Annotated in this window: 49 protein-coding genes; 27 read left to right on the forward strand and 22 right to left on the reverse strand. The window is 74.3% G+C overall.

The window, feature by feature from the left end; genetic code table 11:
* Window positions 1-512: 512 nt before the first annotated feature.
* The 4 genes from AB6N24_RS02000 to AB6N24_RS02015 form a co-directional block, all read right to left on the reverse strand.
* Window positions 513-1,526 carry an iron-containing redox enzyme family protein gene (locus AB6N24_RS02000; RefSeq protein ID WP_412867760.1) on the reverse strand — a complete coding sequence of 338 codons (1,014 nt, stop codon included), beginning with the start codon at window positions 1,524-1,526 and terminating at the stop codon, window positions 513-515.
* Between the two features lie 125 nt (window positions 1,527-1,651).
* Window positions 1,652-2,275 (reverse strand): SRPBCC family protein, encoded by a 624-nt coding sequence (locus AB6N24_RS02005; RefSeq protein WP_412867761.1) that lies wholly within the window; start codon window positions 2,273-2,275, stop codon window positions 1,652-1,654.
* Window positions 2,272-3,444: a zinc-dependent alcohol dehydrogenase gene (locus AB6N24_RS02010; protein ID WP_412867762.1), complete on the reverse strand. Its 1,173-nt coding sequence runs from the start codon at window positions 3,442-3,444 to the stop codon at window positions 2,272-2,274. The genes AB6N24_RS02005 and AB6N24_RS02010 overlap by 4 nt, the downstream gene beginning before the upstream one ends.
* Window positions 3,445-3,678: 234 nt before the next feature.
* Complete coding sequence (locus AB6N24_RS02015; RefSeq protein WP_412867763.1) at window positions 3,679-4,221, reverse strand: SRPBCC family protein; 543 nt, start codon at window positions 4,219-4,221, stop codon at window positions 3,679-3,681.
* 323 nt (window positions 4,222-4,544) lie between these two features.
* On the opposite strand from AB6N24_RS02015, the gene AB6N24_RS02020 reads away from it, so the two are divergent.
* Window positions 4,545-5,288: a hypothetical protein gene (locus AB6N24_RS02020; RefSeq protein WP_412867764.1), complete on the forward strand. Its 744-nt coding sequence runs from the start codon at window positions 4,545-4,547 to the stop codon at window positions 5,286-5,288.
* A gap of 148 nt (window positions 5,289-5,436) precedes the next feature.
* Here AB6N24_RS02020 and AB6N24_RS02025 read toward each other — a convergent pair whose 3' ends face one another.
* Together AB6N24_RS02025 and AB6N24_RS02030 are read right to left on the reverse strand one after the other, a co-directional pair.
* Complete coding sequence (locus AB6N24_RS02025) at window positions 5,437-5,610, reverse strand: CsbD family protein (protein WP_412867765.1); 174 nt, start codon at window positions 5,608-5,610, stop codon at window positions 5,437-5,439.
* Window positions 5,611-5,677: 67 nt separating this feature from the next.
* Entirely contained in the window at window positions 5,678-6,073 is a 396-nt protein-coding gene (locus AB6N24_RS02030; RefSeq protein ID WP_412867766.1) for a DUF6766 family protein, read from the reverse strand.
* 217 nt (window positions 6,074-6,290) lie between these two features.
* Here AB6N24_RS02030 and AB6N24_RS02035 point away from each other — a divergent pair, with 217 nt between their 5' ends.
* From AB6N24_RS02035 to treZ, 5 genes are all read left to right on the forward strand, one after another.
* Window positions 6,291-6,482: a hypothetical protein gene (locus AB6N24_RS02035; protein ID WP_412867767.1), complete on the forward strand. Its 192-nt coding sequence runs from the start codon at window positions 6,291-6,293 to the stop codon at window positions 6,480-6,482.
* A 117-nt stretch (window positions 6,483-6,599) separates the two neighbouring features.
* Window positions 6,600-7,514 (forward strand): D-hexose-6-phosphate mutarotase, encoded by a 915-nt coding sequence (locus AB6N24_RS02040; protein ID WP_412867768.1) that lies wholly within the window; start codon window positions 6,600-6,602, stop codon window positions 7,512-7,514.
* 73 nt (window positions 7,515-7,587) lie between these two features.
* Entirely contained in the window at window positions 7,588-9,753 is a 2,166-nt protein-coding gene (gene glgX / locus AB6N24_RS02045) for a glycogen debranching protein GlgX (protein ID WP_412867769.1), read from the forward strand.
* Complete coding sequence (gene treY / locus AB6N24_RS02050) at window positions 9,750-12,269, forward strand: malto-oligosyltrehalose synthase (RefSeq protein WP_412867770.1); 2,520 nt, start codon at window positions 9,750-9,752, stop codon at window positions 12,267-12,269. Before glgX ends, treY begins: the two co-directional genes overlap by 4 nt.
* Window positions 12,270-12,271: 2 nt before the next feature.
* Complete coding sequence (gene treZ, locus AB6N24_RS02055; RefSeq protein ID WP_412867771.1) at window positions 12,272-14,113, forward strand: malto-oligosyltrehalose trehalohydrolase; 1,842 nt, start codon at window positions 12,272-12,274, stop codon at window positions 14,111-14,113.
* Between the two features lie 116 nt (window positions 14,114-14,229).
* Here the strand turns inward: treZ and AB6N24_RS02060 are convergent, their stop codons facing one another.
* Entirely contained in the window at window positions 14,230-15,252 is a 1,023-nt protein-coding gene (locus tag AB6N24_RS02060; protein WP_412867772.1) for a GNAT family N-acetyltransferase, read from the reverse strand.
* Between the two features lie 52 nt (window positions 15,253-15,304).
* The gene (gene zapE, locus AB6N24_RS02065) at window positions 15,305-16,384 is read right to left on the reverse strand and encodes a cell division protein ZapE (protein ID WP_412867773.1); all 1,080 of its coding nucleotides are present in this window, start codon (window positions 16,382-16,384) and stop codon (window positions 15,305-15,307) included.
* Window positions 16,385-16,771: 387 nt separating this feature from the next.
* Here zapE and AB6N24_RS02070 point away from each other — a divergent pair, with 387 nt between their 5' ends.
* The 11 genes from AB6N24_RS02070 (at window position 16,772) to AB6N24_RS02120 (ending at window position 27,234) form a co-directional block, all read left to right on the forward strand.
* Window positions 16,772-18,430, forward strand: a complete 1,659-nt coding sequence (locus AB6N24_RS02070) for a nitrite/sulfite reductase (protein WP_412867774.1) — start codon at window positions 16,772-16,774, stop codon at window positions 18,428-18,430.
* Window positions 18,427-18,585 (forward strand): eL43 family ribosomal protein, encoded by a 159-nt coding sequence (locus AB6N24_RS02075; protein ID WP_412867775.1) that lies wholly within the window; start codon window positions 18,427-18,429, stop codon window positions 18,583-18,585. The genes AB6N24_RS02070 and AB6N24_RS02075 overlap by 4 nt, the downstream gene beginning before the upstream one ends.
* Entirely contained in the window at window positions 18,582-19,286 is a 705-nt protein-coding gene (locus AB6N24_RS02080) for a phosphoadenylyl-sulfate reductase (RefSeq protein WP_412867776.1), read from the forward strand. Before AB6N24_RS02075 ends, AB6N24_RS02080 begins: the two co-directional genes overlap by 4 nt.
* The gene (cysD, locus tag AB6N24_RS02085) at window positions 19,283-20,230 is read left to right on the forward strand and encodes a sulfate adenylyltransferase subunit CysD (RefSeq protein WP_412867777.1); all 948 of its coding nucleotides are present in this window, start codon (window positions 19,283-19,285) and stop codon (window positions 20,228-20,230) included. The genes AB6N24_RS02080 and cysD overlap by 4 nt, the downstream gene beginning before the upstream one ends.
* An 11-nt stretch (window positions 20,231-20,241) precedes the next feature.
* Window positions 20,242-21,615 (forward strand): sulfate adenylyltransferase subunit 1, encoded by a 1,374-nt coding sequence (locus AB6N24_RS02090; RefSeq protein WP_412867778.1) that lies wholly within the window; start codon window positions 20,242-20,244, stop codon window positions 21,613-21,615.
* A gap of 45 nt (window positions 21,616-21,660) precedes the next feature.
* Entirely contained in the window at window positions 21,661-22,773 is a 1,113-nt protein-coding gene (locus tag AB6N24_RS02095; RefSeq protein ID WP_412867779.1) for an ABC transporter substrate-binding protein, read from the forward strand.
* A 2-nt stretch (window positions 22,774-22,775) separates the two neighbouring features.
* Window positions 22,776-23,594: an ABC transporter ATP-binding protein gene (locus AB6N24_RS02100; protein ID WP_412867780.1), complete on the forward strand. Its 819-nt coding sequence runs from the start codon at window positions 22,776-22,778 to the stop codon at window positions 23,592-23,594.
* Window positions 23,584-24,486: an ABC transporter permease gene (locus tag AB6N24_RS02105; protein ID WP_412867781.1), complete on the forward strand. Its 903-nt coding sequence runs from the start codon at window positions 23,584-23,586 to the stop codon at window positions 24,484-24,486. Before AB6N24_RS02100 ends, AB6N24_RS02105 begins: the two co-directional genes overlap by 11 nt.
* Window positions 24,487-24,500: 14 nt before the next feature.
* Window positions 24,501-25,877: a uroporphyrinogen-III C-methyltransferase gene (gene cobA, locus AB6N24_RS02110; RefSeq protein WP_412867782.1), complete on the forward strand. Its 1,377-nt coding sequence runs from the start codon at window positions 24,501-24,503 to the stop codon at window positions 25,875-25,877.
* Between the two features lie 4 nt (window positions 25,878-25,881).
* Window positions 25,882-26,679 (forward strand): dihydrofolate reductase family protein, encoded by a 798-nt coding sequence (locus AB6N24_RS02115; RefSeq protein ID WP_412867783.1) that lies wholly within the window; start codon window positions 25,882-25,884, stop codon window positions 26,677-26,679.
* 69 nt (window positions 26,680-26,748) lie between these two features.
* Complete coding sequence (locus AB6N24_RS02120; protein WP_412867784.1) at window positions 26,749-27,234, forward strand: hypothetical protein; 486 nt, start codon at window positions 26,749-26,751, stop codon at window positions 27,232-27,234.
* Between the two features lie 123 nt (window positions 27,235-27,357).
* On the opposite strand, the gene AB6N24_RS02125 is transcribed toward AB6N24_RS02120, so the two are convergent.
* Both AB6N24_RS02125 and gndA read right to left on the reverse strand, forming a co-directional pair.
* Complete coding sequence (locus AB6N24_RS02125; protein ID WP_412867785.1) at window positions 27,358-28,644, reverse strand: carboxylate--amine ligase; 1,287 nt, start codon at window positions 28,642-28,644, stop codon at window positions 27,358-27,360.
* Window positions 28,641-30,083 (reverse strand): NADP-dependent phosphogluconate dehydrogenase, encoded by a 1,443-nt coding sequence (gndA, locus tag AB6N24_RS02130; RefSeq protein WP_412867786.1) that lies wholly within the window; start codon window positions 30,081-30,083, stop codon window positions 28,641-28,643. The genes AB6N24_RS02125 and gndA overlap by 4 nt, the downstream gene beginning before the upstream one ends.
* 161 nt (window positions 30,084-30,244) lie before the next feature.
* On the opposite strand from gndA, the gene AB6N24_RS02135 reads away from it, so the two are divergent.
* From AB6N24_RS02135 to AB6N24_RS02155, 5 genes are all read left to right on the forward strand, one after another.
* A complete protein-coding gene (locus tag AB6N24_RS02135; protein WP_412867787.1) occupies window positions 30,245-30,829 on the forward strand; it encodes a DUF3000 domain-containing protein in 585 nt (194 codons plus the stop codon).
* Window positions 30,830-30,928: 99 nt separating this feature from the next.
* On the forward strand, window positions 30,929-31,474 hold the full coding sequence (locus tag AB6N24_RS02140) for a helix-turn-helix transcriptional regulator (protein WP_258727000.1): 546 nt from the start codon (window positions 30,929-30,931) through the stop codon (window positions 31,472-31,474).
* Between the two features lie 121 nt (window positions 31,475-31,595).
* Complete coding sequence (locus tag AB6N24_RS02145) at window positions 31,596-32,882, forward strand: HRDC domain-containing protein (RefSeq protein ID WP_412867788.1); 1,287 nt, start codon at window positions 31,596-31,598, stop codon at window positions 32,880-32,882.
* Between the two features lie 128 nt (window positions 32,883-33,010).
* The gene (locus tag AB6N24_RS02150) at window positions 33,011-34,267 is read left to right on the forward strand and encodes a thiolase family protein (protein WP_412867789.1); all 1,257 of its coding nucleotides are present in this window, start codon (window positions 33,011-33,013) and stop codon (window positions 34,265-34,267) included.
* Window positions 34,264-36,405, forward strand: coding sequence for a 3-hydroxyacyl-CoA dehydrogenase NAD-binding domain-containing protein (locus AB6N24_RS02155; RefSeq protein ID WP_412867790.1), 2,142 nt, complete (start codon window positions 34,264-34,266; stop codon window positions 36,403-36,405). Before AB6N24_RS02150 ends, AB6N24_RS02155 begins: the two co-directional genes overlap by 4 nt.
* Before the next feature lie 87 nt (window positions 36,406-36,492).
* Here AB6N24_RS02155 and AB6N24_RS02160 read toward each other — a convergent pair whose 3' ends face one another.
* The 3 genes from AB6N24_RS02160 to AB6N24_RS02170 form a co-directional block, all read right to left on the reverse strand.
* On the reverse strand, window positions 36,493-37,503 hold the full coding sequence (locus tag AB6N24_RS02160) for an aldo/keto reductase (RefSeq protein ID WP_412867791.1): 1,011 nt from the start codon (window positions 37,501-37,503) through the stop codon (window positions 36,493-36,495).
* A complete protein-coding gene (locus tag AB6N24_RS02165) occupies window positions 37,500-37,892 on the reverse strand; it encodes a MerR family transcriptional regulator (RefSeq protein WP_412867792.1) in 393 nt (130 codons plus the stop codon). The genes AB6N24_RS02160 and AB6N24_RS02165 overlap by 4 nt, the downstream gene beginning before the upstream one ends.
* Window positions 37,893-37,967: 75 nt before the next feature.
* Entirely contained in the window at window positions 37,968-38,711 is a 744-nt protein-coding gene (locus tag AB6N24_RS02170; protein WP_412867793.1) for an AraC family transcriptional regulator, read from the reverse strand.
* Window positions 38,712-38,774: 63 nt separating this feature from the next.
* Between AB6N24_RS02170 and AB6N24_RS02175 the strand changes: the two genes are divergently transcribed.
* On the forward strand, window positions 38,775-39,365 hold the full coding sequence (locus AB6N24_RS02175; RefSeq protein ID WP_412867794.1) for a TIGR03086 family metal-binding protein: 591 nt from the start codon (window positions 38,775-38,777) through the stop codon (window positions 39,363-39,365).
* A gap of 192 nt (window positions 39,366-39,557) precedes the next feature.
* On the forward strand, window positions 39,558-40,064 hold the full coding sequence (locus AB6N24_RS02180) for a YqeB family protein (protein WP_412867795.1): 507 nt from the start codon (window positions 39,558-39,560) through the stop codon (window positions 40,062-40,064).
* 50 nt (window positions 40,065-40,114) lie between these two features.
* Here the strand turns inward: AB6N24_RS02180 and pflA are convergent, their stop codons facing one another.
* The 3 genes from pflA to dxs form a co-directional block, all read right to left on the reverse strand.
* On the reverse strand, window positions 40,115-41,008 hold the full coding sequence (pflA, locus tag AB6N24_RS02185) for a pyruvate formate-lyase-activating protein (protein WP_412867796.1): 894 nt from the start codon (window positions 41,006-41,008) through the stop codon (window positions 40,115-40,117).
* Between the two features lie 158 nt (window positions 41,009-41,166).
* Entirely contained in the window at window positions 41,167-43,446 is a 2,280-nt protein-coding gene (gene pflB, locus AB6N24_RS02190; RefSeq protein ID WP_412867797.1) for a formate C-acetyltransferase, read from the reverse strand.
* A 550-nt stretch (window positions 43,447-43,996) separates the two neighbouring features.
* Window positions 43,997-45,877, reverse strand: coding sequence for a 1-deoxy-D-xylulose-5-phosphate synthase (gene dxs, locus AB6N24_RS02195; RefSeq protein WP_412867798.1), 1,881 nt, complete (start codon window positions 45,875-45,877; stop codon window positions 43,997-43,999).
* A gap of 202 nt (window positions 45,878-46,079) precedes the next feature.
* On the opposite strand from dxs, the gene AB6N24_RS02200 reads away from it, so the two are divergent.
* Window positions 46,080-47,534, forward strand: a complete 1,455-nt coding sequence (locus AB6N24_RS02200) for a GuaB1 family IMP dehydrogenase-related protein (RefSeq protein WP_412867799.1) — start codon at window positions 46,080-46,082, stop codon at window positions 47,532-47,534.
* Window positions 47,535-47,587: 53 nt separating this feature from the next.
* Here AB6N24_RS02200 and AB6N24_RS02205 read toward each other — a convergent pair whose 3' ends face one another.
* Complete coding sequence (locus AB6N24_RS02205; protein ID WP_412867800.1) at window positions 47,588-48,073, reverse strand: DUF6314 family protein; 486 nt, start codon at window positions 48,071-48,073, stop codon at window positions 47,588-47,590.
* Between the two features lie 35 nt (window positions 48,074-48,108).
* On the opposite strand from AB6N24_RS02205, the gene AB6N24_RS02210 reads away from it, so the two are divergent.
* Both AB6N24_RS02210 and AB6N24_RS02215 read left to right on the forward strand, forming a co-directional pair.
* Window positions 48,109-48,813 (forward strand): NUDIX hydrolase, encoded by a 705-nt coding sequence (locus AB6N24_RS02210; protein WP_412867801.1) that lies wholly within the window; start codon window positions 48,109-48,111, stop codon window positions 48,811-48,813.
* Between the two features lie 52 nt (window positions 48,814-48,865).
* Window positions 48,866-49,810 carry an arginase family protein gene (locus AB6N24_RS02215; protein ID WP_412867802.1) on the forward strand — a complete coding sequence of 315 codons (945 nt, stop codon included), beginning with the start codon at window positions 48,866-48,868 and terminating at the stop codon, window positions 49,808-49,810.
* On the opposite strand, the gene AB6N24_RS02220 is transcribed toward AB6N24_RS02215, so the two are convergent.
* From AB6N24_RS02220 to AB6N24_RS02240, 5 genes are all read right to left on the reverse strand, one after another.
* Complete coding sequence (locus tag AB6N24_RS02220) at window positions 49,785-50,231, reverse strand: DUF1801 domain-containing protein (protein ID WP_412867803.1); 447 nt, start codon at window positions 50,229-50,231, stop codon at window positions 49,785-49,787. The genes AB6N24_RS02215 and AB6N24_RS02220 overlap by 26 nt on opposite strands.
* Window positions 50,232-50,432: 201 nt before the next feature.
* Window positions 50,433-53,255 carry an aconitate hydratase gene (locus AB6N24_RS02225; RefSeq protein ID WP_412867804.1) on the reverse strand — a complete coding sequence of 941 codons (2,823 nt, stop codon included), beginning with the start codon at window positions 53,253-53,255 and terminating at the stop codon, window positions 50,433-50,435.
* Between the two features lie 200 nt (window positions 53,256-53,455).
* Window positions 53,456-53,635: a translation initiation factor 2 gene (locus AB6N24_RS02230; protein WP_412867805.1), complete on the reverse strand. Its 180-nt coding sequence runs from the start codon at window positions 53,633-53,635 to the stop codon at window positions 53,456-53,458.
* A 128-nt stretch (window positions 53,636-53,763) separates the two neighbouring features.
* Window positions 53,764-55,032 (reverse strand): class I SAM-dependent RNA methyltransferase, encoded by a 1,269-nt coding sequence (locus AB6N24_RS02235; RefSeq protein ID WP_412867806.1) that lies wholly within the window; start codon window positions 55,030-55,032, stop codon window positions 53,764-53,766.
* The gene (locus AB6N24_RS02240) at window positions 55,022-57,025 is read right to left on the reverse strand and encodes an APC family permease (protein ID WP_412867807.1); all 2,004 of its coding nucleotides are present in this window, start codon (window positions 57,023-57,025) and stop codon (window positions 55,022-55,024) included. Before AB6N24_RS02240 ends, AB6N24_RS02235 begins: the two co-directional genes overlap by 11 nt.
* Window positions 57,026-57,090: the final 65 nt, after the last annotated feature.

Genomic DNA, 57,090 nt, shown 5'->3' on the forward strand with positions numbered 1-57,090 from the left:
GGCTGCCCGAGGCTGTCGTACGCCTGCCGCACGCGCTGACCCGCGAAGTGCCGCGCGGTCGGCGGCCGCCGCGCCACGAGCACGTCGCGGGCGACCGCCTCCCGGCCGCCCGCGGCGCGCACGGTGCGCAGGAGCTCGAGGTTCTCGAACAGCACGTCGCCGTCGTAGCCGCCGGTGGCCAGGAGCGTCGAGCGGCGGACACCGAGCGCACGTCGTCGTCGGCGAGCACCACGTGCTCGTGACGCGCGAGCCGGACGCCCGTCATGACGCCCGCGACCTTGCCGTTGCAGCCCGGCCACGGGTCGGGGCGCTCGTGGCGCACGAGCCCGTGCCAGGCCCGCGCGTGCGCGGCGAGGAGCGGGGGCGGCGAGCCGTCGACGACGACGACCTCCTGCACGAGCCCGGTGAGCCCGCGCAGGTACGCGGTCAGCTCGTCGAGGTCGCCGTCGTCGGCCCAGCGCAGCGGGAGGACGTAGGTCAGGGCCAGGCGGTGAGGTCCCACGGCGCGGCCCTCATGCGGCGCGCAGGGACGAGCGGCCCGCCTGCCAGGCCGTCATGATGTGCTCGGCGACGGCGTCGTCGAGCGCGAGGCAGACCGCGGCGCCGAACAGGATGTCCGCGGTGAGCTCCGGCTCGTCGCGCGCCAGCCCGCCGGCCAGGTCGCGTCCCGCGATCTGCTCGTGCACGGCGTCCGCCTCGACGTGCTCGTCGAAGTACAGCGTCGTCTCCGGCCCGTGGCCGTGGCGGCGGAAGCCGTTGCCGTAGAAGCGGTTGGGCAGCGACGACGTCATCTCGAACGCCGCGAGGTGCCCGGCGACGGCGCCGCGAAGGCGCCGGTGCAGCCCGAACAGCGACATCGCGTTGAGCGACGCGAGCGTGATCGCGGGGAGCTCCTCGACGTACCGGCCGTAGGCGTCGTCGAGCCCGAGCCCGCGCATCGTCTGCGCGAACAGGGCGGCGTGCATGCGCTCGGGGTCACCGCCGCCGTACTCGTCGGCCTGGATCTCGACGAGCGCCGCCTTGGGGCCTCCGGACAGCCGAGGGACGGCCCACGTGTGCGGGTCGGCCTCCTTGAGCTGGTAGAGCGAGCGCTGCACGAGCAGCTCACGGAGCTGGCCCTCGGAGGCCTTCTTGCCGACGTACCGGGCGAGGCCGGGGCCGGTCTCCGCGGCCGCCATCGTGAACAGCGTCTCGGCGACGCCCGCCTGGTCGAGGCCGTGCGCGTCGGGCACCTTGACGCGCTCGCGCAGCTCGGTCTCGAACGCGTCCTCGAGGCGCCGGCGGGCGCGCAGGAGGCCCGGCTCCCACTCCCAGCGGTCGTCGACGTCCTCGAAGCCGCGGTAGTGCAGCTCGTACAGGCAGAACAGCGCGAGCTGGACGTCGTCGTCCTCGAGCAGGTCGGTCGACGCCGCGAGCGCGTCCGCGACGGGGAGCGCCGGCGCGGGGTCGTCGTCGCCGGGGACGGGTCCGCGCAGCAGCGGGACGAGGGCGGAGCTCAGCGGTCCACGGGGGGTGGGGAGGATCATGTGCGGGGCACCTCGTCTGAGCCGGTGGGCTCGCGGGGGAAGGTCCGCGGCGCCTGCCTGGCCGCGGTCACGGGGTCATACCGGACAAGCGTGCACCGCCCCCTGCTGCCCCGCATCCGGTGGCGTCAGCCGGCTCCGGGCCTCTCACCTGCGGAAGCACCCGGCGAGCCGGCCGACGGCGCCCCGGCCGGCCCGTCCGGCGGGACGCCGTCGCCGCGCGCCCGGCCCTCGGCGATCAGGGCGAGGCGGTGCAGCGCCTCCTTGTTGCGCGGGACGATCGCGGCCTTGCGCAGCGCGCGCGGGACGAGCGTGCCCGGGCCCTTGACGGCGTCCTCGGCGAGCACGACACGGCACGACGCGGGCCCGTCGGGCCGGACGTCGATGACCACGCGCGCCTCCCCGAGCGGCCAGCCGTGGGCCTGCAGCTCGAGGCGTCCGCGGGGGTCCCAGCGGCGGGAGACGGTCTTGTCGTTGATCACGAACGGCCACACCCCCGCCGAGTGGTGGATCGCCGCGCCCGGCTCGGGCCAGTGCGCGTCGACCTCGCGGATGCGCGACGCGCCCACGACCCAGCCGGCGTACAGCCAGCCGTCCTCCAGGACCTGGACGACGACCTCCGCGGCGCAGCCGACCCGCCGCTCCACGACGGCCATGCCGCCGCTGAGCGGACCGGACCGGGTGTGCGTCTCGCGGGCCCCGTGCGTCGTGCTGTCCGTCGTGGCGTCGCCGTCCCCGGCTGCGGCGCTCACGGCGTCATCACGATCTTGTTGCACCCGTCCTCCTTCTCGCGGAACATCTCGAAGCCCCGGGGGGCCTCGTCGAGCGTCATGCGGTGGCTGATCACGAAGCTCGGGTCGATCTCGCCGGCGACGATCCGGTCGAGCAGCGGCTGCATGTACCGGTGCGTGTGGCACTGGCCCGAGCGCAGGGTCAGCGAGCGGTTGACGACGGCGCCCATCGGGAACTTGTCGACGAACCCGCCGTACACCCCGACGACCGACACGACGCCGCCGTTGCGCACGTTGAGCACCGCGTCGCGCAGTGCCCCGGCGCGGTCCGGCTCGAGCTTCACGGCCTGCATGACCTTGTCGTAGGCGTTGATCGCGCCGACGTGGTGGTGCGCCTCCATGCCGACCGCGTCGATCACGGCGTCGGGGCCGCGGCCCGCGGTGATGTCGAGGAGCGCCTCCTTGACGTCCTGCTCCTCGTAGTTGACCGGGATGGCCCCGGCCTTCTCCTGCGCGATCCGCAGCCGGTAGTCGAAGCGGTCGATGATGACGACCTTGCCGGCGCCGAGCAGGTAGGCGCTCGCGGCGGCGAGCTGGCCGATGGGCCCGGCGCCCCAGACCGCGACGACGTCGCCGGGGCTGATGTCGCACATCTCGGCGCCCATGTAGGCGGTCGGGAAGATGTCGGAGAGGAAGAGCACCTGCTCGTCGGTCAGGTCGTGCTCGATCTTGAGCGGGCCGACGTCCGCGAACGGCACGCGCACGTACTCGGCCTGCCCCCCGGCGAACCCGCCGAGCATGTGGGAGTACCCGAAGATCCCCGCGGGCGAGTAGCCCATGACCTTCTCCGCCATGCCGGCGTTCGGGTTGGAGTTCTCGCACAGGGAGTAGTTGCGCCGCACGCACTGCGTGCAGGCCCCGCACGAGATCGGGAACGGCACGACGACGCGGTCCCCGACGCGCAGGTTCCCGACGGCGCTGCCGACCTCGACGACCTCGCCCATGAACTCGTGCCCGACGACGTCGCCCTTCTCCATCGTCGGGATGAACCCGCCGTACATGTGCAGGTCGGACCCGCAGATCGCGGTCGACGTGACCTTCACGATCGCGTCCCGCGGGCTGAGGATCTGCGGGTCGGGGACCTCCCCGACCTCGACGACTCCCTTGCCCATCCACCTGTTCGCGCGCATCTCGTCCCTCTCGTCGTCGGCTGCGGTCCACGCGGTGTGTCCGCGGGCTCTCGCGTCCCGGTCCGTCCCCCTCGGGGCGGGCGGCTGCGCCGCCCGCGGGGTGCTCCTCGTGCCTGCTGGTCGCGGTGCTCGTCGTGCTCGTCGTGCCGGCCGTGCTCGTCGTCGCCGGGTCGCGCGTCGCCGCCGGGTGACGGGCGGCCCGTGGCCGCCGCAGCCTCCGGAGCGGCCGCCCGGTCAGCCTGCGCCGACCGCGCCCTCGGGGGTCTGCTCGACGGGCTCCGCGGTGCGCTGCCGCACCTGGTTGCCCGCCCGCGTCCCGCCGGGGCTGCCCTCGGACCGCATGATGTCGCCCGTCTCGAGGACCTGCTTGAAGCGGCGCAGGTCGTCCTCGACCTGCTGGCGCGGCTGTTCCCCGAAGAGCCGGGCGACGAGCTCGCCGACCTTGCCGCCGGGTGCCTGGTAGTCGATCTCGACGCGTACCTCGGTGCCCTGGTCGCCGGGCGCCTCGGTGAAGCGCACGCTGCCGGAGTTCTCGACGTCGGCGCTGCCGACCGACTCCCAGCGCAGCACGCGCGGCGGGTCCGCCTCGACCACGCGCGCGTCCCACTCGACGTGCGTGCCGACGGGGCCCGAGACGCGCCAGTGCGACGTGCCGTCGGGCGCGACGGTGACCTGCTCGACGTGCGCCATGAAGCGCGGGAGGTTCGTGAAGTCGGACCAGTACGCGTACACCTCGTCGAGGGGTCGGCGCACGGTGATCGCGGCGTGGACGCTCATGGGGCCTCCTGTCACCGGCGACGCGAGCATGTCGCCGGGGTGCGGGTTCCGTGACCGGTCGGTCGCGGTCCGGGTCGGGCGGGACGGTCGGGCGTGGACCGGGCGCGGGCCCGGTTCCCACCGGGCACGGCTCGACCGGGTCCCGGAGACGCGGACGTCTCCTGGACACCGAGCCTGCGCCCGAACGGCGGCCCCGGCAATCGGAACGCCTGCTCACCGGGCCCGCCGGCCGTCCCCGGCGTCGCGACGACCTCCCCCACCCGGGCAGCGCCGGGGCGGGAGCCGGACGTGCGTCCGACCCCCACGCGGGCGACGATCGGGGGATGCGCCGCCTCCCCCACGCCGACCACGACACCCACCCCGCCCCCGTGCCGCGCGCGCCCGTCGGCACGTCGCTGGCGGGCACGGCGCTGGGCACGCTCACCCGGGCCGTCACGGCGCTGCGCGGCGCACGCCCGCTGCACCCGGACGGTGCGACTCTCCGGGCGACCGTCGTCCGGCACGGCTCGTCGCGACCGACCGGGGCCCAGTGGCTCGACGAGCCGGGGACCGACCGCGGCATCGCCCGCCTGTCCCGGTCGGGCGGTGTGCCGGCACCCCTCCCCGACGTGCAGGGCCTCGCGCTGCGGCTCGACGGCGTGGACGGCCCCTCGGACCTGCTCCTGTCGACCACGGGGCTCGGGCGCGTCAGCCGCTTCCTGCTGACGCCCCACCGTGCCCCCTCGGGCGGGGCGTACGGCAGTCTCCTGCCGTACCGGACGCCGTCCGGCCCCGTCCTGCTCGTCGCCGCTCCCGGGCCCCGCGTGCTGCCCTCCCACCCGGACGCGCTCGCGCGCGAGCTGGCCGGCGATCCCTGGCGCCTGCGGCTCGGCCACGCGACGCCGACGGGACGCTGGCACGAGTTCGGCGAGCTCGTGGTCGGCGGACCCGCGCAGGCGACCGTGGACTCGGTGCTGCGCTTCGACGCGGTCCTGCACCCGCTGCCGGGCCTGGCTCTCGCGCCCTGGGCGGCGCGGCTGCGCGAGCCGTCGTACGCGGCGGCGCGCTCGCACCACCTGACGGGCTGACCCGAGGATCCCGGCCCCGGACGCCGTCCGGGGCGCCCGTGCATCAGTACCTGACCTGCTCTCCCGTGCTCCGCGCCCCGTGCCCGTGCACGACGACGGGCCGGCCGCTCCGTGGGGAGCGACCGGCCCGGGTGTCGTGCGGGCGGCGTCAGTTCTTGAAGACGTCCTTGATCTTCTCGCCGGCCTGCTTCACGTCGGCCTTCGTCTGGTCCGTGCGGCCCTCGGCCTCGAGGTCACGGTCACCGCTCGCGCGACCCGCCGCCTCCTTGCCCTTGCCCTGCAGCTCTTCCGCCGCGTTCCCGATCTTGTCGTCGAGTCCCATGACGAACCTCCTCCGGTCGTGTCCCTCGACCGTACGAGCGTGCTGGTGAGACCGCCACCGGAGGGCGTCAGACCGACGAGTCGGCGGCGTGCTGCTCCTCGCGGTACTCGAGCTCGGCGGGGTCGATCCCGCGGTCGACGAGCAGCCGGTCGATCTTCGCCTCGAGCCGCTCGTCGCCCTCCTTGGACTGCGAGGAGTCCCAGAAGTAGAACAGCGCGAGCCCGGCGGCCTGCCAGACGAGCTGGAGGAACTCCGACTGCCAGTTCTCGAACGTCGAGGACAGGAACTGGGGCCAGAACTGCTCCCAGGCGAACGTCGACCCGTGCTCCGCCGCGTCGTTGCGCGCCTCGATCAGCTGGAACACGGGCTGACCGGCCCAGGACAGAACGAACAGCGCACCTGTGACGATCCCGAACGAGTACGCGGTGAAGAACCGCGGACGCCCCTCCCGCTGGGTAGCCATCGAACCTACCTCGTGGTGAGCGCCGTCCACCGCCCCCCACGACGGCTGGTCCGTCCAGCGTGGCCCCGGCCGCAGCCCCGCGCACGCCGAGGACCCGGACGCATCAGGGCAGGCCGGCGCGGCTCCTCCCAGGACGAGGACCAGCAGAGCGGAGCACCACCGTGGACCGACGCACACGCACCGCCCGGGCCGACGCCGACGCCGCGCGGGCCGGACGATGAGCGACCTCGACGGCAGCCCGCTGACGGGCGACCCGCGCTCCGCGGACGTCCTCGCCCTCGTCGCCGCGATCCGTCCCGTACGCCCTCTCGCGGCTCACCTCGCGTCCACGCCGGGCCCCGGGAGCCCCGAGCGCTCCGGCGAGCCCGAGCCGCCCGGCGACGCCCGGCGGTGCGACGGCCCTCGGTAGGGGCGGTCCGACGGCCCTCGGTAGGGTGGCCGCACGACCCGGCGCGGCTCGCGTCGACGTCGGTGCACCGGCGCCCGCGAGCGCCGGTCGCCCTCGCCCGGCCCGCTGAGGAGCGCCATGCCTGCCCTTCCCGCCCTGCCCGCGTCGGTCCGGCTCGCCGACGGCCGCGGCGGCCTCGCGTGCGTGCTGGTCGAGACGCCGCACGCGACGGCCGAGGTGTACCTGCACGGCGCGCACGTGACGGCGTGGCAGCCGAGCGGCCACGCGCCGGTGCTGTGGACGAGCGCGGCGAGCCGCTTCGAGGCGGGCTCCCCCATCCGTGGTGGGGTGCCGATCTGCTTCCCGTGGTTCGGCCCGCACCCCGAGGTCACGGACGCACCGGCGCACGGCTGGGCGCGCACGACGGCCTGGGAGCTGCGGGGGGCGGCGGAGGACGCGTCGGGCGCCGTGACGCTCGAGCTGGCGCTCGCGGACTCGGACGCCACGCGCGCGTCGGCGTGGCCGCACCGGTTCGCTGCCGCCTACCGGGTCACCGTGGGCCGGACTCTGCAGCTCGAGCTCGCGGTCACGAACCACGACGACGTGCTCGTGACGCTGACGGACGCGCTGCACACGTACCTCGCCGTCGGTGACGTGCGCGGCGTGGCCGTCGAGGGCCTCGAGGGCGCGTCGTACGTCGACAAGGCGCCGGCCGACGGAGGGCCGGCGGACGCGCGCCAGGGCGACGAGCCGGTGCGCTTCACCGCGGAGGCCGACCGGGTGTACGCGAGCACGGCGACGGTCCGCGTGGTGGACGCCGGTCTCGGCCGGACCGTGACCGTCGCCAAGGACGGGTCGCGCTCGACCGTCGTGTGGAACCCGTGGGTCGGCAAGGCCCGCGCCCTGGCCGACCTCGGGGACGACGAGTGGCTCGGCATGGTGTGCGTCGAGGCCGCGAACGTCGGCGAGGCGGCGGTGACCCTGGACCCGGGCGCGACGCACCGGCTGACGCAGTCCCTGGTCGTGGCCGCCGCGCCGGGCGCCCCGGCGTGACGCTCGTCACCTGAGCAGGCGACCAGGTCGTCCCGGGAGGCGGACCCCGCACGCTCCCTGGCACTCTGGGCAGATGCGCATCTGGCCCGGTCGTCCCTATCCCCTCGGTGCCACGTTCGACGGCACCGGCACCAACTTCGCCCTGTTCTCCGGTGTCGCGGAGCGCGTGGAGCTGTGCCTGTTCGACCCCGACGGGACCGAGACCCGCGTCGACCTGCCCGAGGTCGACGCGTTCGTCTGGCACGGCTACATCCCCGCGCTGCAGCCCGGTCAGCGGTACGGCTTCCGCGTGCACGGGCCCTACGACCCGGCGCAGGGCCACCGCTGCAACCCCAACAAGCTGCTGCTCGACCCGTACGCCAAGGCCATCGACGGGCAGATCGACGGCGACCCGTCGCTGTTCTCCTACCAGTTCGGCGACCCGGACAGCCGCAACGACGACGACTCCGCCGGGCACACCATGACGTCGGTCGTCGTGAACCCGTTCTTCGACTGGGGCCACGACCACCCGCCGCAGCACGAGTACCACGACTCGATCATCTACGAGGCGCACGTGCGCGGGCTGACGATGCAGCACCCGGGCGTCCCGGAGGAGCTCCGCGGGACGTACGCGGGCCTCGCGCACCCGGCGATCGTCGAGCACCTCACGAGCCTCGGGGTCACCGCGATCGAGCTCATGCCCGTGCACCAGTTCGTCAACGACCCGGTGCTCGTGGAGAAGGGCCTGTCGAACTACTGGGGCTACAACACGATCGGCTTCTTCGCGCCGCACAACGGCTTCGCGGCGTACGGCGGCGAGGGCCAGCAGGTCCAGGAGTTCAAGTCGATGGTCAAGGCGCTGCACGCCGCGAACATCGAGGTCATCCTCGACGTGGTCTACAACCACACCGCCGAGGGGAACCACCTGGGCCCGACGCTGTCGTTCCGCGGCATCGACAACGCGAGCTACTACCGGCTCGTCGACGAGGACCCGGCGCACTACTTCGACACCACGGGCACCGGGAACTCGCTGCTCATGCGCTCGCCGCACGTGCTGCAGCTCATCATGGACTCGCTGCGCTACTGGGTCACCGAGATGCACGTGGACGGGTTCCGGTTCGACCTCGCGGCGACCCTGGCCCGCCAGTTCCACGAGGTCGACCGCCTCTCGGCGTTCTTCGACATCGTCCAGCAGGACCCGGTCATCTCCCAGGTCAAGCTCATCGCCGAGCCGTGGGACCTGGGCGACGGCGGGTACCAGGTCGGCGGGTTCCCCCCGCTGTGGTCGGAGTGGAACGGCAAGTACCGCGACACGGTGCGCGACTTCTGGCGCGGCGAGCCGTCGACGCTCGCGGAGTTCGCGAGCCGGCTGTCGGGCTCGTCGGACCTGTACGAGCACACGGGCCGCCGCCCGATCGCGTCGGTCAACTTCGTGATCGCGCACGACGGCTTCACGCTCGCCGACCTCGTCTCCTACAACGAGAAGCACAACGCGGCGAACGGCGAGGACAACAACGACGGCGAGAGCCACAACCGCTCGTGGAACTGCGGGGTCGAGGGTCCGACGGACGACCCGGAGGTCCTCAAGCTCCGGGGTCGCCAGCAGCGCAACGTCCTCGCGACGCTGCTGTTCTCCCAGGGCGTGCCCATGCTCGCGCACGGCGACGAGCTCGGGCGCACGCAGCAGGGCAACAACAACGTCTACTGCCAGGACAACGAGCTGTCGTGGGTCGACTGGGAGCTCGACGAGTCCCGTGAGGCGCTGCTCGAGTTCACGCGCCAGGTCGTGCACCTGCGCCGGGACCACCCGGTGCTGCGCCGGCGCCGGTTCTTCGAGGGCTCCGCGGAGCACGGCGGCGAGTCGGACCTGCACGACATCGCCTGGTTCGCGCCCGACGGCACGCACATGCGCGACGACGCCTGGCACGCCGAGCAGGCGCGCTCCGTCATGGTCTTCCTCAACGGGGAGGGCATCGAGGAGCCGGACCTGCGCGGGGAGCCGATCGTCGACGACAGCTTCCTCGTGCTGTACAACGCCCAGCCCACGAGGACGACGTTCACGCTGCCCCCGCTCGAGTACGGCGAGGAGTGGACGGCGGTGCTCGACACGGACACGACCGTGCAGCAGGGCGACACGTTCAAGGCGGGCGCGACGCTCGAGACCGAGCAGCGCTCGCTCGTCATGCTGACCCGGCCCCCGACGGCGCACGCGCGCACGGTCGCCGGGACGCCCGCGGCGGCACCCGGGGCGGGCGCGTGAGCGAGTCGTCACGCCCCGGGACCCCGGCGCGCCGGCTCGTCGGCGAGGGTCACCCGGTCCCGGTCTCGACGTACCGGGTCCAGCTCGGCGAGGACCTCACGCTCGACGACGTCGCGCAGCGGGTGCCCTACCTGGCGGCGCTCGGGGTCACGCACGTGTACCTGTCGCCGATCCTGCGCGCGGCGCCGGGCTCGACGCACGGGTACGACGTCGTCGACCACGACGAGGTCTCCCCCGTGCTCGGCGGCCTGCCGGCGCTGCGCCGGCTCGCGGACACCGCGCACGGCGCCGGGCTCGGGCTCGTGCTCGACATCGTGCCCAACCACATGGCCGTCCCGACGCCGGTGTGGCACAACCGCGCGCTGTGGTCGGTGCTCGTCGACGGGCCCGAGTCGCCGTTCGCGGCGTGGTTCGACGTCGACTGGGCCTCGGGCGACGGCGCGGTGCTCATGCCGGTGCTCGGCGACCGGATCGGGGCGGTCCTCGCGCGCGACGAGCTCGCGCTCGACGAGGTCGAGGTGCCCGGCACCGAGGGCACGACGACGGTCCTGCGCTACTTCGACCACGTCTTCCCGGTGCGCGCCGGCACCGAGGCCCTGCCGCTCGCAGAGCTGCTCGAGCGCCAGCACTACCGGCTCGCGTACTGGCGCGTCGCGGACGAGGAGCTCAACTACCGGCGGTTCTTCGACGTGGGGACGCTCGCGGCGATCCGCGTCGAGGACCCCGAGGTCTTCGACGCGACCCACCGGCTCATCCTCGAGCTCGTGGCCGACGGCACGCTCGACGGGCTGCGGATCGACCACCCGGACGGCCTGGCCGACCCCGCGGGCTACCTGGCCCGGCTGCGCGAGCGCACCGACGGGGCGTGGGTCGTCGTCGAGAAGATCCTCCAGGGCGAGGAGGAGGTCCCGAACGACTGGGACACCGCGGGCACGACGGGGTACGAGGCGCTGTGGCGTATCCAGCAGACGTTCGTCGACCCGGGCGGCGCGGCCGTGCTCGGCGCGACCATGCACCGCCTGACGAACGACACGTCGGACTCGCTGCCCGCGATCGTCGACGAGGCCAAGCGCGAGGTCGTCGACGGCGCGCTGTACGCCGAGGTGTTCCGGCTCACCGAGCTCGCGGCGGCGATCTGCCGCGAGGACCTGCGCCTGCGCGACCACACGTGGCGCGCGCTGCAGGACTGCCTCGTCGAGCTGCTCGTCGCCTTCGACCGGTACCGCGCGTACGTCGTCCCGGGCGAGGCGGTGCACCCCGATTCGCTCGAGGCGATGGAGGCCGCCGCCGCGTCGGCGCGCGCCCGCCTGGCCCCCGAGCGCGCCGCGACGATGGACGTCCTCGTCGACCTGCTCCTGGGGCGGGAGGCCGGCAGCGCGGGCCGGACACGGACCCCGCGACGCGACGAGCTCGTCGTCCGCTTCCAGCAGACCTGCGGCGCGGTCATGGCCAAGGGCGTCGAGGACACCGCGTTCTACCGGTGGACGCACCTGACCGGGCTGACCGAGGTCGGCGGCGAGCCGGACCGCTTCGCGCTCACCCCGACCGAGCTCGCGACGTGGGCGGCCCGCGCGCAGACGCACACCCCGCTCGGGATGACGACGCTCTCGACGCACGACACCAAGCGCAGCGAGGACACGCGCAACCGCCTCGGCGTGCTCAGCGAGCTGCCCGTCGAGTGGTCGGCGCTCGTCGACCGGCTGCGCGCCGCGTCGGCGCCGTACCGCAGCGCGCTGCTCGACGGCCGCACCGAGAACCTGCTGTGGCAGACCCTCGCCGGGACGTGGACCCCGGACGGCCCGCTCTCGGCGGACCGGCTGACCGAGTACCTGACCAAGGCGATCCGCGAGGCCAAGAGCCGCACGACGTGGACCGAGCCCGACGCGGCGTACGAGGCGGCGGTGCTCGACATGGCACGGCGCGTGCTGACCGACGACACGTGCGTCGACCTGCTGGCGCACTGGGAGCACCGCACGCGCGGCGCGGTCCGGGCGGCGACGCTCGGCACGAAGCTCGTGCAGCTCACGCTCCCCGGGATCCCCGACGTCTACCAGGGCACCGAGGTGCCGTCGGTGGCGCTCGTCGACCCGGACAACCGCCGCCCCGTGGACGCCGTGGCGCTCGAGGCGCGGCTCGCGCGGCTCGACGAGGGCGCCGGGCCCCGCGACCTGGCCGACGAGAAGCTGCTCGTGACGTCGCGCGCCCTGCGCGTGCGCCGCGACCTGCCCGAGGCGTTCACGGGGCCGGAGGCCGGCTACCGGGCGCTCGCGCACTCCTCGGGCCACCTGGTGTCGTTCACCCGCACCGTCGACGGCGTCCCGCGGGTCGTGACGCTGGCCACGCGCCTCGGCGTCGGGCTCGAGCGGCTCGGCGGCTGGGCGGACCACACCGTCGCGCTGCCCGACGGCACGTGGCACGACGTGCTCACCGGGCACGAGGTCGCGGGCGGCGTCCAGGAGGTCGCCCCGCTGCTCGACCGCTTCCCCGTGGCGCTCCTGGTCCGATCGGAGGGATAGCCGTGCAGGCACGTGTGTGGGCACCGAAGGCGCGGGCCGTCGAGCTCGTGCTGGGCGAGGAGCGCCGGTCCATGACCCGCGCGGACGACGGGTGGTGGGCCGCCGACGGCGACCTCGCCCCCGGCACCGACTACGCGTTCGCGGTGGACCGGGGCGAGCCCGCCCCCGACCCGCGCAGCGCGTGGCAGCCCGTGGGCGTGCACGGCCCGAGCCGCGTGTTCGACGCCTCCGCGCACGCGTGGCGCGACACCGGCTGGTCCGGCGTCGACGTGCGCGGCGCCGTGGTCTACGAGCTGCACGTCGGCACGTTCACGCCCGAGGGCACCCTCGCGGCCGCCGCGCAGCGGCTCGAGCACCTCGTCTCGTTGGGCGTCGACGTCGTCGAGCTCATGCCGCTCGCCGCGTTCAACGGCGAGCACGGCTGGGGCTACGACGGCGTGGGCCTGTACAGCGTGCACGAGCCCTACGGCGGGCCGGCCGCGCTGCAGGACTTCGTCGACGAGGCCCACGCGCTCGGGCTCGCGGTGTGCCTCGACGTCGTGCACAACCACCTCGGGCCGTCGGGCAACTACCTCAGCGTGTTCGGGCCGTACTTCACCGACGCGCACCACACCCCGTGGGGCGCGGCGATCAACCTCGACGGCCGCGGCTCGCACGAGGTCCGCCGGTGGATCTGCGACAGCGCGCTGCGCTGGTTCGCCGACTTCCACGTCGACGCGCTGCGGCTCGACGCCGTGCACGCGCTCATCGACGACTCCCCGACGCACCTGCTGGGGCAGCTGTCCGACGAGGTCGCTCAGCTCCAGGAGCGCCTGGGCAGGCCGCTGTCGCTGATCGCCGAGACCGACCTCAACGACACCGTGTCCCTGACGCCGACGAGCCAGGGCGGCTGGGGCATGACGGCGCAGTGGGCCGACGACGTCCACCACGCCGTGCACGCGCTCGTGACCGGCGAGCGGCACGGGTACTACGTCGACTTCGGGACCCCCGAGGTGTTCCGCACCGCGCTCACCGAGGTGTTCGTGCACGCCGGGACGTTCTCGACGTTCCGGGGCCGCGAGTGGGGCCGTCCGGTGCCGCCCGGCACGGACGGGCACCGCTTCGTCGTCTTCGCCTCCGACCACGACCAGGTCGGCAACCGCGCGCTCGGCGACCGGCCGTCGGAGCGCCTCGACCCGGGCGCTCTCGCGGCCGAGGCGGCGCTCGTGCTGCTCTCGCCGTTCACCCCGATGCTGTTCATGGGCGAGGAGTGGGGCGCCCGCACGCCCTGGATGTACTTCACGGACCACCCCGAGCCGGACCTCGCGCAGGCCGTCCGCGAGGGCCGGCGCCGTGAGTTCGGCGGGCACGGCTGGACGGCGCTGTACGGCGGCGACGTCGAGGTGCCCGACCCGCAGGCCCCCGAGACCGTCGAGCGCAGCCGGCTCGACTGGTCCGAGCCGGCAAGCGAGCCGCACGCCGAGCTCCTCGACTGGTACCGCGAGCTCGTGGCGCTCCGGCGCAGCGACCCCGACCTGGCGTCCGGCGACCTCACCGCGACGTCGGTCCGGTTCGAGGGGGACGACGCCCCGGCCGCCGGGGCCGGGCACGACGCGTCGGACGAGCCCGCCGGACCGTGGGAGGGCTGGCTCGTCGTGCACCGCGGGGGCGCCCGGGTCGCGGTGAACCTCGCGCACACCGAGCGCACCGTCCCGCTCGGCGCGGGTGGGCCGTTCACCGTCGAGGCGTCGTGGTCGCCCGCGACGCTGCTCCCGCCGGACGACGAGGACCCCACGACGCGGCTCGTGCTGCCCGCGCGCGCCGTCGCGGTGCTCACGAGCTCCCCGGCGGAGCCGGTCGACTGAGTCGACGGCCAGTCGGGGCCGCCCCGGGGACGGACCCGTCGGTCGCCTCGCGGCTCTCGCGGCGGCCCCCGTCGGACGCGTGCTGCCACACCCGACGGCGCCCGCGCGGCTCCCGCTCAGCCCGCGTCGACGAGCAGGAGCGGGCCCTCGTCGGGCGTGGGGGCCTCGAACCCGTCCAGGTAGGCGCGGGCCAGCCGTGCAGGCACCGCGACGTCGTGCGGCCCCGAGCCCGTGCGCCCCGCGAGCCGGCGCAGGACCTCCGCACGCGGCGTCGTCAGGTGGTAGGTGACGGGCACGACGCCGAGCGGTGCGACGAGCGCGCGGTACGACGCCCGCGACGCGCGCGACCAGAACGAGGTGTCGACGACGACGTCCCGCCCGGCCCGGACGTGGGCGACGAGCCGCGCGCGCAGGACCCCGTGCACCTCCGCTGCGACCGGCCCGGGCAGCGGGTGGTCCCGGTGCCCGCGGCGCCACGCCTCCTCGTCGAACGACAGCCGCACGAACCCGTCGCGCTCGAGCCGCCCGGCGAGCGTGCTCTTGCCCGAGCCCGCCGGCCCGCAGACGAGCACGACCCGGGCGACGCGCCGCAGGGGCAGCGCGTGGTGGACGAGGCCGTCCGACCCCGGCCCGACCCGCACGAGCCCGGCGCGCACGAGGGCGTCGTCCTGCGCGACCCCCAGCGACGGCGCATTGTCCGCGTCGATCCGGAGCACCACGGTCCGCGCGTCCGTCGCCGCGCCGAGCCACGTGCACACGAGCCGGACGGCGCGCGCCGCGTACCCGCGCCCCCGGAACGCCGGGAACACGCCGTAGGCGACGTTGACCGTGCCGGGAGCCAGGTCCGGCAGCGCCAGGTGCGCCTCGACCATGCCCGCGAGGGCGGCCGTCGCGCGGTCCACGATCCCGAGGTTCCGCCGCGGCCCACCCTCGCGCCACTCGTGCTGGTTCCGCCCGATCCACTCCCGGGTGCGCGCGAGGTCGGACGGGTGACCGTCGTTGAGCCAGCGGACCTGGTCCGGGTCGTCCCCGTCGACCATCGCCCCGGCGTCGACGTCCTGCAGGCAGCGCAACGTCAGCAGGTCGTCGCCGAGCAGGACCTGTCCGCGCACGCCCGCGACGGCCTCGGTGACGGTCACGACCCCATGCTGCCCCAGCCGTGCACGGGCAGCCGAGCCGAATGCTGCGGCCCTAGACCGCGGCGGTCGTCCGGCCGACCTCCGCGAGCGCCCCGAGCCGTGACAGCGCCCGGTAGTACTTCTTGCGGTAGCCGCCGGCCAGCATCTCCGCGGAGAACAGCTCGCCGGCATGGCCGCCGCCGAGCAGCACGGGCACGTCGCGGTCGTAGAGCCGGTCGACGAGCACGACGAGCCGCAGCGCGACGTCCTGGCCCGGCACCGGCCGCACGCCGGTGAACCCGGCGAGCGTCACGCCGTCGAGGAGCGCGCCGTACCGGCTCGGGTGCACGGTCGCGAGGTGCTCGAGCAGCGCGTCGAACGCGTCGAGGCTCGCGCCGGGGACGCGTGACGCTGCGGCCCGGACCGCGGTGTCGTCGAGCGGCTCGGTGTCGGTCACGACGGCGCGGTGCCGGTAGTCCTCGCCGTCGACCCGCAGGACCTCGAAGCGGTCGGCGAGGGCCTGGATCTCGCGCAGGAAGTCCTCGGCGGCGAACCGGCCCTCGCCGAGCGACCCGGGCAGCGTGTTGGAGGTGGCCGCGAGCGCGACGCCGCGGTCGGCGAGCTCGCGCAGGAGCCGGGACATCAGGACGGTGTCGCCCGGGTCGTCGAGCTCGAACTCGTCGATGCAGACGAGCCGGCGCTGACCGAGCGCCTCGACGGTCGGCCCAAAGCCGAGGGCGCCGACGAGGTTGGTGTACTCGACGAAGGTGCCGAACGCGGCGTGCTCGCCGTGCTCCTTCGCGAGCGAGGCGAGCAGGTGGGTCTTGCCGACGCCGAAGCCGCCGTCGAGGTACACCGCGGGCGGGGCGGTGCGCCGCCCGGGCCTCCACCAGGGGCGGTCGGTGCGCGCGCCGATCTCCCCCGCGACCTCCCGCAGGCGGGCGAGCACCCGTGCCTGGCTCGCGTGCGCGGGGTCGGGCCGGTAGGTGTCGAAGGACTCGTCGGCGAAGTGGCGCGGCGGGACGAGCTCGGCGAGGAGCCGCTCGGTCGGGACGGAGGGCCTGCGGGAGGTGAGCCGCGTCACGCCGGCGCCCGCCGGTGCAGCGGGTGCCGGGTCGGCCGAGGGTGCGGTGTCGTGCGCCGGGGTGCTCATCGCTTCCAGCGTACGGCGGGCCGCGGCGGGTCGCCGCGCACGGCGGAGCCGCTGGTGAGGGCACAGGCGGGCGTCCCGGACGGCCGTCCTGGTCCGCATGACGACACCGGTCGTCCCGCATCGCGGCCATCACGTCTCACCTGCTGGTCACGCCCTCCCCTGATCGGGTTACGTCGGTCATCCTCGTCAGGTGCTGAAGTCGCCGATGTGTCCGTGCTGTCGCCCCTGTGGCGACGCTGCGGACGCGCGCACCTTCTGCTGCTGTCCGCGGATCGCCTGAGTCGACCCGTCCTTTTCTGTGCCGGGCGCTCGTCCCGTCCCGGCACCCCGGCCTCAACGGCGGCAGGACGTGGCCCGCGCGCCCACGATCCCCGGAGGTAGCGCCCGATGGCGCAGACTCGGATCGCCCCGCCGGCGACCAAGAACGAGGGCCAGTGGGCCTTCGACCAGCGTGAGCCGCTCAACGCGAACGAGCAGTTCAAGCAGGACGACGACGGCCTGAACGTCCGCCGGCGCATCGAGGAGGTCTACTCGCGCGAGGGCTTCGCCTCGATCCCCGGCCAGGACCTGCGCGGGCGCATGCGCTGGTGGGGCCTGTACACCCAGCGCAAGCCCGGCATCGACGGCGGCAAGACCGCCACGCTCGAGCCGCACGAGCTCGACGACGAGTACTTCATGCTCCGCGTCCGCTGCGACGGGGGGCGGCTCTCGCTGGCCCAGCTGCGCACGATCGGTGAGCTGTCCACCGAGTTCGGGCGCGGCACCGCCGACATCACCGACCGGCAGAACATCCAGCTGCACTGGGTCCGCATCGAGGACGTCCCGGAGATCTGGCGCCGCCTCGAGGCCGTCGGGCTCACGACCCAGGAGGCGTGCGGCGACGTGCCGCGCGTCATCCTCGGCTCCCCCGTCGCGGGCGTCGCGGCCGACGAGATCATCGACGGCACGCCGGCGATCGACATCATCCAGGGCCAGTACATCGGCGACCCGGCGTACTCGAACCTGCCGCGCAAGTTCAAGACCGCGATCAGCGGCTCGCCGCACCACGACGTCGTGCACGAGATCAACGACGTGTCGTTCGTGGGGGTCGTGCACCCCGAGCTCGGCCCCGGCTTCGACCTGTGGGTCGGCGGGGCGCTCGCGGCGAACCCGATGCTCGCCAAGCGCCTCGGGGCGTTCGTCCCGCTCGAGGACGTCCCCGACGTGTGGGCCGGCGTCGTCGGCATCTTCCGCGACTACGGCTACCGCCGCCTGCGCAACCGCGCCCGCCTGAAGTTCCTCATGGCGGACTGGGGGCCGGAGGTCTTCCGCGACGTCCTCGAGCAGGAGTACCTCGGCCGGCGGCTCGCCGACGGGCCCGAGCCCGCCGCTCCCCCGCTCGGGCGCCGCGACCACGTCGGTGTGCACCCGCAGGTCGACGGCCTGTTCTACGTCGGCGCCGCCCCGAGCGTCGGGCGGATCAGCGGACCGCTGCTGACGGAGGTCGCCGACCTCGTCGAGCGGGCCGGCAGCGGGCGGGTCCGGCTGACCGTCGAGCAGAAGCTGGTCGTGCTCGACGTCGCGGCCGAGCGGGTCGACGCGCTCGTCGACGGCCTCGAGGCGCTCGGTCTCCAGGTGCGCAGCGCGTCGACGTTCCGCCGCGGCACCATGGCGTGCACCGGGATCGAGTTCTGCAAGCTCGCGATCGTCGAGACCAAGGCGCGCGGCGCGGCGCTCGTCGACGAGCTCGAGCGCCGGCTGCCGACGTTCGAGCACCCGCTGACGATCAACCTCAACGGCTGCCCCAACTCGTGCGCCCGCATCCAGGTCGCCGACATCGGCCTCAAGGGCGCGCTCGCGGGCGGCGAGGAGGGCTACCAGGTCCACCTGGGCGGGAGCCTCGGCGTCGACAGCCACCTGGGCCGGACGCTGCGCGGGCTGCGGATCGCCGCGGAGGACCTGCCCGACTACGTCGAGCGCGTCGCGACCCGCTTCGACCACGCGCGCCTCGAGGGCGAGTCCTTCGCCGAGTGGGCGCTGCGCGCGGACGAGGCGGACCTCCGATGAGCGAGACCGACTCCGGGCACGTGACGCCGTACTACTGCCCGTTCTGCGCGGGCGAGGACCTGCGGCCGGCGGGGCCGCGCGGCGGCGAGTGGGAGTGCCGGGGGTGCACCCGGGTGTTCAGCGTGAAGTTCCTGGGACTGGTGGTGGGGTCATGAGCACGGTCGTGCACGACAAGGACGCACTGCGCACGCTCGCGGAGCGCGCCGGTGCCGAGCTCGAGGGCGCCCACCCGTTCGAGATCCTGGCCTGGGCGGGCGAGACGTTCGGCGGCGACCTCGTGGTCGCGTCGTCGATGGGCGACGAGGTGCTCGTGCACCTCGCGAGCCGCGCGGTGCCGGGCGTCGAGGTGATCTTCCTCGACACCGGGTACCACTTCGCGGAGACCATCGGGACGCGCGACGCCTTCGCCGAGACCACGGACATCCGGCTGCGCACGATCCTGCCGCTGCGCACCGTCGCGGAGCAGGACGCCGAGCACGGGCCGCGGCTGCACGACCGCGACCCGAACCTGTGCTGCGCGCTGCGCAAGGTCGAGCCGCTCGAGCGCGGGCTCGCGCCGTACGGCGCCTGGGTCACCGGGATGCGCCGCGAGGACGCCCCGACCCGCACCGACATCACGGTCGTCGGCTGGGACGCCAAGCGGGACAAGGTCAAGCTCAACCCGCTCGCCGCGTGGACGCAGGACCAGGTCGACGCGTACGCGACCGAGCACCAGGTCCTGCTGAACCCCCTGCGCCAGCTCGGCTACGCGTCGATCGGGTGCGCGCCCTGCACGCGGGCGGTCGCCCCGGGTGAGGACCCCCGCGCCGGGCGCTGGTCGGGGAAGGACAAGACGGAATGCGGGCTGCACACATGAGCACGGACGTGACCACGACAGCGCCGGCCCCGGCCGGTTCCGCCCTCGCGCGCCCCCTGACCCAGCTCGAGGCGCTCGAGTCCGAGGCGATCCACATCTTCCGCGAGGTCGCCGGGGAGTTCGAGCGCCCGGTGCTGCTGTTCAGCGGCGGCAAGGACTCGATCGTCATGCTGCACCTCGCGCGCAAGGCCTTCTGGCCCGCCGCGGTGCCGTTCGCCGTCATGCACGTCGACACCGGGCACAACTTCCCCGAGGTGATCGCCTACCGCGACGCCGTGGTGGCCGAGCACCGGCTGCGCCTCGTGGTCGCGAGCGTGCAGGACGCGATCGACTCGGGTGCCGTCCGGGAGCGCCCCGACGGCTCGCGCAACGCGCTCCAGACGGTCCCGCTGCTCGACGGCATCACCGCACACGGCTTCGACGCCGTGTTCGGCGGCGGGCGCCGCGACGAGGAGAAGGCCCGCGCCAAGGAGCGCGTGTTCAGCCTGCGCGACGAGTTCGGCCAGTGGGACCCGCGCCGCCAGCGCCCCGAGCTGTGGGACCTGTACAACGGCCGGCACGCGAAGGGCGAGCACGTGCGCGTGTTCCCGCTCTCGAACTGGACCGAGCTCGACGTGTGGCGCTACATCGAGCGCGAGGGCATCCCCCTGCCGGAGATCTACTACGCGCACGAGCGCGAGGTGTTCCAGCGCGACGGCATGTGGCTGGCGCCCGGGGACTGGGGCGGCCCGCGCGGCGACGAGGTCGTCGAGCGGCGCCGGGTCCGGTACCGCACGGTCGGCGACATGAGCTGCACCGGCGCGGTCGAGTCCGACGCCGTGACCGTCGCCGACGTGATCGCCGAGGTCGCCGTGAGCCGGCTCACCGAGCGCGGCGCGACGCGCGCCGACGACCGGGCGTCGGAGGCCGCGATGGAGGACCGCAAGCGCGAGGGCTACTTCTGATGGGGACGACGATGACGCAGCAGGACCACGACGAGCGCGCCGACCCCACGGCGGGGCTCGCGACCGGGCTCGGCGCCTCGACGCACCACGAGCGCGAGCTGCTCCGGCTCGCCACGGCCGGCTCCGTCGACGACGGGAAGAGCACGCTCATCGGGCGCCTGCTCTACGACACGAAGTCGGTGCTCGCCGACCAGCTCGCCGCCGTCGAGCGCGCCAGCCAGGCCCGCGGCGGCGAGGTCGTGGACCTCGCTCTGCTGACCGACGGCCTGCGCGCCGAGCGCGAGCAGGGCATCACGATCGACGTCGCCTACCGGTACTTCTCGACCGCGACGCGCGCGTTCGTGCTCGCGGACACCCCCGGCCACGTGCAGTACACCCGCAACATGGTCACGGGCGCCTCGACCGCCGAGCTGGCGATCGTGCTCGTCGACGCACGCAAGGGCGTGCTCGAGCAGACCCGACGGCACGCGACCATCGCGGCGCTGCTGGGCGTCCCGCACGTCGTGCTCGCGGTCAACAAGATGGACCTCGTCGGCTTCGACGAGGCGACGTTCACCGCGATCGCCGACGAGTTCACGCTCTACGCGGCGGGCCTCGGCGTGCACGACGTGCAGGCGATCCCGCTCTCGGCGCTCGCGGGCGACAACGTCGTGGACCGCTCGGGGCGCACGCCCTGGTACGCCGGGCCGACGCTGCTCGAGCACCTCGAGGCCGTCCCGGTCGACCGCGACCCGACGACCGAGCCGCTGCGCTTCCCGGTGCAGTACGTGATCCGGCCGCAGACGCCCGAGCACCCCGACTACCGCGGCTACGCGGGCCGGATCGCGTCGGGCGTCGTGCGGGTCGGCGACGACGTCGTGGTGCTGCCCTCGGGCAGGCGGACGAGCGTCGTCGGGATCGACACGTTCGACGGTGAGCTCGACGTCGCCCACGCGCCGCAGTCCGTCACGCTGCGCCTGGCCGACGACGTCGACATCTCCCGCGGCGACGTCCTCGCCCCGGCCGCGGACGCCCCCGTCACCGGCGCCGACCTGACCGGCACGCTGTGCTGGCTCGCGGACGCCCCGTCCGTGCCCGGCGCGCGCGTGCTCGTGCGCTCGGGGACCCGCACCGTGCGGGCGATCCTGCGCACCGTCGACTCGCGCCTGCACATCGACACCCTCACCGTCGAGCCGGGCGTCGACCGCCTCGAGCTCAACGACATCGGCACGGTGCAGCTGCGCCTCGCCGAGCCGATCGTGCTCGACGACTACGCCGAGCACCGCCGCACGGGCGCGTTCCTGCTCGTCGACCCCGCCGACGGCACGACGCTCGCGGCCGGGATGGTCGGCCCCTCGTCCGTCGTCGGGCTCGCCGGCGCGGAGGAGCGATGTCGCGCGCTCTGAGCTGAGCGCCCGCGTCATCCCCTCCCCCCGAAGGACACCTCTGTCATGACCGCCCTCCGTCGTCCTCGTCGTACCCATCGCACGACCCGCGCCCTCGTCGCGTCCGCCGCCCTCGTCGCCGTCCTCGCCGCGTGCTCCTCCGCGGGCGGCGCCGAGACGCCCGACGACTCCGCCGTGACCGCGGGCGGCGACGCCGAGGCCCCCGAGCTCCGGCTCGGGTACTTCGCGAACATCACGCACGCCACGCCCCTCGTCGGGGTCGCGGACGGCACGTTCGCCGAGGCGCTCGGCGACACCGAGCTGCGGACCGACATCTTCAACGCGGGCCCGGCGGCGGTCGAGGCGCTGTTCAGCGGTGGCCTCGACGCGACCTACATCGGCCCCAACCCGGCGATCAACGCGTTCGCGAAGTCCGACGGCGAGGCCATCCGCATCGTCGGCGGCGCGACCTCGGGCGGCGCCCAGCTCGTCGTCCGGGAGGGCATCGACGACGTCGAGGACCTGCGCGGCGCGGCGCTCGCGACGCCCCAGCTCGGCAACACCCAGGACGTCGCGCTGCGAGCCTGGCTGCTCGAGGAAGGCCTCAAGACGTCCGTGACCGGCGGCCAGAACGACGTCGAGATCACCCCGCAGGAGAACGCGCAGACGCTCGACCTGTTCAAGCAGGGCTCGCTCGACGGCGCGTGGCTGCCCGAGCCCTGGGCCTCGCGCCTCGTCCTCGAGGGCGGCGCGAAGGTCCTGCTCGACGAGAAGGAGCTGTGGCCCGAGGGCGACTACGTCACGACGCACCTCATCGTCCGCACGGAGTTCCTCGAGCAGTACCCCGGCACCGTCAAGAAGCTCCTCGAGGCGCAGGTCACCACCAACGAGTGGATCGCGGCGAACGCCGAGGAGGCGGCGACGGTCGCCAACACCGCGATCGGCGAGCTCACGGGCAAGCAGCTCGGGGAGGACGTCCTCGCGCGTGCCTGGCCGAACCTGCGCATCACGAACGACCCGGTCGCGTCCTCGCTCCAGCTCTCGGCGGACCACGCCGCGTCGGTGGGCGTCTCCGACGAGGTCGAGCTCGACGGCATCTACGACCTGTCCCTCCTCAACGCCGTCCTCACCGAGCGCGGCGAGACTGCCGTCTCGGCCGCCGGGCTCGGAACGGAGTAGCGATGACGAGCGTCTCGACCGCCGCGGCGGCCACCACCGCCTCCGCCGTGCCCACGGCGGGCACGGCGGCGCACACCGCGTCCGCCGCCGTCCGTCTGCTCGGCGTCACCAAGCACTTCGGCGACGCCAGCCGCCCACCCGTGCTCGACCGGATCGACCTCACCGTCGCCCCCGGCGAGTTCGTCTGCCTGCTCGGGGCCTCCGGGTGCGGCAAGTCGACGCTGCTGTCGCTCGTCGCCGGGCTCGATGCCCCGAGCGACGGCACGGTCGAGGTCCCCGACGGCCGGCCCGCGCTGATGTTCCAGGAGCCGGCGCTCTACCCCTGGCTCACCGCGGGCCAGAACATCGAGCTCGCGCTGCGGCTGCGCGGCGTCGGGCGCCAGGCCCGGCGGGCCGAGGCGGACCGGCTGCTCGCGCTCGTGCACCTCGAGGGCTCGCACGCCAAGCGCGTGCACGAGCTCTCGGGCGGCATGCGCCAGCGGGTCGCGCTCGCCCGGGCCCTCGCGCAGGAGGGCCGCGTCCTGCTCATGGACGAGCCGTTCGCGGCGCTCGACGCGATCACGCGCGACGTGATGCACGACGAGCTCACCCGGATCTGGCGCGAGACCGGGCTGTCGGTCGTCTTCGTGACCCACAACGTGCGCGAGGCGGTCCGGCTGGGGCAGCGCGTCGTGCTGCTCTCGTCGCGGCCCGGCCGCATCGTCCGCGAGTGGACCGTCGACCTGCCGCACCCGCGCCGGATCGAGGACTCCGGTGTCGCCGAGCTCTCGGTCGAGATCACCGACCACCTGCGACAGGAGATCTCCCGCCATGGCCGCTGACACGACGCGCACCGCGTCCCCCGGCCGCGTCGATGCCCGTGCCCTCGAGGCGGGCCTCGACGCGCTCGAGACCGCCGTCGTCGCCCCGCGGCGCAGCCGCTGGAGCACCGCCTGGTCGGCGTTCTGGCCGACCACGCTCGCGCTCGGGGTCTTCGTCGCCCTGTGGCAGCTCGTCTACCTCGCCGGGGTCAAGCCGGCGTACGCCCTCCCGGGCCCGGCGGACGTCGCCACGACGTTCGTCGGCATCCTCCAGGACGGCACCGCCCTCAAGGCCAGTGCGCTGAGCCTGCAGCGCGGTGGCGTCGGGTTCGTCGTGTCCGTCGTCATCGGGGTGGTCCTCGGGGTCGCGATGGCGACGATCCCGCTGCTGCGCCGGGCGATCGGCCCCATGATCACGGGCCTGCAGTCGCTCCCGTCGATCGCGTGGGTGCCGGCGGCGGTCATCTGGTTCGGGCTGAGCAACACCACGATCTTCGCGGTCGTGCTGCTCGGCGCCGTGCCGTCGATCGTCAACGGCCTGCTCACAGGGGTGGACCAGGTGCCGCCGCTGTTCCTGCGGGTCGGGCGCGTCCTCGGCGCCCGCGGCTGGGACCGGATCCGGTTCGTGCTGCTGCCCGCGGCGCTCCCCGGCTTCCTCGGGGGGCTCAAGCAGGGCTGGGCGTTCGCCTGGCGCTCGCTCATGGCGGCCGAGCTCATCACGAACGCCCCGCGCCTGGGCACCGGGCTCGGCCAGGTCCTCGACCTCGGGCGCACGCTGAGCGACATGTCGCTCGTGATCGCGGCGATCTTCCTCATCTTCGCCGTTGGCATCGCCATCGAGCTCCTGGTGTTCTCCCCGCTCGAGCGGCGCGTGCTGCACGCGCGAGGTTTGACCGGCCTGGCAGGCCAGTGACAGGGTCCGCTCCTGTGCGGCTCCCCCTCCTGCTCGACGTCCGTGACCGGCTCGTCCTCGTCGTCGGGGGCGGGCCGGTCGCCGCTCGTCGTGCCGCCGGGCTCGTCGAGGCGGGCGCGCGCGTGCGGGTCGTCGCACCCGAGGTCGTCGACGAGCTCGCGGCGCTCGCCGCCCGGGGAGCCGTGACGCACGAGGCCCGCCGCTACGCCCCGGGGGACCTCGACGGCGCCTGGCTCGCCTACACCGCGACCGGGCACCCCGAGACGGACGCCCGCGTGGCGTCCGACGCCGAGGACGCCCGCGTCTGGTGCTCGAAGGGCGGCGACCCCGCGGCGTCCCGCGCGTGGACCCCGTCGGTGGCCCGCGCCGGTGACGTGACCGTCGCGGTCGGCGCGGGCGGGGACCCCCGGCGCGCGGCCGCGATCAAGGACGCCGTCGCGCTGCTGCTCGACACCGGCGCGCTGCCCGTGCGCCGCCGGCGGCCGGGACCGGGTGCGGTCGCGCTCGTCGGCGGCGGGCCCGGTGCGCGCGACCTCATCACGACGCGGGGACGCCGGCTGCTCGCGGAGGCCGACGTCGTCGTCGTCGACCGGCTCGCACCGCGCGAGCTGCTCGACGAGCTCGACCCCGACGTCGAGGTCATCGAGGCCGGCAAGACGGCCCACCGGCACACGCTGACCCAGGACCAGATCAACGCCGTCCTCGTCGAGCGGGCGCTCGCGGGCCGGCGGGTCGTCCGGCTCAAGGGCGGCGACCCGTTCGTGCTCGGGCGGGGCAGCGAGGAGGTCCTCGCGTGCGTCGCCGCCGGCGTCCCCGTCGAGGTCGTGCCCGGCGTCACGAGCGCCATCGCGGTCCCGGGCGCCGCGGGGATCCCGGTCACGCACCGGGGGCTCTCGCGCCAGGTGACGATCGTCTCGGCGCACGAGGCGCAGCCGGACTGGGGCTCGCTCGCTGCGCTCGAGGGCACGCTCGTGCTGCTCATGGGCGTCGGCCAGCTGCGCGACCAGGCCGCGCGCCTCGTCGAGCACGGCAAGGACGCGTCGACCCCCGTCGCGATCGTCGAGCGCGGGACCACGCCGGAGCAGCGCACCACCCGGGGCACGCTCGCCGGCATCGCGGACGCCGCCGACGCCGCCGGGGTCCGCTCCCCCGCGGTCATCGTCATCGGCGAGGTCGCCGGCCTCGTGCTCGACGCCGCGCCGGCGGCAGCGCCGGGCACGACAGGAGCCGGCCGTGGCACCGGCGGCGGCGCCGGGCCGGACGTGCCGGGCGCCGTCGAGCCGTCGAAGGTCGAGCCGTCGGGTGCGGAGCCGTCACGGAGCGACCAGTCGCAGGGCGAGCCGTCGCAGGGCGAGCCGGCGGGCGCCGACCCGGGCACCCCCGCAGACTGACCCCGTGCCCGCACCCACGTTCGACGTCCTGCTGCCGCTCGCCCGCGCGGGCGACCGCTTCCCGCCCGACCCGGACGAGCGCGCCCTGCTCGACCTGTACGCCCACCCCGACCCGGCACCGGGGCGGAGCAGCTGCGTCCGGGCGGCGATGGTGTCGACGCTCGACGGCTCGGCGACGGGACCGGACGGCCGCTCGGGCACGATCAACAACGCCGCGGACCACCGCGCGTTCGTCGTCCAGCGCGCGGTCGCGGACGTGCTGCTCGTCGGAGCCGGCACCGCGCGCGCCGAGGGGTACCGCGAGCTCCCGCTGCCCGAGCCGCTGCGTGCGGCCCGGGTGCACCGCGGGCAGTCCCCGGACGTCACGCTCGCGCTGGTGTCGCGGTCGGGGTCGATCCCCGAGGACCTCCTGCACGCACCGTCCGCGCCGCTCGTCGTGACGTCGGCGGCGAGCCCCCGGCTCGCGGCGCTGCGCGCCTCGGTCAGCGCCGACCGGCTCGTCGTCGCCGGCGACGAGGACGTGGACCTCGCCCGTGCGCTCGAGGCGCTCGCGGAGCGCGGGCTCGTGCGGGTGCTGGCCGAGGGCGGCCCGCACCTGCTGGCCGACCTCGTCGCGGGCGGCCTCGTCGACGAGCTGTGCCTCACGACGAGCCCGGTGCTCGTCGGCGGCCCGGGTCCGCGCGTCCTCGACTCGGGCACGTGGTTGCCGGCCGCCGTCGCGACGACCCCGGTGCACCTGCTGCACGCGGACGGCGTCCTCGTCGGCCGCTGGACGCTGCGTCACCACGCGGGGCAGAACTGACGCAGCCGGACCACGTCGGCACGCGGTGACGGACCGCGCACCGCGGGGCCGCGCACTAGGCTCCCCCACGTGACTGACACGATCCTGGTCCTGACCGAGGACACGCTCGCCTCCGCCGACGTCGCGCACATCGTGTCGCTGCACGAGGGCGAGACGCTCGCGTACCGCGTCCTCGTGCCCGCCGACACCGAGCGCAACCTGCTCGTCTCCCTCATCGACCAGCTCAGCCTCGGCGAGCTGCGTGAGGCCCTCGACACGGTCCGCGGACGCGATCCCGAGCCGCGCGCCGCCCGCGCGACGGCCGCCGACCAGCTCGCGGAGAGCCTCGCCGCGTTCGCGGAGGCGGGTCGTGACGCCGCCGGCGAGGTCGTGTCGGACGACCCGCTGCCCGCGCTGCGCGCCGCGATCGCGCAGGGCCCGGTGCGCGAGGTCGTCGTCGTGACGTACCCGCACGCCGTCGAGGACACCTTCCACCGCGACTGGGCGTCGCGTGCGCGCGAGGAGCTCGACGTCCCCGTCCTGCACCTGTACGCGGGGACCAGCGAGCTCGGCTGACCGCTCTCGGCGCCAGGCCCGGCTCCACCCCGCCCCCGCACACCACGACGCCGGGCCCCCGAGGAGGGGACCCGGCGTCGTCGCGTCGTGCGTGCGTGCCCGGGCGGTCAGGCCCGGTGCCGCTCAGAAACCGGTGCCCGTGAGCTCCGGGTAGTGGGTCCGGAACTTGCGCACCTGGTTGACCAGCGCGAGCGTCACGTACGCGACGCGCTTGGGCCCGGCGTCCTGGGCGTACCGCAGCGGGTGCGCGACGGCGCCCGCCTTGATCAGGCCCTTGACCTTGGCCGCGAGGGCCGGGTCCGCGACGTACTTCAGCAGCAGCCGGTGCGGGACGATCGCGTAGAGGATCTCCTTCTCGACGACGACCGGCTCGACGGCACGGCCCTCGACGCGGTCCTCGACGAGGAAGCGCATCGGGTTCGCCCCGGCGGCCGTCACGTAGTAGTTGTTCCGGCCGATGCGCGGGTTGACCTCGAAGAAGCGGTACGACCCGTCACGCGGGTCCACCTTGACGTCGAAGTTGGCGAAGCCGACGTACCCGGTCTCGGTGAGGAAGCGCCGGGCCTGCTCGAGCATCGGGTCGATGCGCGTCGTGATCATCGCCGCAGGGTTCCCGAGGCCGGACGGCGTGTGCTCCTCGAGGAGCACGTGCGCCGAGCACAGCAGCGTGATCTGCCCGCGGCTGTCGACGTACGCGGTGATCGAGCGCATCTGCGTGTCGTCGCCCGGGATGAGCTCCTGGACCACGAACCGGCCGCGGAACCCGGCGCCGGCGAGCGAGACCCAGAGCTGGTCGAGCTCGGCGGGCTCGCTGATCTCGAAGACCTTCTTCTTGCCCTCGAACTCGACGTCCTGGTAGTCCGCGCTGCTCGCCGCCTTCGCGATGAGCGGGTACGTGATGCCGGCCGGGACCGGCACGGGCTGCCACCCGGGCTCGCCGGCGTGGGCGAAGTCCTGCACGACGGTGCGGGGCACCGAGATGCCGATCCGCTCGCAGATCTCCGCGAACGTCGCCTTGTCGGAGATCTGGTCGAGCAGCTCGGCGCTCAGGAACGGGACCACGTAGTACGGCTCGAGCTCGTCGCGGTGCTGCACGACGACGCGGACCAGCCAGTCCGAGTTCGCCATGAGCACGAGCCGCCGGCCCGAGAGGCCGCGCGCGACCTCGACGAGCTTGTCCACGAGCTGGCGCGGGTCGTGCCCGTCGGCGACGAGCACGTTGTCGACGATGCGCGAGTCGGCGACGGGGCCGAGGGCCGCACCGCTCACGACGATCGAGCGGACGCCGTAGGCCTCGTGGAACGAGCGCGCGAGGGCGTAGACGCCGATGTCGGCGCCGAGGATCACGGGCTGGAGCGGGCCGGTCGACGCCGTGAGGGCGTCGACCGGCTCGCGTGCGGTGTCGCTCACGCGTTGCTCTCGGTGCGGTCGAGGGTCCACTCGGTGTGGAAGGTGCCCTCGCGGTCGGTGCGGCGGTAGGTGTGGGCGCCGAAGAAGTCGCGCTGGGCCTGGATCAGGTTCGCGGGCAGGCGCTCGGCGCGGACCCCGTCGTAGTAGGCCAGGGAGGAGGAGAACGCGGGGGTCGGGACGCCGGCGAACGCGGCGGCGGCCACGATCCGGCGCCAGGCGCCCACGCCGTTGCCGACGGCCCCGACGAAGTAGGGGTCGGCCAGCAGCAGGGGCAGGTTCGCGTCGCGCTGGTAGGCCTCGGTGATCCGGTTGAGGAACCGGGCCCGGATGATGCACCCGCCCCGCCAGATCCGGGCCATCGCACCCCGGTCGATGCCCCACCCGAACTCCGCCGACGCGGCGGCGATCTGGTCGAAGCCCTGGGAGTACGCGACGACCTTCGAGGCATACAGGGCCAGGCGCACGTCCTCGACGAACGCGTCCCGGTCGGCGACCTCGAACGGGCTCGTGCCCGCCACCAGCGTGCCGGCCGCGGCGGTGCGCTGCGGGACCGACCCGGACAGGGCCCGGGCGAACGTCGCCTCCGCGATCCCGGTGATCGGCACCCCCAGGTCGAGCGCGTTCTGCACGGTCCAGCGCCCGGTGCCCTTCTGCTCGGCCTGGTCGAGCACGATGTCGACGAACGCCTGACCGGTCGCCGCGTCGACGTGCGAGAGCACGTCGGCGGTGATCTCGATCAGGAAGGACTCCAGGTCCCCCTCGTTCCAGGTCCGGAAGATCTCCCCGATCTCCGCCGCGCTCGCGCCCAGGCCCTGCTTGAGCAGGTCGTAGGCCTCCGCGATGAGCTGCATGTCGGCGTACTCGATGCCGTTGTGCACCATCTTCACGAAGTGCCCCGCACCCTCCGGCCCCACATACGTGCAGCACGGCACCCCGTCGACCTTCGCGGCGATGTCCTCCAGGATCGGCCCGAGCACCGCATAGGACTCCCGCGACCCACCCGGCATGATCGACGGGCCCAGCAGCGCCCCCTCCTCACCGCCCGAGACCCCGGAGCCGACGAAGTGCAGGCCGTGGGCCTTCAGCTCACCCTCCCGGCGCACCGTGTCCGGGAAGTGCGCGTTCCCCGCATCGATCACGATGTCGCCCGCCTCCAGCAGCGGGACCAGCTCGGCGATGACCGCGTCGGTCGCCGGGCCGGCCTTGACCATGATCACGACCTTGCGCGGGCGCTCCAGGGACGCCACGAAATCGGCCATCGACTCCGAGGCCACGAACGTCCCCTCGTCCCCGTGGTCCGCGACCAGCGACTCGGTCTTCGCGTAGGACCGGTTGTGCACCGCGACCGTGTACCCGTGCCGCGCGAAGTTCCGCGCCAGGTTCCGACCCATCACAGCCAGACCCGTCACACCGATCTGAGCAGTTCCTTCTACGGACATACGCGCGGTACTCCTTCGTCGGGGACGCCCGGGCCGGGAGCTGCACTCCGAACGGGCGGGCCGGTTTGTGCTGATGCGCCGGTCAGCCTAGTGGCGCAACGACACGCGCGACGCGGCGTGCCGAACGGCAAGACCGCACCCCCGCACGTAGTCTCGCTCGCGTGACACCAGCCGGTTCAGGGCCCGCTCCGCCGGAGTTCCTGCGCGCACTGCGATCGCTCCGTGACGTGCAGCTGCGCCCCGAGATCCGCCTCGAGGAGGTGCCCGGTCCGGCGCGCATCGCGCCCTGGACGGCGGCCCTCACGGCCGAGGTGCGCGCGAGCCGGCGCGACCCCGACGCGATCGAGCTCGCCTCCGGGCGCTTCGTGGTGCTGCACGACCCCGAGGGCCAGGAGGCGTGGCACGGGACGTTCCGCCTCGTGACCCTCGTACGCGCGACGCTGGAGCCCGAGGTCGGCGCCGACCCGATGCTCGCCGAGGTCGCCTGGAGCTGGTTCGCCGACGCGCTCGCGAGCGCCGGCCTCGACGCGCACGCCGCCGGGGGGACCGTGACCCGGGTCCTGTCGCAGAGCTTCGGCGCGCTCGACGAGCGGCCGGAGCAGGTCGAGCTCGAGGTGCGGGCGAGCTGGACGGCCCGCGACGAGGACCTCGGCCCGCACCTGCGCGCGTGGGGCACGCTGCTGTGCACGACGGCGGGCCTCCCGCCGCTCCCCGCCGGGGTCGTCCCGCTCCCGAGGCGTCGATGACGCGCCGCCGGAACAAGTAGCCCCGCCGAACCGCTCAAGGTGGGGGATGGTGCGGCCGATGGTCTTGTACGTGCCGGAAACATCCCCGGGGAGACCTACGTGAGCATCGAGCCGTTGCGCCGCACCGCGCCCACCCTGCGGGGTGTGCAGCCGCGTGCCGGAGAGCGCGCATCCCTCGTCAGCGCCGACCGCGCTGCCGGCGCGCCCGCCCAGCGGCGCGCCCTCGGCCAGATGTGCGTGGTCGTGTCCGACCTCGCCGACGGTGACGGGCAGGTCCTCGTCCGCAACCTGCGGCGTCGCGGGTCCGGCCGGGTCATCCTGCTGGCCCGTCGTGCGAGCCGGCGTGAGCTCGTCGGCCTCCTCGCGGGGGGCCTGCGCGGCGCCGTCGCGTCCGAGGCCCACACGACGCTGACCCAGGTCCCGCCGCCCGCGCAGTTCGTGCGGGACCGCCCCGAGCTGACCGCACGCGAGCTCGGTGTCCTCAAGCTCGTCGCGGACGGCTGCAGCAACCGCCGGATCGGCGAGCTGCTCGGCCTGTCGGCCCTGACGGTCAAGAGCCACCTCGCGCGCATCTCGCGCAAGCTCGGCACCGGCGACCGGGCCGCGCTCGTCGCGATCTCGATCCGGACGGGCCTGCTCGACTGAGAGCGCGCCCGCACGTGCCCGCCCGTGCGGCGGTCCCGTGAGCGACCCCACACCACCTCGGCCGCGCCCGGCTGCGCGCGCCCGCGCGGCGGCGGGCCGCGGAACCCCTACGGTGGAGGTCATGCTTCCCGATCGACCGTCCGGCGACCCTGCGGTGCAGGTCCCCGCCGACGACGCCGTCGACGTGGCCGTGCCCGAGGCACCGGTCGTCGTCGCACTCACCGAACCCCGCGAGGGCGTCCCCCCGGTCGTCGAGACCCCGGACGAGCTCGCGCGCGTCGTGGCGCTCTTCGAGGCCGGCACCGGGCCGGTCGCCGTCGACGCCGAGCGCGCCTCCGGCTACCGCTACGGCCAGCGGACGTACCTCGTGCAGGTGCGCCGCGAGGGTGCGGGCACCGCGCTCATCGACCCGATCGCGCTGCCGGACCTGTCGTCGCTGTCCCGCGCGCTCGTCGGCGTCGAGTGGGTCCTGCACGCGGCGTCGCAGGACCTGCCCGGGCTCGCCGAGCAGGGCATGACGCCGACCCGCATCTTCGACACCGAGCTCGGTGCCCGCCTGCTCGGGCTCGAGCGCGTCGGCCTCGCGGCCGTCGTGGCGGAGCTGCTCGGCCTCGGCCTGGCCAAGGAGCACTCGGCGGTCGACTGGTCGACGCGCCCGCTGCCGGGCGAGTGGCTGCGCTACGCGGCGCTCGACGTCGAGGTGCTCGTGGAGCTGCGCGCGGTGCTCGCCGAGCGTCTGGCCGTCGCGGGCAAGGCCGAGTGGGCCGCGCAGGAGTTCGAGGCCGTGCGTCTCGCTCCCCCGCCGCCCCCGCGCGTCGAGCCCTGGCGCCGGGTCTCGGGGCTGCACGCGGTGCGCGACGCCCGGCGGCTCGCCGTCGTCCGCTCGCTGTGGACGACGCGCGACGACAACGCCCGCCAGCGCGACATCTCCCCGGGGCGCGTCCTGCCCGAACACGCGATCGTCGCAGCCGCCCAGGCGCTCCCCCGGTCCGTCCCCCAGCTCGTCGCGCTCCCGGCGTTCTCGGGCAAGGGCACCCGGCGCCGTGCCGCGCTGTGGCAGCACGCGATCGACGAGGCACTGGCCCTCCCGGAGTCGGAGCTGCCGTCGGTGCGCGGGCCCAAGAGCGACGCTCCCCCGCCGCCGCGCGCGTGGGCCGACCGGGACCCCGCGGCCGCCGCCCGGCTCACGGCGGCGCGCGACGTGATGACGGCGCTCTCGGCCGAGGTGGACGTCCCGGCGGAGAACCTGCTGCAGCCCGACCTGCTGCGCCGCCTCTGCTGGTCGCCGCCTCCGACGCTCGACGCCGCGGCGGTCGCCGACACGCTGCGGTCCGGTGGTGCGCGCGAGTGGCAGGTCGAGCTCGCGGTGCCGCGGCTCGCGGAGGCGTTCGCGGCGGTCTCGGCCTGACGGCCTCGGGCGGAGGCGCGATGTTACTGTTCGGTAACTTGGCTGACGCGGGACGTACGTCCCGGTAACGTCGGCCCTCGCCGGCCCGCCTGGGTCGGCAGGACACCGTCGTCCCGCCTGGAGGTCCGATGCCGCGCGCATCCGCCCGGTCCGTCCGTCCCGTCGTCTTCGTCGAGGGTGTGCGCACGCCGTTCGGCCGTGCCCGTCCCGACGGTCTGTACGCGCACACCCGCGCCGACGACCTCGCCGTCAAGACGGTCCGGGAGATCCTGAGGCGCCACCCCGAGCTGCCGCCCGAGCGCATCGACGAGGTCGCCGTGGCGGCCACGACCCAGACCGGCGACCAGGGGCTCACGCTCGGCCGCACGGTCGGCGTGCTGTCCGGGCTCCCCGAGACCGTCCCCGGGTACGCGATCGACCGCATGTGCGCGGGCGCCATGACCGCCGTGACCACCGTCGCCTCGGGCATCGGCGTCGGCGGCCTCGACGTCGCGCTCGCCGGGGGCGTCGAGCACATGGGCCGGCACCCGATGGGCTTCGACGCCGACCCCAACCCGCGGTTCGTAGCCGAGCGGCTCGTCGCCGCCGACGCCCTCAACATGGGCAACACCGCCGAGAACCTGCACGACCGCTTCCCCGAGCTGACCCGCGAGCGCGCCGACGCGTACGGCGTCGCGAGCCAGGAGAAGTACGCGGCCGCGCTCGCCGCCGGCCAGATCGACCCCGACCTCGTCTACGTCGCGACGCGCGACCCCGAGCGCGGCTGGGGCCTCGCGACCGCCGACGAGCCGCCGCGCCCGGGGACACGGCTCGAGGACGTCCGTGACCTGAAGACCCCGTTCCGCGCGGGCGGCCGGGTCACCGCCGCGACGTCCGCGCCGCTCACGGACGGCGCTGCGTCGTGCCTGCTCGCGGCGGAGGACACGGCCGAGGAGCTCGGGCTCGCCGCACGCATGCGCATGGTGTCGTTCGCCTACGCGGGCGTCGACCCGGCGGTCATGGGCATCGGCCCGGTCCCCGCGACGCAGCGCGCGCTCGCCCGGGCGGGCCTGACGATCGAGGACATCGGGCTGTTCGAGGTCAACGAGGCGTTCGCCGTCCAAGTGCTCGCGTTCCTCGACGCGTTCGGGATCGCCGACGACGACCCGCGCGTCAACCCGTACGGCGGCGCGATCGCCGTCGGCCACCCGCTCGCGTCGTCAGGCGTGCGCCTCATGACCCAGCTCGCGCGCCAGTTCGCCGAGCAGCCCGACGTCCGCTACGGGCTCACGACCATGTGCGTCGGCCTCGGGCAGGGCGGCACCGTGATCTGGGAGAACCCGCACCACCCCGACTACGACGGCGTGCGCCCCGCCGCCGCGACGACCTCCGGGAGCGCCCGATGAGCACCCCCACGACCGAGAACGCCCCTCGTCCCGAGCGCGTGACGCACGCGCTCGTCCGCGACGTGACGCTCCCCCGCGGTGCGGGCACGCTCGCGCTCGTCACGCTCGACAACGGCTTCGACCACACCAAGCCGACGACGCTCGGCCCGGGCGGGCTCACCGAGCTCCAGGCCGCGCTGCGGGCGCAGCAGGCGCGCGCCGCGGCGGGCGAGATCGTCGCCGTGGCCGTGACCGGCAAGCCGTACTACCTCGCCGCCGGGGCCGACCTCACGCTGGTCTCGTCCCTGAGCGACCCCGCCGACGCCCGGATGATCGCCGAGCTCGGGCACGCGACGTACCGGCTGCTCGGGGAGATGGGCGTCCCGACGTTCGCCTACGTCAACGGCGCGGCGCTCGGCGGCGGGCTCGAGGTCGCGCTGGCGTGCACCTACCGGACCGTCGCGTCCGACGTGACCGCGCTCGCGCTGCCCGAGGTGTTCCTCGGGCTCGTGCCGGGCTGGGGCGGCTGCTACCACCTGCCGCACCTCGTCGGGGTCCGGCGCGCGCTCGAGCTGATCCTCACGCGGCCGCTCGCGAACAACCGCATGACGAAGGCGGCCGAGGCGCTCGAGCTCGGCGTCGCCGACGCGCTGTTCGAGGCTGCCGACTTCCTCGAGCAGTCGCTCTCCTGGACGGCGGACGTGCTCGCGGGGCGCGTCGTGCCGGAGCGGCGCGAGATCGAGAGCCAGGAGGAGTGGGACGCGGTCGTCGCGGGCGCCCGCGCCCAGCTCGACGCACGCCTGCACGGCGCCAAGCAGTCCCCGTACCGCGCGCTCGACCTCGTCGCGGCGGCCCGCACCGCCGACCGCGACCAGGCGTTCACGGCCGAGGACGACGCGCTCGCCGAGCTCATCATGTCCGACGAGCTGCGCGCCGGGCTGTACGCGTTCGACCTCACGACCCGGCGCGCGCGCAAGCCCGAGGGTGCCCCGGCGCCCGAGCTCGCGCGTCCCGTGCGGTCGGTCGGCATCGTCGGCGCCGGGCTCATGGCCGGGCAGCTCGCGGTGCTCGTCGCCCGGCGCCTGCGCGTGCCCGTGGTCATGCGGGAGGTGTCCGACGAGCGCGTCGAGGCCGGGCTCGCGGGGATCCGCCGGCTCGTCGAGGGCCAGGCCGCGAAGGGCCGGATCTCGGCCGACGAGGCGAACCGGGTGCTCGCGTCGATCTCGGTGAGCACCGACCTGTCGACGCTCGCCGGTGCCGACCTCGTGATCGAGGCGGTCACCGAGGTGATGAGCCTCAAGCAGCGCGTGTTCGCCGAGCTCGAGGACATCATCGCCGACGACGCGGTGCTCGCGACGAACACGTCGGCGCTGTCCGTCACCGAGATGTCGGCGCACCTGCGCCACCCGGAGCGGGTGGTCGGCATCCACTTCTTCAACCCCGTCGCGCAGATGCCGCTCATCGAGGTCGTCCGCACGGGCGTCTCGACCGACCAGGCGGTCGCGACGGCGTTCGCGCTGGCCAAGGGGCTCGGCAAGACCGCCGTCGGCGTGGCCGACCGCCCGGGCTTCGTGGTCAACCGGCTGCTGCTGCGGATGCTCGCGGAGGTCGCCGGCGCGGTCGAGGGCGGCACGCCGGTGCAGGTCGCCGACGTCGCGCTGCGCCCGCTCGGGCTGCCGATGGGGCCGTTCGCGCTCATCCAGCTCGTGGGGCTGCCGGTCGCGCTGCACGTGCTCGAGTCCCTGCACGCCGACCTCGGTGACCGCTACCCGCTGTCCCCCGGCCTGTCCCGGCTGGCCGAGGCGGGTCGGCGCGTCGTGCCCGAGCCCGACGGCCGGGGCAGCGAGCACGCGGTGGACCCGGCGATCCAGGACGCCTTCCCGGCGGTCGGCGCCGAGGGCGCGCTCGACGAGCAGGGCGTGCGCGACGCGGTGCTCGCGGGTCTCGCGCAGGAGATCGGGCTCATGCTCGACGAGGGCGTCGTGGCCACGCCCGAGCAGATCGACCTGTGCATGGTGCTCGGCGCGGGCTGGCCGTTCCACCTCGGCGGCATCACGCCGTACCTCGACCGCACCGGCTGGTCCGAGCGCGCTGCGGGGCGCCGGTTCCTGCCGCCGGGTCGCGCGGACGTGCCCGCGCAGGTGGCCTCCTCGGTCTGAGCGGCCGGAGGGTGGGCGACGGTGCTCGTCGCCCACTCTCCGCCCCCTCGCCCGGGACGGTCGGCGTCCCGTGCGGGACGCCCGCGGTCAGGGCTGGGCGTCCAGCCGCGCCAGCACCTCGGCCGGCAGCTCGACCTCGGCGGCGCGGATGTTCTGCTCGTACTGCTCCCACGTCCGCACCCCGGTGATCGCCGACATGCGCGGCGAGCGCTGCGCGAGGACCCACGCGAGCACGAGCTGGTTCGGCGTGCAGCCGACCTCGGCGGCCAGCTCGTGCACGAGCGCGCGACGGGCGTCGTTCGCGGGGGCGTCGAAGAACCGGTGCTGCCAGTTGGCGGCCCACTTCGCGTCGTCGTCGTACGAGCCGCGCAGCGTCGGGGTGTACGCGAACAGCGTCACGTCGTCGTTCGCGCGCAGGTAGTCGAGCTGCTCGTCGTCGACGATCGAGGCGTGGTCGAGGCCCGCCGTCCGGTGCAGGTAGGTGTGCTGCTGCTGGAGCGCCACCGGGACCGTCCAGCCGTTCGCGGCCGCCGTGGCCCGGACCCGCTCGAGGCGCCACGCGCGCACGTTGGACCAGCCGAGGTGCCGGACCTTGCCCTCGACGACGAACGAGTGCAGGACCTCGAGGGTCTCCTCGAGCGGGGTCGAGCGGTCGTCGACGTGCACGTAGTACAGGTCGACGTGGTCCGTCTGCAGGCGGCGCAGGCTGCCCTCGAGCGCGTCCCGCAGCGTCTGCGCGCCGGCGCCCTCGTAGCGGGACTGCGCGAGGGCGTTGTCGGGCTCGTCGCTCCCGTCGCGCCACACGCCGTCGAGGTCGCGGATCCGGGCAGTGCCCTTGGTCGCGAGGAACACGTCGTCGCGCCGGCCCGTGCGGGCGAACCACCGCCCGAGCACCTCCTCGCTCTCGTCGCCGGTGTACTGCGGCCCGCTCCACCACGAGTAGCAGTTGGCGGTGTCGACGTGCGTGCCGCCGGCGCCCAGGAAGTGGTCGAGCATGCGGTGCGCGGTGGGCTCGTCGGTCGTGGTGCCGAACAGCATCGCGCCGAGCGCGAGCTCGCTGACCTTCTCGCCGGTGCGGCCGATCTCCAGGGTCCTCATGCGGGTGCGTCCTCCGTGGTGGCGGCGTCGACGACGCCGCGGTAGTAGGTGAGCTTGTTGTCGATGAGCTGCAGGTGCTCGGTGTGGCGGCGCAGGAGCGCGTCGAGCACGTCGCGGTGCCGCTGGAGCACCTCGATCCGGTCGGGGATGGTGTGCTCGCCGGCGCGGGTGAGCTCGGCGAACGCCAGCATGTCGCGGATGCCCATGCCGGTGGCGCGCAGCAGAGTCAGGAGCTGCACCCAGCCGACGTCCCCGTCGTCGTAGGCGCGCCTGCCGCCCGCCGAGCGTGCGACGGGGGCGAGCAGGCCGATGCGCTCGTAGTAGCGCAGCGTGTGCGTCGTGACCCCGGTCTTCTCCGCGACCTCGCCGATCGTGTGACGGTTCGTCATGACGGCCACGCTAGGAGTTCGAGCGCACTCGAAGTCAAGGATCCGGTGCGCGCCCCTCCGCGGGCTCGACGGGGCTCAGTAGCGCTGCGCGTACCGTGTCGGGCTCTCGCCGAACATCGCGCGGAAGTCGCGGGTCAGGTGCGCCTGGTCCGCGTAGCCGAGCTCGTCCGCCAGCGCGGCCCACCGGACCTCCGCGCCGGCGTCGAGGCGCTCGGTGACCTCGCGGAGGCGGTGGAGCCGGATCACCCACTTGGGGCCGGCGCCCACGTGCTCGGCGAACAGGCGCTGCACGTGGCGCGTGCTCAGCGCCAGGTGGGCGGCGAGGGCGTGCACGGTCGTGAGCTCGGGGGTGGTCGCGACGGCCGCCACCGCGTCAGCGGCGAGGGCCGAGCGCGGGTCGGGCGGCGGGAGGACCGAGCGGAGGAACCCCGTGAGGGCGTCGGCGTCGGTCAGCTCCGGGATGTCGCGTCGCAGCACGTCGGCGGCGTCGGCCGTGGCGTCCGTGAGCGTCGAGACCGCGCGACCGAGCAGGGGCCGGAACCAGCCGGGTCTGAAGGCCACCCCGAGCACGGAGCCGCGCCCCTCGAGCGTCCGGTGCTGGTGGGTCGTCGCGACGCCCGTGACGGTCGCGCGCCCCCCACGGACCGTCAGGTGCACGTTCGGGGTCGGGACGACGAGCTGCCGGTAGGGCTCGGCGTAGTCCCAGGTGACCGCCCAGAAGCGCTCGACCCACGGCGCGAGGTCGGCCGGCACGGGCGGCTGGTCGTGCCGCTGGTGCGTCCGCCACGCACCGCCGACCTCGCGCGCGTCCCTGGTCACGCCGTCGAGCGTAGGTCGCATTCGTTCAAGACGGCACGGCCCACCCTCTGGTGGGCTGGGGCCATGTCGAACCCTGATCTCCTCGCCCGCGCCGCGGAGCCGCTGCTGCGGCTCGTCCCGACCGTCTCCGCCGACCAGCTCGGCGGCCCTACCCCGTGCAGCGCGTGGGACGTGCGCGCCCTCGTCGACCACCTGCTGCGCTGGGCGCCGGCCCTGGAGGCCGCCGGGCGCAGGACGACCGCACCGGCGCACCATGACCAGATCGACGACCTGCCCCCGGGTGCCTGGGCCGACGAGCTCGCCGCGCGCGTCCGCCGGACCGTCGACGCGTGGAGCCGGCCGGACGCGTGGGAGGGCAGCACCGCCCTCGACGGCTTCACGCTGCCGGCCTCGGTCGTCGGCGGGATGCTCGTGGGCGAGCTCGTCGTGCACGGGTGGGACCTCGCGCGCGCGACGGGCCACGAGCCGGGGTGGGACGACGACGTGCTGACGTACCTGCACGGCGAGGTGGCCTACAGCGCGCGGACCGGGCGGGAGATGGGCGTCTACGGCCCGGAGCGGACCGTCCCGGGGTCGGCGACGGTGCTCGACCGCACGCTCGCGCTCACGGGGCGCGACCCGGCGTGGTCCCCCACGGCGGCGTGGACGTCCTGAGCACGGGGGCCCGGAGCTGCTCGCGCACCGGGCGACGAGCGCGGGCGCACGGCGAGGGGGCGGTCGCGCCTCGCCCGCCGGCGTCGCGGCCGGCGCCGTCCGGTCCGGAGCGCACGAACGTCCGACCTGGGGCGCGCCGCCGCTCGACCCAGGTCGGACGACAGTGCGCGTCGCGGTTCCTACGGTGGTCACGTGACTCCCGACGGAACGCTGCACAGCCGCTCGACGACCGTCGGCGGCTTCGACCGCGAAGGTCGGCTGTGGGTGCTCGTGGTGCTCGGGGCCGGCGGCGTCGCGCTCGGCGCGCTCCTGCCGGCGGTCGCCGGCCGGTTGCGGGACGCGCCGTGGGTGCCCTTCGAGGGACCCCTCCGGCTGCTCTCGTCGTTCGACGCGTCGTGGCTGACGTGGGGGCGTCCGGCGATCGGGCTCGCCGCCGGCCTCGGAGCCGCGGTGTGGGTCGTCTCGGCCAGCCCGGTCCTGGAGGTCGACGCGGACGAGGTGCAGGTCCGGCGGCACGGACGGGTCGAGCGGGTCCTCGCGCGCGCCACGGTGGCGTCCGTCCACCCACGCGGCTCGAAGCTCGTCCTCGAGACCGAGCACGGGCGCACGCTGTTCGCCGACGACGTCGAGGGTGACCGAGCCGCGGTCCGCCGTGCGTTCGTCGAGCACGGGTACCCGTGGGAGGGACCGCGCGACTGACGGCACGGCGTGCGCCAGCCCGGGGTCGGCCCCGGGCTGGCGGTGCGGCCTCAGAACGTCGTGAGGCCGTGGGCGCGGAACTGCTCGCGCACCCGGGCGACGAGCTCGGGCGACGGCGCCGGGGTCTCGTCGAGCTCGTAGCGCATCCCCAGGGCCTCCCACTTGTCGCGGCCCATCTGGTGGAAGGGCAGGACCTCGACGCGCGTCACGCTCGAGAGGCTCGCGACGTACGCGGCGACCTTCTCGACGTTCTCGGCGTCGTCCGTCAGACCGGGCACGAGCACGAACCGGACCCAGATCTCGGTCCCGCGGGCGGCGAGACGACGGCCGAAGTCGAGCGTCGGGGCGAGCTCGCGGCCCGTCACCCGCGTGTAGGTCTCCTCGTCGCCCGACTTCACGTCGAGCAGCACGAGGTCGAGGTCGTCGAGCATCGCGTCGGTGCAGTGCGCCCCGAGGCAGCCGGACGTGTCGATCGCGGTGTGGATGCCGAGCTCCTTCGCGCCGCGCAGCACGCGGGCGACGAACGCCGGCTGCATGAGCGGCTCGCCGCCGGAGATCGTGAGGCCGCCGCCGGTGACCTCGAAGATCGGGCGGTAGCGCCGGATCCGGCCGAGGAGCTCGTCGGCGGTGATCGGCTCGCCGCGGCGCATCTCCATGGTGTCGGGGTTGTGGCAGTAGAGGCACCGCAGCGGGCAGCCCGACAGGAACGTGGTCAGCCGCGTCCCCGGGCCGTCGACGGCCGTGACGAGCTCCCACGAGTGCAGCGAGCCGAGCTCCCCGGCGCGCATCTGCGCGAAGCGCTCGACCCGGTCGGCCTCGCTCACGTCGAGCCCCGCGGTGCCCGCGGTCGAACGGTGGTTCGAGCCGCCGACGAGCGGCACGCCGAGCTCGACGACCGGGGCGCCGACCTCGTCGGTGTCGCGCTGTGCGGCTGTCGCGTTCATCGCCGGCTCCTGTCGGTCTCGGGGGATCGTGCTGCTCGCAGCGGGAGGTGCGGTGGTGCGGTGGTGCGGTGTGCGCACCGTCGAGGGGCACCTGCCCCGGCGGACCGTGCCGGGCGCCGCTGGGCACCCGGCACGGCCGTTCCCCGGGGGTACGGGGGTCAGAGTCCGCCGTGGAACGTGCGCGAGAGCACGTCGAGCTGCTGCTCCCGGGTCAGGCGGACGAAGTTGACGGCGTAGCCGGAGACCCGGATGGTCAGCTGCGGGTACTTCTCCGGGTGCTCCATCGCGTCCTCGAGCGTGTCGCGGTTGAGGACGTTGATGTTGACGTGGAACCCGGCCGAGACCGTGTACCCGTCGAGCAGGCCGACCAGGTTCGCGACCTGCTCGTCCTTGGTCCGGCCGAGGCCCGAGGGCACGACCGTCGAGGTCAGCGAGATGCCGTCCATCGCCTCGGAGTACGGCAGCTTCGCGACGGAGAGGGCCGAGGCGAGCATCCCGTGCGAGTCGCGCCCGTTCATCGGGTTGGCGCCCGGCGCGAACGGCTCGCCCTGGCGGCGGCCGTCGGGGGTGTTGCCCGTGGCCTTGCCGTAGACGACGTTCGAGGTGATCGTCAGGACCGACTGCGTGTGCAGCGAGCTCCGGTACGTCTTCTGCGCGCGGATCTTCTCCATGAAGCTGCGCACGATCTCGACCGCGATGTCGTCGGCCCGGTCGTCGTCGTTGCCGTAGGTCGGGAACTCGCCCTCGGTGACGTAGTCGACGACCAGGCCCGTCTCGTCGCGCACGGGGCGCACGGTCGCGTACCTGATCGCGGACAGCGAGTCCGCCACGACCGACAGGCCCGCGATGCCGCACGCCATCGTCCGCAGGATGGTCCGGTCGTGCAGGGCCATCTCGAGGCGCTCGTAGGCGTACTTGTCGTGCATGTAGTGCACGCAGTTGAGCGCGTCGACGTAGGTCTCCGCGAGCCAGTCCATCAGGGCGTCGAACTTGGCCATGACGTCGTCGTACTCGAGCACGTCACCGGTGACCGCGGGGGCGAGCGGCGAGACCTGCTTGCCGGACACCTCGTCGCGGCCGCCGTTGATCGCGTACAGGAGCGTCTTCGCGAGGTTGACGCGGGCACCGAAGAACTGCATCTGCTTGCCGACCCGCATCGCGGAGACGCAGCACGCGATCGCGGAGTCGTCGCCGCACGCGCCGCGGATGAGCTCGTCGGACTCGTACTGGATCGCGGAGGTGTCGATCGAGACCTGCGCGCAGAACGCCTTGAACCCGGCGGGCAGGCGGTTGCTCCACAGCACCGTGAGGTTCGGCTCGGGCGCGGGGCCCAGGTTGTAGAGCGTCTGGAGGAACCGGAACGAGTTCTTCGTGACGAGCGGGCGCCCGTCCTCCCCGATGCCACCGATCGACTCGGTGACCCACGTCGGGTCGCCCGAGAACAGCGCGTCGTACTCGGGCGTCCGCAGGAACCGCACGATGCGGAGCTTGATGACGAGGTCGTCGATGAGCTCCTGCGCCTCGGACTCGGTGATCCGGCCGGCCTCGAGGTCGCGCTGCAGGTACACGTCGAGGAACGTCGAGGTGCGGCCCAGCGACATCGCGGCGCCGTTCTGCTCCTTGACCGCGCCCAGGTAGGCGAAGTAGAGCCACTGCACGGCCTCGTGGGCGGTCGCGGCGGGGCGGGAGATGTCGTAGCCGTAGGAGGCGGCCATGACCTTGAGCTCCTCGAGCGCCCGGACCTGCTCCGCGTTCTCCTCGCGGTCGCGGATCACGTCCTCGGAGGAGCGCTCCATGTCGAGCTCGTGGCGCTCGATCCGCTTCGCCGCGATGAGGCCGTCCACCCCGTAGAGCGCGACGCGGCGGTAGTCACCGATGATCCGGCCGCGGCCGTACGCGTCGGGCAGGCCCGTGATGATGTGGCTCGACCGCGCGGCGCGGACGTTCGGCGGGTAGACGTCGAAGACGCCCGCGTTGTGGGTCTTGCGGTACTCGGTGAAGATCCGCTTGATGTCCTGCGGGATCTCGTAGCCGTACGTCGTCAGCGACGTCTCGACCATGCGCCAGCCGCCGTTGGGGATCATCGCGCGCTTGAGCGGGGCGTCGGTCTGGAGGCCGACGACGAGCTCGTTGTCCTGGTCGATGTAGCCGGCCGGGTGCGAGGTGATGCTGCCGGGCGTCGTGTTGTCGATGTCGTAGACGCCGCGCTCGCGCTCGGCGGGGAACATCTCGCTCAGCCGGGCCCAGATCCCCGTGGTGCGCTCGGTCGGTCCGGCGAGGAACGACGCGTCGCCCGTGTACGGGGTGTAGTTGCGCTGGATGAAGTCGCGGACGTCGACGCCGTCCGTCCAGGGGCCGGTCACGAAGCCCTGCCAGGGTCCGGTCTCGTTCTCCGGTCCGTCGGTGGTGGAGGGTCCGGGTACGGCGGTGGTGGTCATCTCGGCACTCCTTGGTGTGCGTCTCGTTACCTGCGACGCTACGCACGAAGTGATGGGACGACTCGGGACCTTGGACCCCACCTCCGTGTGGTCCAGGTCACCGTGCGCACCGGCCGTCGCCGGACCCTCACCGGTCCCGCACGTCCGGCCCCGGACGTGCGACGGCCCCGACCGCGTCGTAGCGGGTCGGGGCCGTCGTCTCGTGACCGGAGGTCTCGTCCAGCAGCGTTCTCGTCCTCACCCACCGCGCCCGCTTGTCCTCTTCACGCGCGGCCTGAACCGCCCCCGGCCTGTTGGGGGCTGTCGATGACGTGCCACCTGGTCGGCGTCCGGACACCCCTCACGAGGGGCGCGTGCTCCACCACCAGGACGGTCCGCGCGCCGGGAGTGCTGGGATCCCGGCGTGGACCGCTGAACTGCGGCGCTGCGGCTCTCGCCGCGCGCACCCCCTCCATCGGCGGGGCGGCGGGCAGCATGAGGAGAACGCCGCGAGCAGTCCTGCGAGAGCCGGCGGGGCGGGGCGGACGTGTGCGGGGCGAGGCCTCGCGGGTCAGGCGTCCCGCGACGCGAGCACGCCGAGCACGTCCGCCGCCAGGTCCTCGGGGCGCAGGCGCACGGCCTCGACGAGCTGGGCGATGCTCGCGTGCTCGAGGAACTGCGCCGGGATGCCGCGCGCGAGCACCGGGGTCCGGATGCCGGCCTCGGTGACGCGCTGGGCGAGCGCCGCGCCGACGCCGCCCTCGACCACGCCGTCCTCGACGCACAGCGTCAGGTCGTGCTCCCCGACGACCTTCACCAGCGCGCTCGGCACGGGCAGGACCCAGCGCGGGTCGACGACGGTCACCTGCAGGCCCGCCGCCGCGAGCTGCTCACCGACCTGGACGGCCGTGGAGGCCATCGACCCGACACCGACGACGAGGACGCGGGCCCCGGTGCCGGCGTGGCGCGCGAGCACGTCCACACCCTCGACCGCGTCGACGGCCGGGATGTCGTCGCCGAGCGGCGTCTTGGGGTAGCGCACGACCGTCGGGGCGTCGTCGACGTCGACCGCCGTGCGCAGCGCCGAGCGCAGCGTCGCCTCGTCGCGCGGAGCGGCCAGCCGCAGGCCCGGGACGACGCGCAGCATCGCCATGTCCCACATGCCGTTGTGGCTCGCGCCGTCCTCACCCGTGAGCCCGGCCCGGTCGAGCACGAACGTGACCCCCGCGCGGTGCAGGGCGACGTCCATGAGGACCTGGTCGAACGCGCGGTTGAGGAACGTCGCGTACACCGCGACGACCGGGTGGAGCCCGGCGAACGCCATGCCGGCCGCCGACGTCGCGGCGTGCTGCTCGGCGATGCCGACGTCGAACGTGCGCTCCGGAAACTCCGCCTCGAACGGGGCGAGCCCGACGGGGGCGAGCATCGCCGCGGTGATCGCGACGACGTCGGGCCGGCGCCGGCCGATGCGGACCATCTCGTCGGCGAAGACCTTGGTCCAGCTGAACCGGGACGGCGCGACCGGCAGCCCGGTCTCGGGGTGGATGCGCCCGACGGCGTGGAAGCGGTCGGCGACGTCCTGCTCCGCCGGGCTGTAGCCCCGGCCCTTCTCGGTGATGACGTGCACGATGACCGGCCCGCCGAACGCCTTCGCCCGGGCCAGCGCGCGCTCGACGGCGGCGACGTCGTGCCCGTCGACCGGGCCGACGTACTTCAGGCCGAGGTCCTCGAACATGCCCTGGGGCGCGACGACGTCCTTGATGCCCTTCTTGAGCCCGTGCAGCGCGTCGTACGCGAACCGCCCGGGTGCCCCGGACCGGCGCAGCGTGCGCTTGCCCCACGACAGCACGGCCTCGTAGCCGTTGGTGACGCGCAGCGTGTCGAGGTGGTGCGCGAGGCCGCCGATCGTCGGCGCGTACGAGCGCCCGTTGTCGTTGACCACGATCACGAGCCGGCGGTCGGGCCCGGCCGCGATGTTGTTCAGGGCCTCCCACGCCATGCCGCCGGTCAGCGCGCCGTCACCGATGACCGCGACGACGTGCCGGTCGCCGCGCCCACGCACCTCGTGGGCCTTCGCGATGCCGTCGGCCCAGCTCAGCGCGGTCGACGCGTGCGAGTTCTCCACGACGTCGTGCGGGGACTCGGCACGGCTCGGGTAGCCGGACATCCCGCCGCGCGTGCGCAGGTCCGAGAAGTCGTGGCGCCCCGTCAGCAGCTTGTGGACGTAGGCCTGGTGCCCGGTGTCGAAGACGACGGAGTCGCGCGGCGAGTCGAAGACGCGGTGCAGCGCGATCGACAGCTCGACGACGCCGAGGTTGGGCCCGAGGTGCCCGCCCGTGCGGGAGACCGACGCGACGAGGAAGTCGCGGATCTCGGCCGAGAGCGCGACGAGCTCGTGCTCGCTCAGCCGGCGCAGGTCCGACGGCGAGCTGATCCGGTCCAGCAGGCCCACAGGCACTCCCCTCGTGCGGCGTGAGGCCGCTCCGTGCGGACGCCGTGGTCGACTGTCCAGTGTACGGCGGCGGCGGCCGGTGCACGGGGCGCAGCGCCTGCCTCCTCAGGACGCCCACAGGGTCGCCACACGTGCGAGCGCCGTCCAGGGGCCCGGCCGGGCGCCCGGTCCGGCGCCGGTGCGGCCCCCGTACCCTGGACCCATGCGCTTCCTGCCCGGCCACGCCGTGACCTCCGACCTCACCTACGGCGACGTCTTCCTCGTCCCCTCGGCGTCCGACGTGACCTCGCGCTTCGACGTCGACCTGTCCTCGACCGACGGGACCGGCACGACCGTCCCGGTGGTCGTGGCCAACATGACCGCGGTCGCGGGCCGGCGCATGGCCGAGACCGTGGCGCGTCGCGGCGGGCTCACCGTGATCCCGCAGGACCAGCCGACCGACGTCGTCGCCGACATCGTGGCGTCCGTCAAGTCGCGGCACCCGGTCGTCGAGTCGGCGGTCGTCGTCGCGCCGCACGACACCGTGCACTCGGCCCTCACCCTCATCGGCAAGCGCGCGCACGGCGCCGCGGTCGTCGTCGAGAACGGCCGGCCGGTCGGCGTCGTGACGGCCGCCGACTGCTCGGGCGTCGACCAGTTCACCCAGGTCGCGGAGGTCATGTCGGGAGACCCGACGGTCGTGTCCCTCGACGTGCTCACCCAGGCGGGCGCTCGCGGGCTCGAGGCGGCGTTCGACACGCTGCACACGTCCCGGCGCCGCTTCTCCCCCGTGGTGGACGGCGACCGGCTCGTCGGCGTGCTGACCCGCACGGGCGCGCTGCGCTCCTCGATCTACGCCCCGGCGCTCGACGACCAGGGCCGGCTCCGCGTCGCCGCGGCCGTCGGCATCAACGGGGACGTCAAGGCCAAGACCGCCGAGCTGCTGGAGGCCGGCATCGACGTGCTCGTCGTGGACACCGCGCACGGTCACCAGCGCAAGATGCTCGAGGCCCTCGAGGCCGTGCGCGCGCTCGACCCGCAGGTGCCGGTCGTCGCGGGCAACGTCGTGACCGCCGCGGGGGTGCGCGACCTCGTCGCGGCAGGCGCCGACATCGTCAAGGTCGGCGTCGGCCCCGGCGCGATGTGCACGACGCGCATGATGACCGCCGTCGGGCGCCCGCAGTTCTCCGCGGTGCTCGAGTGCGCCGAGGAGGCCCGCCGGCTCGGCAAGCACGTGTGGGCCGACGGCGGGGTGCGGCACCCGCGGGACGTCGCGCTCGCGCTGGCGGCCGGCGCCTCGCAGGTCATGGTCGGCTCGTGGTTCGCGGGCACGCACGAGTCGCCCGGGGACCTGCACGACGACGGCACTGGCCGGCTGTACAAGGAGAGCTTCGGGATGGCCTCGGCGCGCGCCGTCGCCGCCCGCACCCGCGACGGCTCCCCGTTCGAGCGGGCCCGCAAGGCGCTGTTCGAGGAGGGCATCTCGCACTCCCGGATGTACCTCGACCCGCAGCGTCCGGGCGTCGAGGACCTGCTCGACCACATCACGTCGGGCGTGCGCTCGGCGTGCACGTACGTGGGGGCGCGCACGCTCGCCGAGCTCGCCGACCGCGCGGTCGTGGGCGTGCAGTCCGCGGCCGGCTACGACGAGGGACGGCCGCTGCCCGAGAGCTGGTGAGGGCGGGGCGCGTCCGGGCGCGAGCTGCTGCCGGCGGGCAGCCCGGTGCCGCGTCAGGTGCGCCGGTACGTCGTCGTCAGCGTGTGGTCCTTCGCGGGCCCGGTCACGTCCCACCGCACGTGCCACTCGTCGGGCGACACGACCGTGAACGTGCCGGCGTAGGCGTCGGCCACGCACGGGTGCAGGGCCGACCAGCGCCCGGTGCGTAGGTCGAGGTCGTGGAACTCGCGCCCGTCGGCGAACGTGACCCGCGCCGAGCCGTCGGCCCGCGGCACGACGTGCAGCGTGCGCCCGGCCGGCCCGGTGACCCCGCCCCACGTGAGCTCCCCGCGCTCGGCGTGCTCGACGACGGCCCGGCCCGGCGCGTCACCCGACACCCCGGACCCGTGCTCCGCGGGGCCGCCGGTCGCGGCGGTGCGAGTCAGCTCCTGGAACACGGCGGTGCCCCGGAACGTCCCGACCACCTGGGCGCGACGGTCGACGAGCTCACGCTCGACGTCCCAGGTCCCGAGCAGGTACGCGACGGTGTCGTGCAGCATCGGGCCATCGTGCCGCACGCGGCTAGGGTCGACCGATGAGCACCTCGCGCGCGGACGAGCCCGCCGGCGCCCCCGCCGGTGTCCGGGACCAGCTCCAGGCGCTGTGCGCACGCACCGAGCCGTGGCCGCGCGTCCCGTGGCACCGCACGCTCGACCCCGCGACGGCACGGCACTCGGCGGTCCTCGTGCTGTTCGGCGTGCTCGACGGCGTACCCGCGCACGCCGGGGCCTCGGCGGTCCCGCGCGACGTCGACGTGCTGCTCACCCGCCGGTCGGACACCGTGGGGCACCACCCCGGGCAGGTCTCGTTCCCGGGCGGCGGGATCGACCCCGGCGACGACGGCCCGGTCGGCGCGGCGCTGCGGGAGGCCCAGGAGGAGACGGGCCTCGACCCCGGCGGCGTGGAGGTGCTGGGGTCGCTGCCCGCGCTCCCGGTCGCGGTGAGCAACAACCTCGTGACGCCCGTGCTGGCGTGGTGGGCACGCCCGTCGGCCGTCGCGGCGACGGACCCCGCCGAGACCGTGCACGTGTTCCGCGCTCCCGTCGCCGACCTGCTCGACCCCGCACGGCGCCGCACGTCGACGCTCACGCGCGGCGGGACCACCTACCGCGGGCCCGCGTTCCTCGTCGACGACCACGTCGTGTGGGGCTTCACCGCGCACGTGCTGGACGGCGTCTTCGAGGCGCTCGGGTGGACGCAGCCGTGGGACGCCGCGCGGACCGTCGCGATCCGCGCCTGAGCCCGCCGCGCTCGACGCCGTGCGTGTCCGACCCCCGTCCTACGGTGCACGGGTGAGCACCGACGCCACCCCGAGCCGCTCGCCGGTCCCCCGTCCGTCGCCGTCCCCCCGCCGGTGGGGCCTCCTCGGCGTGCCCACGAGCGCCGCGGCGCACGGCCCCGGGCTCGAGAAGGCGCCGGGCGCCCTCCGGGCTGCCGGGCTCGTCGAGGCGCTCACGGGCGCAGGCCTGTCCGTGGTGGACCACGGCGACCGTCCCGTCGCGCGCTGGCGCAGCGCACGCGCCCCCGGGCAGCCGAACGACGTCGAGGGCGCCGCGGCGGTGCTGCGCGACGCGGTCCCGGCGATCGGTGCCGTGCTGGCCCGCGGAGAGCTCCCGCTCGTGGTCGGCGGGGACTGCACCCTGGCCGTCGCGCTCGTGGACGCCGCGGTCCGCGCGTTCGGCGACGTCGGGCTCGTGTACGTCGACGGCGGCCAGGACCTCATGGTCCCCGCGGAGCACCCGGACGAGCCGATCCTCGACGGCATGGGCGTCGCGCACCTGCTCGACCTGCCGGGCACCGTCGAGGAGCTCGCCGGGCTGGGCGTGCGCCGCCCCCTGCTCGACCCGGAGCACGTGTGCTTCTACGGCTTCTCCGACGAGGAGGAGGACACCCACCGACGGGTGCCGAGCCTGCGGCTGCCCGCGGACGAGGTCGCGGCCGACCCGGCCGGCACCGCGCAGCGGGCGACCCGGTCGGTGCTGCGCGGCCGGGAGCGCTTCGTGGTGCACGTCGACGTCGACGTGCTCGACTTCTTCCTGCTTCCCGCAGCGGACGTCCCGACCTGGGGACGCGGGCTCGCGCCCAGCACCCTCGCGGAGGCGCTCGCGGCGCTCGTCGCCACGCCCGGGTTCGCCGGGATGACGTTCGTCGAGCACAACCCCGACCGCGGCGCCGAGGACGGCTCGACCTCCCGCGCGCTCGTCGACCTGCTCAGGACGGCGCTGGCTCCGCGCTGACGTCCTGCGTCCCGTCCTGCCAGCAGCGACCGAGGAGCACCGTGAGGACCTCCTCGTCGACCTCCGCGACCCGCTTGAGGTAGAGGCAGCCCTTGCCCGTGCTGTGCGGCCCCAGCCGGTCGAGCAGGTCGGTGTAGTCGTCGAACCCGTTCCACAGGTAGAGCGTGAGCGCCGTCGTGCGCGCGGCGGCCGCGAGCACGGGCATGTCGCCCTCGCGCCCGGTCGCGTACCGGTAGTGCCGGCTCCCGAAGCCGACGATCGAGCTGCCCCACATCACAGGCTGCTCCCCCGACACCTGGTGCATGAGCCCCAGGACGGTGCGCAGGTCCGCGCGCCTGCCCTCGTCCTCCACGCCGGCGACGAACGCCTCGACGTCCTCGTCGGTGGCCACGGTCTTGTTGGTCCTGTCGGCGCTCGCCATGCCCCCGAGTGTGCCGCGCCCGGTGCTCCTCGGCCAGGCCCCGCGCCGCGCAGCGGTGCGGCGTCTCCGACCTCGGTGCGGCGCGTGTTTCCGTTATCGTGCGGTTCACCGGCACATCGGGCCGAACGACGCCGAGGGCGCCCGCACACGTGGTGCGGGCGCCCTCGGGACGTGCGTCCTGCCCCCGCAGGGGCCGTGAGGTCAGGCCGTGACGAGCGAGCGGAGCACGTACTGCAGGATGCCGCCGTTGCGGTAGTAGTCCGCCTCACCCGGGGTGTCGATGCGCACGACCGCGTCGAACTCGACGACCGAGCCGTCCGCCTTCGTCGCCCGCACCGCGACCGTGCGCGGCGTCGTGCCCTCGTTGAGCGCCGTGACGCCCGCGATGTCGAAGGTCTCGGTGCCGTCGAGCCCGAGCGAGTCCGCCGACTCCCCCGCCGGGAACTGCAGCGGCAGCACGCCCATCCCGATGAGGTTCGAGCGGTGGATCCGCTCGAAGCTCTCCGTGATGACGGCCCGGACACCGAGGAGCGCCGTGCCCTTGGCCGCCCAGTCGCGCGACGAGCCGGAGCCGTACTCCTTGCCGCCGAGGATCACCAGCGGGACGCCCGCCGCCGCGTACGCCTGCGCCGCGTCGTAGATCGTCGTCTGCGCGCCGTCGAGGTGGTTCACCGTGAAGCCGCCCTCGACGCCCGGCACGAGCTGGTTGCGCAGCCGGATGTTCGCGAACGTGCCGCGGATCATGACCTCGTGGTTCCCGCGGCGCGAGCCGTAGGAGTTGAAGTCGCGACGCTCGACGCCGTGCTCGGCGAGGTACGTGCCCGCCGGGCTGTCGGCCTTGATCGAGCCGGCCGGGCTGATGTGGTCGGTGGTGACCGAGTCGCCGAGCTTCGCGAGCACCCGTGCACCCGCGATGTCCTGGACCGGCGCGGGCTCGGGCGTCATGCCCTCGAAGTACGGGGGCTTGCGCACGTAGGTCGACCCGGCGTCCCACGCGAACGTCGCGCCCTGCGGCGTCGGCAGCGCCTGCCAGCGCTCGTCGCCCGCGAACACGTCGGCGTAGTCCTTCGTGAACATGCCGCGGTCGATCGCCGAGTCGATCGTCGACTGGACCTCGGCCGGCGACGGCCAGATGTCGGCGAGCATGACCGGCTCGCCGGCGTCGGTGTGACCGAGCGGCTCGTTCTCGAAGTCGAAGTCCATCGTCCCGGCGAGCGCGTACGCGACGACGAGCGGCGGCGACGCGAGGTAGTTCATCTTCACGTCGGGGTTGATGCGGCCCTCGAAGTTGCGGTTGCCCGAGAGCACCGAGACCACCGACAGGTCGTGCTCGTTGACGACGGCCGAGACCTCCTCGGGCAGCGGGCCCGAGTTGCCGATGCACGTCGCGCAGCCGTAGCCGACGAGGTGGAAGCCGAGCTTCTCGAGGTACGGCCACAGGCCGGCCTTCTCGTAGTAGTCGGTGACGACCTTCGAGCCGGGCGCCATCGACGTCTTGACCCACGGCTTCGCGGTGAGGCCCTTGTCGACGGCCTTCTTCGCGAGCAGCGCCGCCGCGAGCATGACCGACGGGTTCGAGGTGTTGGTGCACGACGTGATCGACGCGATGACCACGTGGCCGTGGTCCAGCTCGGTCTCGGTGCCGTCCGTGAGCGTCACGGGCACGCGCTTGTGCGGGCGCGTCGCGGCGTCGCCGTGGCCGGCCTCCGCGGGGCCGTCCGAGGTGTCGGCATGCTCGCCGGCCGCGATCGGGTCGGACGCGGGGAACGTCTCCTCGACGGACTCGTCGAGGCCCGTGCCGCGCGGGTGCTCGTCGGCGTCGACGTAGTCGAGGATCGACGACGCGAACGCCTCCTTCGCGCCGCTCAGCTCGATGCGGTCCTGGGGACGCTTCGGGCCGGCGATCGACGGGACCACGGTGCTCAGGTCGAGCTCGAGGTACTCGGAGAAGACGGGCTCGACGTAGCCGGCCGCGGACGGGTCGTGCCAGAGTCCCTGCTCCTTCGCGTACGCCTCGACGAGGTCGAGCTGCGCCTGCGAGCGGCCCGTGAGCCGCAGGTACTCCATGGTCACGCCGTCGATCGGGAAGATCGCCGCGGTCGAGCCGAACTCGGGGCTCATGTTGCCGATGGTCGCGCGGTTCGCGAGCGGGACCGCCGCGACGCCCTCGCCGTAGAACTCGACGAACTTGCCGACCACGCCGTGCTTGCGGAGCTGCTGGGTGATCGTGAGCACGACGTCGGTGGCCGTGACGCCCGCGGGGATCTGACCCGCGAGCTTGAAGCCGACGACGCGCGGGATGAGCATCGAGACCGGCTGGCCGAGCATGGCTGCCTCGGCCTCGATGCCGCCGACGCCCCACCCGAGCACGCCGAGGCCGTTGACCATCGTGGTGTGCGAGTCCGTGCCGACGCACGTGTCGGGGTACGCGCGCAGGACGCCGTCGACCTCGCGCGTCATGACCGTGCGGGCCAGGTACTCGATGTTGACCTGGTGCACGATGCCGGTGCCGGGCGGGACGACCTTGAAGTCGTCGAACGCCGTCTGGCCCCAGCGCAGGAACTGGTAGCGCTCGAAGTTGCGCTCGTACTCGAGCGCGACGTTGCGCTCGAACGCGTCGGACCGGCCCGCGACGTCGATCTGCACCGAGTGGTCGATCACGAGCTCGGCGGGGGCGAGCGGGTTGATGCGCTGCGGGTCTCCCCCGAGCTCGGCGACCGCCTCACGCATCGTGGCGAGGTCGACGACGCACGGCACGCCGGTGAAGTCCTGCATGATCACGCGCGCGGGCGTGAACTGGATCTCGGTGTCGGGCTCCGCCGCCGGGTCCCAGCCGGCGAGCGCACGCACGTGGTCGGCGGTGATGTTCGCGCCGTCCTCGGTGCGCAGCAGGTTCTCGGCGAGGACCTTGAGGCTGTACGGGAGCTTCTCGAGACCCGGCACCGCGGAGAGGCGGTAGATCTCGTAGGTGGCGTCTCCGACCTGGAGACCCCCCTTCGACCCGAAGCTGTCGACACTGCTCACTGTGGCTCCTTCGCTCGCACGTCTGCCCGGCGGTGACGGTGCCGGACGGCGGATCGGGGCGCTCACCCGTCAGGTGCTCGGGGAGCCGCCGTGCATCTCGACGCAATATCTCGATGTCGAGATACATCGTAGCGTGTCCGCCCCGATCCGTCGTCGCACCCACGGTCCGGGCGCGTGGTCGGCGCACGCGGCCGGCTCGGTCAGCTGGTGCCCTGACGCTCCGCCCGCAGCGCGTCGGCGGCCTTGCGCTCGAACTCGACGGCGCGCTCGTGGGCGCGCGGGTCGTAGTCGGGCGTGCCCTGCTTGTCGAGCTCCGCCCTGGCGGTCCGGCTGGCCGCGGCCAGCCTCGTCGCCGCCTCGCTCTCGTGCCCGGTGGTCATCGCCGGCTCCCTCCTGGCGGGCCCCGGTGGCCCGGCCCGGTCCCACGCTATGCCGGGCCGCGCGGCGGCGCGAGGGACCGACCGGCGGGCGCCGGACGCCGGACCTCCGCGGGGACGCCGGGCGGGCGTCAGCGGCGCGTCAGGACCGCGACCGCCTCGACGTGGTGCGTCATGGGGAACAGGTCGAGGCCGCGCACGTCCGCGAGCTCGTAGCCGCCCGCTGCGAGGTAGGCGACGTCGCGGGCGAGCGCCGCCGGGTCGCACGCGACGTAGACGACCCGCTCGGGGCGCAGCGCCGCGATCGACGCCGTGACGGCGCGCCCGGCGCCCGCACGCGGCGGGTCGAGCACGACGACGTCGGCGTGCACCACGTCGGAGTCCGGGTCGTCGCTGCCCGCGAGCGCCCGCGCGACGTCCGCGTGGTGGAGCTCGACGTTCGTGCGGTCGTGCACGCCGCGCCGGGCGTCCCGCACCGCGCGGGCGTCGCCCTCGACGGCGACGACCTCGCCGGTGGGCCCGACGGCGTCGGCGAGCGGGAGCGTGAACAGCCCCGCGCCGGAGTACAGGTCGAGCACCGTGGCGCCGTCGACGTCCCCGACCGCGTCGAGCACCGCCCCGGTGAGCAGGCCGGGCGCCTCGCGGTGCACCTGCCAGAACCCCTCGGCGGCGACCCGGTAGGTGTAGTCGCGGCCGCCCGCGTGCACGTGCTCGCGCACGGTCGACCGGGCGTTCGGCCGCGGGTCGACCCGGCCCTTGCGGAGGTCGAACGGCTGGCCGTCGACGAGCACCACCGGGGTGTCCCCGGACGCCGGGGCGACGACGTCGATCACCTGGCTGGGCCGCCACCGGCGCCCGAAGAGCCCGAGCTCCTCGATCGCGGGCGACGCGAGCGGCATGCGGTCGAGCGCGTGCACGTCGTGCGAGCGGTGGGCGCGCATGCCGGCCCGGCCCTGCGCGTCCGCGACGAGCTCGATGCGCGTGCGCCACCCGAGCCCGCCGCGCTCGTCGTCCCCCGGGGCCGCCTCGACGACGACGTCGCGCTCGACCTTCGCCAGGCGGCTCAGCTGCTCGGCGAGGACGGTGGCCTTCCAGGCCCGCTGCGTGGGCAGGGCCACGTGCGCGAGCTCGCCGCCGCCGACCCCGTCGGGCCCCGCCTCGGGCCACGCGGACGGCACCCGGTCCGGGGAGGCGTCGAGGATCTCGACGGCGTCGGCGCGCCAGAACGTCGCGCCCTCCCCCGCGTCGGTCAGCCGCGCGAGCACGCGCTCGCCGGGCAGCGTGTGCCGGACGAACACGACGCGACCGCCGCGACCGTCGGGGTCGGCGTCGAGACGTGCGACGCAGTGCCCGCCGTGCGCGACGGGGCCGATCCGGAGCTCGAGGAGGTCAGAGGTCACGCGGAACCGTACCCCGGACCCTGTCCTCGAGACCGGTCTGCCCCTCGGACGACGCGAGCTGCCACGGCACGGACGCGACCACGACGCCGGGGGTGAACAGCAGCCGTCCCTTGAGGCGCAGCGCGCTCTGGTTGTGCAGCAGCTGCTCCCACCAGTGGCCCACGACGTACTCGGGGATGTAGACCACCACGATGTCGCGCGGGCTCTCCCGGCGCACCGACCGCACGTACGTGAGGATCGGCCGGGTGATCTCGCGGAACGGCGAGTCGAGCACCCGCAGCGGCACCGGGAGGTCGAGCGCCTCCCACTCGGCCTTGAGCCGCGCGACGTCGTCGGCGTCGACCCCGACCGTCACGGCCTCGAGCACCTGCGGCCGCGAGGCGCGCGCGTAGGCGATCGCGCGCATCGTCGGGCGGTGCAGGTGCGAGACGAGCACGAGCGCGTGCACCCGGCTCGGCAGCGCGCGTGCCGCCTCGGCGTCGGGGCCGAGCGCGAGCTCCGCACGCACCGAGTCGTAGTGCGTGCGGATCGCGCGCATGAGCACGAAGATCCCGGCCATCGCGAGGATCGCGATCCACGCGCCGAGCATGAACTTCGTGATCAGGACGACGACCAGCACGACCGCCGTCATGGCGAAGCCGATCGTGTTGATCACGCGGGAGCGGGTCATCTGCGTGCGCCGGCGCGGGTCCGGCTCGGTGCGCAGCTCGCGGGTCCAGTGCCGGATCATCCCGAGCTGGCTCAGCGTGAACGAGACGAAGACGCCGACGATGTACAGCTGGATGAGCCGGGTGACCTCCGCGTCGAACGCGATGATGAGTCCGATCGCCGCGGCCGCGAGCGTGAGGATGCCGTTCGAGAACGCGAGCCGGTCGCCGCGCGTGTGCAGCTGGCGCGGGAGGTAGCCGTCCTTGGCGAGGATCGAGCCGAGCAGCGGGAACCCGTTGAACGCCGTGTTCGCCGCGAGCACGAGGATGAGGCCCGTCACGATCGCGACCGACACGAACGCCACCGGGAAGCCCGCGAACACCGTCTCGGCGAGCTGGCCGATCACCGGGTGCTGGACGTAGTCCTCGCCGATCGGGACGCCGTCGCGCAGCAGCTGCTCGTGCGGGTCCTCGACGTAGTGGATGCCGGTGACACGCGCGAGCACGAGGATCGACGTGATGAAGGTCGCGGAGATGATCCCGAGGAACGCGAGCGTCGTCGCGGCGTTGCGGGACTTCGGCTTCTTGAACGCGGGGACGCCGTTGCTGATCGCCTCGACGCCGGTCAGGGCGGCGGAGCCGGACGCGAACGCGCGCAGCACGAGGAACGCCCCCGCGAGGCCGACGAGCCCCTGGTCGAACGCCGAGACCGGCACGATCTCGAGCTCGGAGCTCTCGGCCATGGGCAGGTCGCCCGCGAGGTACCGGACGAAACCGATCACCACGGTCGCCCCGATGGCGAACATGTACAGGTACACCGGGATCGCGAACGCCTTGCCGGACTCGCGCACCCCGCGGAGGTTCGCCAGCGTGAGGAGCACCACGAGCGCGACGGCGAACGACGTCTCGTGCCCGCGCAGCGACGGGATCGCGGACGCCGCGTACTGCGCCCCCGAGGAGATCGACACCGCGACCGTGAGCACGTAGTCGACGAGCAGCGCGCTCGCGACCGTCACGCCCGCCTTGGGGCCCAGGTTGACCGTCGCGACCTCGTAGTCGCCGCCCCCCGAGGGGTAGGCGTGCACGTTCTGCCGGTACGAGGCGATCACCGTCATCATGACGACGACGACCGCGAGGCCGACCCACGGCGAGATCACGGTCGCCGTCAGCCCCGCGAGGGCGAGCGTGAGCAGCACCTCGTCGGGGGCGTACGCGACCGACGAGAGGGCGTCCGAGGCGAAGATCGGCAACGCGATCCGCTTCGGCAGGAGCGTGTGGCCGAGGCGGTCGCTGCGGACGGGACGTCCGAGGAGCAAGCGCTTGGCGGCATCCGCGATGTCCGACACGAGTGACCATGCTATGCCCGCGCACGTGGCCCGCCGCTCGCGCGCCACCTGCGGCGCGGCGCCCG

Origin of the sequence: Cellulomonas jepli, assembly GCF_047229345.1 — a bacterium.
Lineage (GTDB): Bacteria > Actinomycetota > Actinomycetes > Actinomycetales > Cellulomonadaceae > Cellulomonas_A.

What these genes read in the sequence shown, in the direction of transcription:
- AB6N24_RS02000 (WP_412867760.1), bottom strand. Translation starts at nt 1,526, where the DNA reads ATGATCCTCCCCACCCCCCGTGGACCGCTGAGCTCCGCCCTCGTCCCG.
- AB6N24_RS02010 (WP_412867762.1), bottom strand. Translation starts at nt 3,444, where the DNA reads ATGCGCGCGAACAGGTGGATGGGCAAGGGAGTCGTCGAGGTCGGGGAG.
- AB6N24_RS02015 (WP_412867763.1), bottom strand. Translation starts at nt 4,221, where the DNA reads ATGAGCGTCCACGCCGCGATCACCGTGCGCCGACCCCTCGACGAGGTG.
- AB6N24_RS02020 (WP_412867764.1), top strand. Translation starts at nt 4,545, where the DNA reads ATGCGCCGCCTCCCCCACGCCGACCACGACACCCACCCCGCCCCCGTG.
- AB6N24_RS02025 (WP_412867765.1), bottom strand. Translation starts at nt 5,610, where the DNA reads ATGGGACTCGACGACAAGATCGGGAACGCGGCGGAAGAGCTGCAGGGC.
- AB6N24_RS02030 (WP_412867766.1), bottom strand. Translation starts at nt 6,073, where the DNA reads ATGGCTACCCAGCGGGAGGGGCGTCCGCGGTTCTTCACCGCGTACTCG.
- AB6N24_RS02035 (WP_412867767.1), top strand. Translation starts at nt 6,291, where the DNA reads ATGAGCGACCTCGACGGCAGCCCGCTGACGGGCGACCCGCGCTCCGCG.
- AB6N24_RS02040 (WP_412867768.1), top strand. Translation starts at nt 6,600, where the DNA reads ATGCCTGCCCTTCCCGCCCTGCCCGCGTCGGTCCGGCTCGCCGACGGC.
- glgX (WP_412867769.1), top strand. Translation starts at nt 7,588, where the DNA reads ATGCGCATCTGGCCCGGTCGTCCCTATCCCCTCGGTGCCACGTTCGAC.
- zapE (WP_412867773.1), bottom strand. Translation starts at nt 16,384, where the DNA reads ATGAGCACCCCGGCGCACGACACCGCACCCTCGGCCGACCCGGCACCC.
- AB6N24_RS02070 (WP_412867774.1), top strand. Translation starts at nt 16,772, where the DNA reads ATGGCGCAGACTCGGATCGCCCCGCCGGCGACCAAGAACGAGGGCCAG.
- AB6N24_RS02075 (WP_412867775.1), top strand. Translation starts at nt 18,427, where the DNA reads ATGAGCGAGACCGACTCCGGGCACGTGACGCCGTACTACTGCCCGTTC.
- AB6N24_RS02080 (WP_412867776.1), top strand. Translation starts at nt 18,582, where the DNA reads ATGAGCACGGTCGTGCACGACAAGGACGCACTGCGCACGCTCGCGGAG.
- cysD (WP_412867777.1), top strand. Translation starts at nt 19,283, where the DNA reads ATGAGCACGGACGTGACCACGACAGCGCCGGCCCCGGCCGGTTCCGCC.
- AB6N24_RS02090 (WP_412867778.1), top strand. Translation starts at nt 20,242, where the DNA reads ATGACGCAGCAGGACCACGACGAGCGCGCCGACCCCACGGCGGGGCTC.
- AB6N24_RS02095 (WP_412867779.1), top strand. Translation starts at nt 21,661, where the DNA reads ATGACCGCCCTCCGTCGTCCTCGTCGTACCCATCGCACGACCCGCGCC.
- AB6N24_RS02100 (WP_412867780.1), top strand. Translation starts at nt 22,776, where the DNA reads ATGACGAGCGTCTCGACCGCCGCGGCGGCCACCACCGCCTCCGCCGTG.
- AB6N24_RS02105 (WP_412867781.1), top strand. Translation starts at nt 23,584, where the DNA reads ATGGCCGCTGACACGACGCGCACCGCGTCCCCCGGCCGCGTCGATGCC.
- gndA (WP_412867786.1), bottom strand. Translation starts at nt 30,083, where the DNA reads ATGTCCGTAGAAGGAACTGCTCAGATCGGTGTGACGGGTCTGGCTGTG.
- AB6N24_RS02145 (WP_412867788.1), top strand. Translation starts at nt 31,596, where the DNA reads ATGCTTCCCGATCGACCGTCCGGCGACCCTGCGGTGCAGGTCCCCGCC.
- AB6N24_RS02150 (WP_412867789.1), top strand. Translation starts at nt 33,011, where the DNA reads ATGCCGCGCGCATCCGCCCGGTCCGTCCGTCCCGTCGTCTTCGTCGAG.
- AB6N24_RS02155 (WP_412867790.1), top strand. Translation starts at nt 34,264, where the DNA reads ATGAGCACCCCCACGACCGAGAACGCCCCTCGTCCCGAGCGCGTGACG.
- AB6N24_RS02160 (WP_412867791.1), bottom strand. Translation starts at nt 37,503, where the DNA reads ATGAGGACCCTGGAGATCGGCCGCACCGGCGAGAAGGTCAGCGAGCTC.
- AB6N24_RS02165 (WP_412867792.1), bottom strand. Translation starts at nt 37,892, where the DNA reads ATGACGAACCGTCACACGATCGGCGAGGTCGCGGAGAAGACCGGGGTC.
- AB6N24_RS02175 (WP_412867794.1), top strand. Translation starts at nt 38,775, where the DNA reads ATGTCGAACCCTGATCTCCTCGCCCGCGCCGCGGAGCCGCTGCTGCGG.
- pflA (WP_412867796.1), bottom strand. Translation starts at nt 41,008, where the DNA reads ATGAACGCGACAGCCGCACAGCGCGACACCGACGAGGTCGGCGCCCCG.
- pflB (WP_412867797.1), bottom strand. Translation starts at nt 43,446, where the DNA reads ATGACCACCACCGCCGTACCCGGACCCTCCACCACCGACGGACCGGAG.
- AB6N24_RS02200 (WP_412867799.1), top strand. Translation starts at nt 46,080, where the DNA reads ATGCGCTTCCTGCCCGGCCACGCCGTGACCTCCGACCTCACCTACGGC.
- AB6N24_RS02205 (WP_412867800.1), bottom strand. Translation starts at nt 48,073, where the DNA reads ATGCTGCACGACACCGTCGCGTACCTGCTCGGGACCTGGGACGTCGAG.
- AB6N24_RS02210 (WP_412867801.1), top strand. Translation starts at nt 48,109, where the DNA reads ATGAGCACCTCGCGCGCGGACGAGCCCGCCGGCGCCCCCGCCGGTGTC.
- AB6N24_RS02220 (WP_412867803.1), bottom strand. Translation starts at nt 50,231, where the DNA reads ATGGCGAGCGCCGACAGGACCAACAAGACCGTGGCCACCGACGAGGAC.
- AB6N24_RS02230 (WP_412867805.1), bottom strand. Translation starts at nt 53,635, where the DNA reads ATGACCACCGGGCACGAGAGCGAGGCGGCGACGAGGCTGGCCGCGGCC.